The organism is Janthinobacterium sp. ROICE36, assembly GCF_002869965.1.
GTDB lineage: Bacteria > Pseudomonadota > Gammaproteobacteria > Burkholderiales > Burkholderiaceae_D > Janthinobacterium.
The window spans coordinates 56,720-101,776 of record NZ_PEBS01000012.1; the positions used below are offsets into that span (position 1 = coordinate 56,720).

Sequence of the window (45,057 nt, forward strand, 5' to 3'; positions counted from 1 at the left end):
ACCGTACAACTTGCGCCCTTTCGTGCGTTCGCCGATCAGCTTTTCGATGCGGTTCAGGCGCGCCAGGGTTTCGCGCTCGCTGACGCCATCGAGGCCCAGGTCGAATTCCGCAGACAGCACGCCCACAGGATCGTCGCGGTCCAGGTCCAGGCGGTTGAATTCATCGTTCGACAAATCGAACAGGCGGCGCAGCCAGCCCAGCCTGTCGCTGCGGTAGGCGGCGTTTTCCGGCAGCGCGAAAAATGGCGCGTCCGGGTCTGGCTGCAGCTTGTTATGCAGCACAAACGGCAGCACCTGGCGCAAGTCTTCCAGCGCCACTTCACCGTTACCGCGGAAATAGGCCATGGCCTTGGCATAGATCAGCAGCGCCATCAGGGTGCGCACGGAGATGCCATTCAAGGTCTGGCAACCGAGGTCCTTCAGGCGGTCACGCCCATTGTCGGCCGCCTGCGCGGCGCCACGGTCGGCGCCAGCCAGGCGCGCCGTATCCTTGGTCATGTATTCGAACTGGCCACCCGCCGTCTCGAACAGCTCGAACTGGCTGGCAAAGAATTCCAGGCGCCGACGCACGGCATCCGGCACGGCCACCTGGCGAATCGCCGAGACTATCTGGTCGACTTCCCCTTCCGTGAAGATGATCTCGGGCGGCACCAGCTCTTCGGGGCGCACGTTTTCTTCCACGCGCAGCAGCAGCTCATTTAAAAAACGGGGATTGAAGGCCAGCGCCTGCACCGTCACGTCGACCCGGTCGCGCAGCGCCTCGATCACCTGGTAGGTGCCGCCGCCCTGGTCGTCATTGGCCGTCAAGTACCAGGCCGCTTCCGGACATTCGTAAATATGATCCAGCACTTCCGCGTAATTGTCACCCATGACGGTGAGCAGCGCGCTTTGCGTGCGCGTGGGGATGCGGTTGTATTCATCGACGATTTTCACGCGCATGCCCAGCCAGGCGCGCCAGGCGATGCGGATATCGTCCATGCTTTGCGCGTTGACCAGGTCCGCCGGCAACGGGTTGCCCAGCAAATCGGCCACCGTCATCTGGGGGTGGCCATGCTGCATGGCGCGTTTGACTTCCTTGACGCTCGAACCGGCCAGCACGCCCATCAGCAGCGCGCTGGCCGTCTTGCCCCGCCCCGGCCCACCGACGAACAGGCATTTGCGGCGAGTAGCAAAGGTCAGCAAGGGCAGCAAAATAAAACTGGAATAGCTTTGCGCCGAAGGCAAATTCAGGGTGCGGCGGCTGTCGCCCACGGAATATGTCTGCGACGGGCCATCGTTGTACTCGATGTCGTAATGGGGGCTGATGATGGCGTGGTTGACGATCCAGAAGTAAGCCTGGCGCAGCTTTTCATCGAAGGGCCTGGCGGCAGCCTCGCCGTCGCCGTCCAGCGCGATGGGGCCCTGGTACAGGTCCGCCACATCGAACTGCCGCGCGGCGGGCGCGGCCTTCGGCCTGGTGGGGGCTTGGGACAGGCGCTGGAACAAATTGAAGGCAGACATGATGTGCAGGCAAGGTGACGGAAACGAAATTATTGCATATTGTTCCCATTACACCTTGTTCAAATCGACAACGGTTTCATCCATCTTGCGCCAGCGCCACCAGCCCAGCGCCACACACGCCAGCAGCAAGGCCAGCAAACCTGCCACTTCATGGCGGATTTCATACAGCGAGGCGCCCATTTGATTGAGCGCAACAAAGCCCTGGATGCCGGCCGTGGATGGCAACAGCCAGCGCAGCCATTGCAGCACGATGGGCATGGACGAGACGGGCCAAGTCAGGCCGGCCAGGAACAGCACCGGCATCGAGGTGGCGATCATCAGCTGCGTACCCCGTTCGCGCGTGCGGAACAGCATGCCCAGCAGCATGCCGAAGGCCGCTTCCGCCAGCGAGAACAGCACCAGCAGCAAGAGCATGCCGCCAAAATTGCCGCCACGGGGGTAATCCTGGAACCAGAAGACGAAGCCGAAAAAATAACAGCAATTGAGGAAAGCCACGCAAGCAAACGCCAGCAGCATGCCCGCATAGCCGCCTGCCGTGCGCTTGCCTGCCAGGGGGAAACTCTTGCGCTGGTACCAGGTGCCGAACAGCATGGTCATGCCGATCAGCAAGGTTTGCTGCACAATGAGAGTCGCCACGCCCGGCACGACATATGCGCCATAGCCTTCCTTGACGTTAAACAGGGGCACGGCGGCTAAGGCAATGGGCGAGCGCTGCTGGTTGGCCTGCACGCTGGACGGCGTACCCGCGCCCAAACGCTTGAGCTCAATACCGGCCGACACGGTGCCCACCACTTCGGCCAGGCCGTTCAAGGCCACCTTGTTGAGCATCAAATACAAGCCATTGCCCGCCACTTGCGCGTGGGCGGCGCGGCCTGCCAGCACATCCGTCTGCAAGCCGTCGGGAAGGATCAGCACGCCCATGACCTTGTCACGCCACAATAAATCTTGCGCGATGGGCAAGTCCGGCGTGACGGCGATGACCTGCAGCGAGGGATGGGCCATGGCAAAGCGCGTCAGCTGGCGCGACATGGCGCTGCGGTCCTGGTCGACGACCGCCACGGGCACGCGCTGGACGATTTCCGTCGAATACGGCAGCGGATAGAAAAAGGAATAGATGATGCCGCCGATGAACAGCAAGGTCAGCGCGCCCTTGTCCGTCAGCATGGCGCGCCAGGTGGCGAGAAAGGCAAACCAGCAGGTGTTCATGTGCGCCCCCATGCATCCGGGGCATTCGCGCGGCGCGCCAGCAAGAATACGCCCACGGCGCCGCAGCCGATGGCGATACCGGCCAGTATCAGCATTTCCTGCACGCCATAGCGCCACGGCGCGCCAGCCAGCCAGTATTTGGTTTGCAATTGCAGATAATGCGTGAGCGGCAAGGCTTCCGCCCAGGCACGTGCCGGCGCCGGCATGGCCATCAAGGGAAAGGCCTGGCCCGCAAACGCGAAGGCCGGCGCCGTGATGAAAGCCGCGCCCGACAAGGCCAAACGCAGGGACAGGGTGGCGGCGATCAGCAAGGTGGCCAGGCCGCAGTAGGCGAGCACCAGCAACAACATGCTCAGCAGCAAGGCCGGCAAGCTGCCCGCCACGGCCCAGTTCCGCCCCAGGCTGAAGAACAGCAAATACAGCAGCGCCAGCGCGCAGTAAGCGATGAGGGGGAACAGCAGCTTGGCACCGACGGCGCGCAGCCAGCTGCCATGGGCCGACGCCAGCCATTGCGGCACCGTGCCGTCGCGCAACTCGCGTCCGATGGAAGTGACGACGGCGACGACGATGAAAATCTGCAGCATGGCCGGCATCAGGGCCAGGGTCAGGAATGCTTCATAACTGATGTTTTCATTGTACAAACTGTTCAGGGTAGTGCGGATCGGTTCGAACTGGGCCGCCGCCTGCACGCGCGACATGCCCTTCTTGACCCGCGCAGTCATCTCGATGCCGGCAGACAAGGTCGTGCTGACCGTGCGCACGTCGCGCAGCAAGGCGCCCGCGTGCGAGGAAAACTGCGCGTTGTATAGCCATTGCACGGTGGCTTGCCGGCCGCCCAGCAGTTTTTGCTCAAAATCGTCAGGAATGAGCAGATAGCCAAACGCCGTGCGTTCGCGCAGCCGCTGCAGGGCTTCGTCGCTGGACGCCACTTTCGCCGCCACGGCAATGCCGGGCGACGCGTCGAGCCAGCGCGTGAGCTGGCGCGACAAGGCAGAGTTATCGTTGTCGATGACGACGATGGGCAAGTCGCGCGCGATGCCGGCCGAAAAAATCAGCCACAACATGCCGCACAGCACGACCGGAATCCAGCTGAGCATGCCGACATCCCAGAAGTCGCCGCGCAAGCGCCGCCATTCGCGTGCCAGCGCCGCCGGCGGTTCTTTGTCAATCTCGCTCATCGGCGATCAGAGCGGCGGAAACACGACCGACATGCCCGGACGCAAGCCCTCGACCTTGATGGCGGGACGCAAGCGGATTTCAAACGTGCGCAAATCCGTGCCGCCCGGACGCGCCGCGCGCCACGTGGCAAAGTCCGGCAACACGGCCACGGAGCTGACCTTAAAGTTCAGCTGCTGTTTCAAGGCCGGCACATTGGCCGTATGCGTGCTGCCCATGGCAAACGCCGCCATTTCATCTTCGCGCACTTGCAGCACGGCCCAGGCATCGTCCAGATTCACCAAAGTGATTACGGGGAAACCTTGCGGCGCCAGTTCACCGGGCTGTATCTGGATCTTGCTGACCTGTCCCGCCACCGGCGCGGCGATTTTCGTTTCGGCCAGGGCGATCTGCGCTTCCGTCAACACGGCGCCCACCTGACGCGCCTGGGCAGCGGCTGCCGTCTTGTCTTCCGGACGGGCGCCCTTTTGCGCCATGTCATATTGCGCGCGGGCAGCTTGCACCAGCTGGTCGGCGGCGCGCCATTGCGCTTGCGCCTCGTCACGTTTCTGCTGAGCAATCACGCCTTGCTCGAACATATTGTTGACGCGGGTATACGTGGTTTTGGCGATGGTGGCGCCCGTTTGCGCCCGCTCCCAATTGGCTTTCGCGGCACGGACTTCCTCCGGCCGCGCACCGGCTTGCGCCTTTTTCGCCACCGCATCGGCCGCTTGCGTGGCGGCCGTCGCTTGCGCGATCTTCGCGTCCACTTCCGGACTCGTCAGCTGGAACAGCAACTCACCTTTCGGCACCGTCTGGCCCAGCTTGACGTACAGCTCGCCCACCCTGCCCGGCACTTTCGACGAGACATTGACTTCCTGCGCATCCATCTGCCCCTGCAAAGGCAGGTGCTGCGGCTGGAACGCCTGGTACAAGCCCCAGCCCACGAAGGCCAGAACAAGGATGACGAGGGCTGCGGCGACTATGGCCAAGGGTTTTTTGGAAGTACTCATTATTATTTGTCCACAGGTAATTGGATATCGGCAGATGCGGCCAGGCTGCCCAGGCGCTGCGTCTGGCCCGTCGCTTCCAGCAATTGCGCCAGCCCCATCACATAGTTATAGGCAGTCTGCGCGCGCTGGGTTTCCACCTTGGCCAGGTTCAGGCGTGCATCGACCACTTCCAGCGAGGTCACTTGCCCTTGTTGGAAGGCCACTGTTTGCAAGCGGATATTCTCGCGCGCCAGCTCCACCGACGAGGCCGTGGACAAATAATGGATGCGGGCGTTTTCCAGCGCGCGCCAGTTCTTCTCGATCAGGGTGGGAATGTCGCGCTCGGCCTGGCGCGCCACCACTTCCACCCGCTCCTGGTCGAACTTGGCGGCGGCGATCATCTTGCCCGTATTGATGCGGTGCACAAGCGGCACGGACACGACCAGGCCGATGGCCCAGTTCGACCGCACGAGCTGGCCGCGATTCATATTGTAGTTACCGATGGCAAACACCGTGGGCGTATACTCCTTGCCATGCAGTTTCAAGGCTTGCTCGGCCTGCACGCGCTTGCTGTCGATCTTTTTCCAGTTCGCATTTTCGCGCATGCCCGTACTGATGAACGATTGCAAGGTGCCGACCGGCAAACTATTGACGAACAGCGGCGTGCTGGGGCGCACTTGCGTGTTGACGGCGAGCAAACGGTCGAGCGCCACTTGGGCGATTTCCTCGTCGCTGCGCGCCTGCGCCTCGTCGCTTCGGGCGCTGTCCAGGGCCACGTCGGCGCGCAGGCGTTCCGCGCGCGAAATCAGGCCACCCTTTTCCAGCTTGGCCGCGTCGCGCTGGTGCTGCGTCACGCCGGCCGTCACTTCGGCCCGCACGGCCACCACCCGCTTGGCCAGCAGCAACTGGAAATAGCGCTGCGCCACCAGGGTGGCCAGTTGCTCTTCCGCTTCCGTGCGCTCTGCTTGCGCGGCCAGGGTCAGGCTGGAAGCGAGGCCCTTGACGGCATCCAGGCGCCCACCCGTGTAGATAGGCCACATGCCCAGCAAGCCGAACGAGGTCAGATCCGTCACCACTTCACGGTTCAGGGAATTGGGAATGTGCGGCGTGGGCAAGCCTGGAATCGGTGGCAGCACCGATTCGATGCCGCCCACCACGCCGGCCAGGCCGCTGGTATCGATACTCACATCCGTCGACAAGCGGCCGCGAAACGCCGTCAAGTCCACCGACGGGCCGTCGATATTCGACAAGGCTTCGGCCTTTAATGTTTTCGCGCGCACGTCGAGCGCGGCGCCCTGCACCGTGCCCGAGGCCTTTGCTGCTTGCTGCAGCGCTTCGTTAAAACTCAGCGGTTCCGCCAGAGCGGGCATGGCCGCGCCCAGCGCGCCCGCCAGCAATAATGATAGGTGTTCTTGCAATCTGCCCATGTAACGTCCAGTCAATGAATGAGGGGAAAGCACGGGCTTGCCATGTTTATACTTTCACAATAGCCATTATATCTATGGATGTCTATTCCAGCCTGCACTATTAAAAACGGGCGCCACTTGCGGGGCGCCCGTTTTACTCAGCGTAAGCGGCTACCGGCTTACTTCTTCGCCTTCTTGCCGCCCTTTTCCTTTTCCTTTTCAAACACGGCAAAGAACTCGGACGCCATGTTGCGGATGGCGCGGCCGATGTTGGCGTAATCGTATTCGTTCAGGTTGGCCAGCGACACGCGGCCCGACGGATGCGTGGTGCCGAAACCGCGGCCCGGCAACAGAATGACGCCCGTTTCCTCGGCCAGGCGGAACAGCGCTTCGTTCGGTTTCAGCTTTTTCAGCAGCCACTGCGAAAACTCCACGCCATACATCTGCGCGGCCAGGGACTCCATGTCCAGCAGATGGTAGTAGCGCACAGAATTGGCGTCGTGCACCATCGGCAAACCCAGTTCGCGGTACAGCGCTTCCTTGCGGCGCAGCACGATGCGCTTCATCGACTGCTTGTACTTTTGCTCTTCATCCATCAGCGAGAACAGGGAGAACAAAGTCATCTGCGCCTGCACGGGCGTGGACAGGCCAGCCGTGTGGTTCAGCGCCACCGTGCGGCTGTCGGCCACCAGGCGGTCGATGAATTTCAGCTCGCGCGGCTCGGTCGTGATGGAGTGATAGCGCGTATCGAGCTGCTTCTTGATGGTTTCCGGCAACTTGGCAATCTTGTCGTCAATCACATTGTTTTCATGCGTAGCGACCACGCCCATGCGCCAGCCCGTCGCACCGAAGTATTTCGAGAACGAATACACGAGGATGGTGTTGAACGGGCAAATGGCGAACAGCGAGACGAAATTGTCGGCAAACGTGCCATACACGTCATCGGTGAGGATGATCAGGTCGGGGCGCTTCTTGATGATCTTGGCGATGTATTCCAGGGTTTCGTCATCCATCTTGACGGATGGCGGATTGCTGGGGTTGACGAGGAAGAAAGCCTTCACTTTCGGATCGAGCAGCTTGTCCAGTTCCTTCTTGGTGAATTGCCAGTTGTTCGATTGCGGCGCATCGATGTGCACGGTGTTCAGCTTGTAATCGTTGAGCTGGGGGATCTCGATGTACGGCGTGAAGATCGGCATGCCCAGGGCGATCGTGTCGCCTTCCTGGATGATGTGGTTCGATTTCAGGCTGGAGAACAGATACGTCATGGCCGCCGTGCCGCCTTCGACAGCATACATGTCAAATTTGCCGATGAAGGGATGGTCGCCGATCATTTCGCGGTGGATATACTGGCCGACGATTTTCTCGGACAGTCGCAGCATGCGGTCCGGCACGGGATAGTTGCAGCCGAGGATGGCTTCACACATTTCATAGATGAAATCGCCCGCGCTCAGGCCCAGCTGGTCGCGCACATACGACACTGCCGCCTCGATGAAGTGCACGCCCGGTGTGTCAGCGTGCTGGCGCACGAAAATTTCAAAGCGCGCCTCGATGCCCTCGCGCGTGGGGAAACCGCCCACGTCTTCCATGTACACATACGAACGCTCTGCTTCCGTCATAGCGAACTGGCCGAACTGGAAGAAGCCGTGGCGTGGCGTTGTCGCGAGGAAATTCGGGTTGCCGCGACCCGCGTTCAGCATCAGGCGGTTGCTTTGCTTGGCCGTCTGGATCAGCGCATCCTTCAATTCGAAGGGGCTCAACAGGGCGAGTTTGGCGGGGTTACTGAAATCCATTTTTACTACTCCTTAAAATGACTGACAATGTTCAGGGTTCTTGCAAAGGTTCTTGCAACGACATGCAAACTCAGACAAAGGCCACAATCAGCGGCCCCAGCAGGGTCAGAAAAACGTTGGCCAAGGCATACGTGATGGCAAACGGCACGGTGGGAATCGAGTTTTGCGCCGCGTTCAGCACTTCGCCGAAGGCGGGATTGGCGCTGCGCGAGCCGGACAAGGCGCCAGCGAAGATGGCCACGTTGTCATAACGCAAAATGTAACGGCCGATCAGCATGGTCAGGATCATCGGCAAGATGGTGACCACCACGCCTACGCCAAACAGGGTCAGGCCGTGTTCGCGCACGGTTTGCACGGCTTGCAGGCCGGACGTGAGGCCGACGACGGCGACAAAACCGGCCAGGCCCAGGTCTTTCAGGATTTGCACGGCGCCGCTGGGCATGTAGCCGAAGGTCTGGCGCTTGGCGCGGAACCAGCCGAATACCAGGCCCGACAGCAACACGCCGCCGCCGCTGCCCAGGGTCAGTGGAATCGAACCGATGCGCGCCACCAGCAAGCCCACCAGCAAACCGACGACGAGGCCGGCGCCCATGTAGACAAAGTCCGTCTTGGCGCTCGGCACGATGATGTAGCCCACTTCGGCCGCCACGCGCTTGACATCTTGCTCGGCGCCATAAATGGACACCACGTCGCCCGTCTGCACCACGGTTTCCGATTGCATGGGCAAGATCTTGCCCATGCGACTCAGCTGCACGACAAAGATGCCGTGACGCACGCCGGGCGCCGTCGCATTGCGGATTTCACCCACCGTCTTGTTGTGGTAAGCCTTGTTGGTCAGCACCATGTCGCGGCGCTGCATCACCAATTCCATGCCTTCGACGGCAAGCAATTCCTTGCCCAGCTGGGAAGAGACGCTGAGCATGGCTTCACGCCGGCCCACCAGCAGCACGACATCGTCGGCCGCCAGCACCAGGTCCGGGCTGACGTCGATGATCTGGCCATTGCGTTTCACGCGCTCGATGGTGATGGCCGTGTTCGGATGGGCACTTTCGATGTCCGCCACCGAGCGCCCGGCGCCCGGGCCCACGTCGTAGATGCGACCGATCAGGTCGGGCGCGGCCGGCGTCTGGCCGGGTCCCAGTACCTGCACGCTCGCCTGCAGCGCCATTTCCGCCTTGATCGCATCTTCGCGGATGGTACGTTTCATCAGTTTCGGCAAGATGTTGACGCAGACAATGATGGCGCCAAACGAGCCGAACACATACGTCACGGCATAGCCGACAGCCACGTTGCCCTGCAGGCGCGCCACCTCGTCGGCCGCCAGGCCCAGCTTGGTAATGGCGTCGCCGGCCGTGCCGATGATGGCTGACTGCGTCAAGCCGCCCGCCGCCACGCCGGCCGCCAGGCCCTTGTCCAGGCCAAAGACCTTGGCCATGATGACCACCGTCAGCAGCGCCGTCACGGCCAGCACCACGGCCAGGATGATTTCGCGCACCGACTGGCGGCCCAGGGAATTGAAGAACTGCGGCCCGCTTTCATAGCCGACCGCGTAAATGAACAGGGCGAACAGCACCGACTTGACGCCGGGATCGATGGCGACGCCTACCTGGCTGACGAGTACCGCCACCAGGAGTGAACCGGCGACCCCGCCCAGCTGAAACGAGCCGAACTTGATCTTGCCGATGTAGTAACCCACTGCCAGGGAGAGAAACAAGGCAATTTCAGGCGACTTCTTGAATAACTCATGCAACCATTCCATACAGACCGCCTTTCGTGTTGAAGGAATTCTTTACTACATCCGTCCTTGCGGGCGGCTTACACATGCACAGAGCCGGCCAGGGCCACGATGAGCGGTCCCAGCAGAGGCAGTACCACGTTCGAGATGGCATACGTAATCGTGTACCCCAGCAGGGGCGTCGAGTTGCCGGCCGCGTTTTGCACGGCCGACAGGGCCGGCGTGCTGCACTGCTGGCCGGCGATGGCGCCCAGCAGCACGGGCGCTTCCAGCTTGAGGAAAAAGTGGCCTACCAGCAAGGAGAGCGAGGCGGGGATGACAGCGATCAAGACGCCCATCAGCGGCAGCGACAGCCCGTATTGGCGGATCAGATCGATCGCCTGCGGTCCCGACGCCAGACCCACGCAGGCAATGAAGGTGGCCAGGCCGATATCCTTCATCATGTCGAGCGCACTGGGGTGGATGCCCGGCATGCCCGGCTTTCTCGCCTGGTACCAGCCGAACACCAGGCCCGTCAGCAAGGCGCCGCCGCCCGTGCCCAGCGAAAAGGGAATGCCGCCCAGCTTGGCACTGAAGCCGCCGATATACACGCCCAACACGATGCCGATGCTGGCGTAGACGATATTGCTGCGGTCCCCAGTGGGCACGCGCTTGCCGATGGCGGCCAGCGCCGTGTTCAGCTCGCGCCCTTCCTTCGTGCCATACAGGCGCAGCAGGTCGTCGCGCTGCAGGGCCAGGTCCGGCAAGGGCGGCATGCTGTGTTCGCCACGCACGACGGCCGCCACATGCACGCCGGAAGGCAAGGCCAGCTGGCGCAAGGGCCGGCCGACCAGCGCGGCTTGCTGCAACACCACTTCGACGGCGGAAACGGCCATGTTCAAGCCCGTCGTGTCGGCAAATTCCTCGCCCAGGATGGCTTCGGCCGCCACCAGCGCGGGACGGTGGCCGATCACCAGCACTTCGTCGTTGTTGCGCAGTCGCAATGCGGGTTCCAAAGGCAATACCTTGCCGTGCCGGCGCACGCGCGTGATGCTGGCGCGGCCCGCGAAAATATGCTGCAAGGCATCGAGACGGCGTCCCGCGCCGCGGCTGATGCGGTAGGCGCGGCCCACCATTTCCGGCGTCGCCTGCACGCCGTCGCCATCAGTCTGCGCACCGCCCATCTTTTCCCACAATTTATCGGCTTCCTCGCGCAGGTTGACGCGCAGCAACAGCGGAAAAATCTGGCTGGTAACGATGACGATGGCGATCAAGCCGAAGATGTAGGTGATCGAATACGCGGTGACCACGTTGGCTTGCAGCTCGGCGATGCGGGCCGCCGGCAGCGCCAGCTTGGAGATGGCGTCCGTGGCCGTACCGACGACGGCCGACTCCGTCGCCGCGCCCGCCATCATGCCGGCCGCCGTGCCCTGGTCCAGGCCCAGGAAACGCGTGGCCAACAGCACCAGCGCCAGCACTACCAGCACTTCGATCAAGCACAGTATTCCCAAACGCAAGCCCTTGGCATTCAGGTTGGCAAAAAACTGGGGACCGCCCGCATAGCCGAGGGCAAAGATGAACAGCATGAAAAAGACATTCTTGACGCTGGCGTCCAGGGTGATGCCCAGCTGGCCGATCAGCAGCGCGGCGATCAGGGTGCCGCACACGCCGCCCAGCTGGATGGGACCGAAGCGTATCTGCCCGACCGCGTAGCCCAGGGCCAGGGCCAGGAACAAAGCCAATTCGGGCACCTGGTGCAATACCGATGCGATCGACTCGAGCATGGAAAAACCTTCGGAAAGATAAGGGATGGCTGCAAGGGAACAGAGGATTGGACCGCTGGCAGCGGCCTACTTTTGAACGGGCGCACGGGCCCCGCACGACAGTCGCCATGGCGACTTCTGCTGATAAATTGCTGTAAAGTGCGAATATCTTCGACTAAAATTTTATAAGTGTCAATAGATGTTCTATCGAACTCGCCTTGCGGTTCATCAAACATCCCGCGATCCCGCGCACGATTGAAGCGGTGATTTGACACCGATCAACAAAACCATTAGTAATAATTTGGACGGTACCAAAGTGCCTTGCGCGCCAGCGGAGTCTCCTTCGTAACATCAGGATTGGCCAGCTCCAGCATGTACCGATGTGACAGCTTCAGGCCATCCGCGAAACGGCCGAAGTGCCGCTGAAACAGCTGCGCGAAACTGCCATCGGCGAGCATGGTTTCCAGTCCGATTTCAATGTGGCGTGCCAGTTCGGGCCTGTGCCTGCCGACAAAAAAATACAGCGCGGCCGGGTAGCGGATGACCAGGTGGGCATCGAGCGCCAGCGGCGATTGCGCATGGCTGGCCAACTCGCTTTGCACCTCGATCACGGAACGGGGAACGTAGTCGATGCGCCCTGCCGCCAGTGGCTGGAACAGGCCGTCGTAGGTGCTCGATGTATCGAGGCGCAAGCCATTCGCTGCAGGGGGCGGCGTTGCATGGCCCCTCCTTTCCAGCGCTTTTATCAGCGCTCTTATCAGAATGACAGTATCGCGCAGCAAAGCACGCTTGTCGGCTGGAATAAGGAAACTGTGTATAAAACAACAGCCGTTTCAGGCAGCGCCGGAGCGCGTGAATTAATCCAGATCAATAAAACCGCAAATAGAAAATATATCTTGCGTGCTGCTCTGGACGGCATGCGCGCCCCTCGCCTACGCTGTTTTTTTATTTGAAAAACAAGAGGAACCCATGCAAACAGCGCGCTTGAATATTATCGGTATGGATCACGAAGGCTGCGCCGACAGGCTGACGGGCGCGCTCGAAGCCGTCACAGGCGTGGCCACCGTGTGCGTCTCGCTGGCGCGCCACGGCGCCACGGTGCAATTTGACGAACGGCTGGCCACGCAGGAACGCCTGCTGGCGGCCGTCAACGACGCCGGCTTCAAGGGCGAGACCTCCGATGAGGAACAACTGCCGTCCTGCAGCGGCGCCTGCGGCCACTGCCGCCACTGAACGCCTGCTCCAGCCCTGCTCCGCTCAGCCTTCCCGCGCGCCCCGGTCGCGCAAATGCGCCAACACGCGACGCGGCCCCAGCGCCTGCAAATCGAACGGCGGCAGCTCGATGGCGTCGAGCGTATTCTTGAACAGCAGGCCCAGCTCCGTATCGCCTTCCAGGCTCAAACGACGGCTGAAGAACAGCGTATCCGGATCTTCCTGGCGCCGCGCCATCAGCATCAAATCATGCACGCTGGCAGCGATGCACAGGTCCGGCACGTCCACATAGCGCTCGGCCACGAACACCGTGCCCTGCCACTCGAAATCGAAGGCGATGCCCGCGTCGAGCAAGCGCAGGCGCAGGCTGCGCCCCTCCAGGATGCGCCGCACATCGTCGGGCAATTGCGGCGCCAGCAGGCGGTTCAAGCCTTGCACGAATAGCCAGGAGGCGGGATACGGCGGCAGCTTGGACAGCAATTCGGCCAGCGGCTCGGGCAGCCGGTACGACATGGCGGGCTTGGCCGGGATGGGCAATCTTTCCAGTTGATCTTGCATGCTGCTTCCTTTCGATGCGTTCAATGAGCGACGTGCTGTTCCATGCCGGGCTGGCCGTGCCAATAGCCGTCGCAGGCGCCGGCCGGCTGGCAGGCCGCCAGCTGGGCCTGCGCGCCCACGCCGCTGACCTGGCCGCGGCGGGCGCGGTCGAAGATGGCGATGACTTGTTCCGTATGCATGGCCTGCGGGCTGATGCGCGCCACCGCCACGCCCATGTCGCGCATGGCGTCGAGTTCGCGCACCAGGTTGTAGACCAGCGCCGACTGCGTCTGCGTGCCATTCAGTACGAGGAACGGCACTTCGTCGCGCGTGCGCAGCAGCAGGCCGTCCGGTTCTTCCAGGCAGCTGTAGCCGCAATCGTCCTTCGGCAGGTTGCGGTTGCGCGCCGTGAAGCAGCGCGCGGAAAACGCCAGCGGCATGCGGCCATAGGCGAACACTTCCGTCTCCAGCCCTTCGGGTTTCTGATGCTGCATCTCGGCCAGAGCCGCTTGTCCCATTTCCAGCGGCATCACCCAGCGCCGCGCACCCAGGCGCGCCAGCAATTGCAGGCTGGGGCCATTGAACAGGTTCAAATGGGGACCGGCGACGAAGGGCGCGCCCTTTTCCATGCAGTGCACGGCGCCCATGTCGTTGGCCTCGACCGTATAGCGGCCATTGCCCGCGATGCGGCGCAGGGTCGCCAGTTCGGCGCCCGCCTCGATCAGCGCCTGCGTCGACAGCACCACTTCCTTGCCTGCCGCGGCCAGCATGTCGGCGATATCGAGCCAGTCGGCCAAGCGCAACTCGTGCCGGCGCGAGCACACGGTTTCGCCCAGGTACACGATATCGACGGCGGTGCCGGCGATCTGCTGGTAAAACTCGAAGACGGTGGCGCGCGGCCAGTAGTACAGCAAAGGGCCCAAAGAAAGCTTCAGCATGTTCATCCTCTATTTCCAAGATCTATGGTAGGCGCCTAAAGTGTGCTGCTGGCCCTCGGCCAGCTTGTCCATCGCCGCCATCCAGCCCGGCTTGACGGCATAGCGGGGATTGCCTTCGCGGCAGGCGTCGATCGCTTCGCGCCACACGCGCGTGACCTGCGCCACGTAGGCGGGGCTGCGCTGGCGCCCTTCGATTTTCACGGCGCGCACGCCCATGGCGATCAGTTGCGGCAGCAGCGCCAGCGTATTCAAGCTGGCCGGCTCCTCGATCGCGTAATACTCTTCGTCATTGACTTCGAAACGCCCCTTGCACAGCGTGGGATAGCTGGCGTTTTCACCGGGCGCGTAGCGGTCGATCAGCACGCCGTTCAGGCGCGACTCCAGGCCGTTCGGCGTTTCCAGCCAGCGCACGGCCTTGGCCGGCGAGCACACGCCATGGGTATTCGGCGCCTCGCCCGTCGCATACGACGACAGCGCGCAACGCCCTTCGACCATCACGCACAGGCTGCCGAAGCCGAAGACCTCGATCTCGACTTCCGTCTTGGCGATCAGTTGTTCCACCTGCGCCATCGACAGCACGCGCGGCAGCACGGCGCGGGCGATGCCGAAGTGTTCATGATAAAAATTGATGGCTTCGTAGTTGGTGGCCGAGCCCTGCACGGACAGGTGCAGGCGCAGTTGCGGCTGGTGCTGGGCCGCGTAGGCCATCAGGCCCGGATCGGCAACGATCATGGCGTCGATGCCCGCCGCGGCGGCGCGGTCGATGGCGCTGCGCCACACGACCCAGTTGTGCGCTTGCGGATAGGTGTTCAGCGCCAGCAGCACCTTGCGTCCGTACTGGTGGGCATAGCGCACGCCCTCGGCGATGGCCTTCTCGTCAAAATTGAGGCCGGCGAAATTGCGTGCATTGGTGGCGTCGCGAAAGCCCAGGTAAACGGTATCGGCGCCATTGTCGACGGCCGCTTTCAAGGCAGGCAGGCTGCCGGCGGGGCAGACCAGTTCCAGCGGTCCGGCCACGCGGGTGGCGGTAGTTGATTCAAGCATCATGATGTTCACAGTCCTGTATCGGCTCAGGGTGCAGACTATAGCCCCGCCCATGCTGCCCAGTCCTTGACGCAGGTGAAGGAATGCATGCATGGCTGGCGCACCTTCCACTTGCTTGACCTGGCTGTAAAATGCCCCACTTTTCTCCCTCTTCGATTGCCCACCATGACCCGCAAACTGCTGCTGATTTTTCTTCTGACCCTGTTCCTCACCGCGCTGCAAGTGCAGTGGGCCGGGCCGGCCGATGGCTATGACGCAGGGAACATCTCCGTGCTGTCGCCGGAAGTGCTGGGCGCCTATCCTGGCGTGCTGCTGCTGTTCCTGCTGGCCGTGTTCGCGCGCCGCCAACTGCCGCTGCTGCGTCAGGCCGCCATCTGCACTGGCTTGCTGGCCATCTACTGGTTGCTGGCGAACTACGCCACCTTCGATGCGCGCGTGGCCAGCTGGAGCACCTATACGCCGCTGGAAATCTGGGCCCACCTGCTGCCCGCCTCCGTCGCCAGCATCGCCGCCTGTGGCGCCGCGTTCTTTTGCGCGAGCTGGCTGATCCTGCGCGAAACGCGCTGGAACAAAACCGGCTAAGGTGGTTTTTTCACCTGGATCAAGGATACGCGAATCGCTTGCACGCCACCTTTGACTGCACTACATTTAGTAGATAACCTTCATAAAAACACCGCATGTTGTGTTTACTGGAGGTTTCATGACGACGAATGCAGTTTCTCCCACACGCGGCCAGGTCGATGTCGCCGCGTCCATCAATGAATACCTGGAACGGCGCGACTGGCGCGTGAACGCCAACGCCAACCAGGGGTATTCCCTGGGTGGCCTGATCCTCAATGTCTCGGGCAAGGTCATCGCCAATTATTGGCTGGACCAGGTGTATCCACCGGAAGTGGGCGCGGCGCACCGCGAAGCGGCGCTGCACATCCACGACCTCGACATGCTGGCCGGCTATTGCGCCGGCTGGTCGCTGCGCACCCTGCTGCATGAAGGCTTGAATGGCGTGCCGGGCAAGATCGAATCGGGCCCGCCGAAGCACATGTCGAGTGCCATCGGCCAGATCGTCAATTTTCTCGGTACCCTGCAAAACGAATGGGCCGGCGCGCAGGCGTTCAGCTCCTTCGACACCTACATGGCACCCTACATCCGCAAGGACGGCCTGCGCTACGAAGACGTACGCCAGACCATGCAGGAGCTGATCTTCAACCTCAACGTGCCGTCGCGCTGGGGCACGCAGACGCCGTTTACCAACCTCACTTTCGACTGGGTCTGCCCGGACGACCTGCGCGAGCAGATTCCCGTCATCGCCGGCCAGGAAATGGACTTCAGCTATGGCGAGCTGCAGGCGGAGATGGACATGATCAACCGCGCGTATATCGAGATCATGATGGCGGGCGACGCCAAGGGCCGCGTCTTCACCTTCCCCATCCCCACCTATAACATCACCGAGGACTTCGACTGGCATAGCGAGAATGCGGAACGCCTGTTCGAAATGACGGCCCGCTACGGCCTGCCCTACTTCCAGAATTTCATCAATTCGGAACTCAAGCCGAACATGATCCGCTCCATGTGCTGCCGATTGCAACTGGACTTGCGCGAACTGCTGAAACGGGGCAATGGCCTGTTCGGCTCCGCCGAGCAGACGGGTTCCCTGGGCGTGGTCACCATCAACTGCGCGCGCCTGGGCCACCTGTGGCGCGGCGACGAAGCGGCGCTGCTGGCCGACCTGGACCGCCTGCTGGAGCTCGGCAAGACCAGCCTGGAAATCAAGCGCCGCACCATCGAGGAACTGATGCAGCAAGGCCTGTTCCCCTACACCAAGCGCTACCTGGGCACCCTGCGCAACCACTTTTCCACCCTGGGGGTGAACGGCATCAACGAGATGATCCGCAATTTCAGCGGCGACGCTTACGACATCACGTCCGCCGAGGGCCATGCGCTGGCGATACGCCTGCTCGACCACGTGCGCGCCCGCATGGTGGCATTCCAGGAAGAGACGGGCCACATGTACAACCTGGAAGCGACACCGGCCGAGGGCACCACCTACCGCTTCGCCCGCGAAGACCGCAAGCGCTATCCGGCCATCCTGCAAGCGGGCACGCCGGACAATCCGTATTACACCAACTCGTCGCAGCTGCCCGTGGGCCACACGGACGACCCGTTCGAGGCGCTGGAATTGCAGGATGCACTGCAGCGCAAGTACACGGGCGGCACGGTACTGCACCTGTACATGACGGAAGCCCTGTCGGACGCCAACGCCTGCCGCGAACTGGTGAAACGCGCGCTGAGCCGCTTTTCCCTGCCCTACATCACCGTCACGCCCACCTTTTCCATCTGTCCGCGCCATGGCTACCTGGCCGGCAAACATGAATTCTGCCCCACCTGCGACGCGGAACTGATCGCCCGCAAGCAGGCCCACCCTGTTCCATCACTTGAGGAAACACCATGAATGCACGTCCCGACTTCACTCCCGCCATCACCCTGCTCGATACGGAACGCCAGCGCTGCGAAATCTGGACCCGCGTGATGGGCTATCACCGCCCTGTCGCCTCGTTCAACATCGGCAAGCAAGGCGAATTCCACGAGCGCCAGTATTTTACGCAAGCGAGCGCCCGGCTTGGCCAGCCCGCCTGCCATGGCGGCTGATTTGAAAGTGGGCGGCCTCACGCCCTTTTCCGCCACCGACTATCCGGGCAAGCTGGCGGCCGTGGTCTTCGTGCAAGGCTGCCCCTGGCGTTGCGGCTATTGCCACAATCCACACTTGCAGGCGCGCACGCCGGAGGGCGCCATGCCCTGGCAGGACGTCTTGACCTGGCTGCGCCGCCGCGTGGGCCTGGTCGACGCCGTCGTCTTCAGCGGCGGAGAAGCCTGCATGGACCCGGCGCTGGGGCGCGCCATGCATGACGTCAGGGCGCTGGGTTTCGGCATCGGCCTGCACACGGCTTGCATCTATCCGCAGCGCCTGCAGGAAGTGCTGCCCCTGGTCGATTGGGTAGGTTTCGACATCAAGGCGCCGTTTGCCGACTATCGTCTTGTGACCCGCGTGGCCGGCAGCGGGGACCCGGCGCGCGCCTGCCTGGAGGCCATCCTCGCCAGCGGCGTCGCCTACGAATGCCGCACCACCGCCCACCCGGACCTGCTGCCCGATGCACAGCTGCTGGCCCTGGCCAGCACCCTGGCCGCGAAGGGCGTCGACAACTACGTGCTGCAGCAGTTCCGGGCCGAAGGCTGCCTGGACGCGGCGCTGGCCGGCCGCCCCCTGCACGGCTATCCGGCGGCGAGCACGGTGGCGCAAATCGGCGCCATGTTTCCGCGTTTTACATTCCGTCATCATGGCAGTTGAGCGTACAAGCAGATAATTTCTCAAAGCCCCGCAAAATTCCCCGTTCTGCAACGCTGAAATGCCTTGCGTGCTGTAATGTATCAACTGTGCTGCGCACCACGCGCAGCACAGCAGATTCCTCACATCGCATTACAGATAAGCGTCATCCATGAACGATTTCACCGCAGTCAGCCCAGGCATCCCTTCCATCCACGCCGACATCCTGTACGGCCCGCCGCGACCGGACCTGCTGCGCGTAGAAGTGCTGGCCGACTTGCTGGAGGCGACGGCCCGCCGCTGCCCGCAGCAGATCGCGCTGATCGACGGCGAGCGCCGCATCAGCTACGCCGAACTCGATGCGCAGGCTGGCCTGGCCGCATCGCGCCTGGTGGCCGCCGGCGTCAAGCCCGGCGACATCGTGGGCCTGTGGCTGCCGCGCGGCGCCCCTCTGCTGCTGATGCAGGCGGCCATTGCCAAGGCGGGCGCCGCCTGGCTGCCCGTCGATGAAGACACGCCCGTCGAACGCCTGCAAGTATGCCTGGATGATGCCAACGGTGCTGGCGTCATCAGCTGCGCGCAGTTCGCGCCGCGCCTGGTGCAGGCCGGCGTGGCGCGCCCCGTGTGGACGGCGGAAAGCTTGCTGGCCCCCGCCGCGCCGGGCGAACACCTGCCCGCGCGCGGCACCGTCCTGCCCGAACACCCGGCCTATGTGATCTACACCTCCGGCTCGACGGGCAAGCCCAAGGGCATATTGATCAATCAGCGCAGCATCTGCCACTTCCTGCGCAGCGAAAACGCCGTGCTGGAAGTCACGCAGGACGACACCGTCTACCAGGGCTTTTCCGTCGCCTTCGACATGTCGTTCGAGGAAATCTGGATCGCCTACCTGGTGGGCGCCACCCTGTGGCTGGGACCCAAGGATATCTCGGGCGACCCGGAAGCCTTGCCGCGCGCCTTGGCCGCCAATCACGTCACTGTGCTGCACGCCGTACCGACCCTGCTGGCCCTGTTCGCCGAAGAAGTCCCCAGCCTGCGCCTGATCAACCTGGGCGGCGAGATGTGCCCGGAATCCCTGGTCGAGCGCTGGTCGCGCCCTGGCCGCGCCATGTTCAACACCTATGGCCCCACGGAAGCGACCGTGTCGTGCAGCCTGGCGCGCCTGCGGCCCGGCGTACCCGTCACCATCGGCACACCGCTGCCCAACTATGGTTTGCTGGTGCTGCAGGTGGCCGAGCCGGGAGAAAACCGTCCCTTGACCTTGCTGGCGCGCGGCGAAACGGGTGAGCTGTGCATCATCGGCCCCGGCCTGGCCGAGGGTTACCTGGGCCGGCCCGACCTGACGCTGGAAAAATTCCTGCCCAACCCGTGGGCGACAAGCGAAGACGATGCGCGCCTGTACCGCACGGGCGACCTGGCCCGCATCGATGCCGACGGCCAGGTGCTGTGCCTGGGCCGCGCCGACGACCAAGTGAAAATACGCGGCTTCCGCGTGGAACTGGGCGAAATCGAAGCCGTGCTGGCGCAGCAGGCGGGCGTGGGCACGGTGGCCGTATTGTTGCGCAAGGATGATGGCATCGACCAGCTGGTGGCTTACATCGTCGGCAGCGACGAGGCAAGCGACGATGCGCTGGCGGCAAAAACCTTGCGCGCGGCCCTGAACCTGCATTTGCCGCCGTATATGGTGCCGGGCCGCTTCGAATTGCTGCCGCTGATGCCGCGCCTCACTTCCGGTAAAATCGACCGCAAGGCGCTGAAGGCCATGCCGCTCTCGACGCCGCCCGCAGGCGAGGCAGGCGAATCGGATGTGCCGGAAACGCCGGCCGAAGCGGCCCTGTTCGCGGCGTTGGCGACACTGTTCCCGGGCCAGCCGATACGGCGCCAGTTTGACTTCTTCAGCGACCTCGGTGGCCACTCCTTCCTGGCCGCGCGCCTGGCGTCCGCCCTGCGCGCCGATCCGGCTTACGCCCACATGACGGTGCGCGACATTTATCACAATCGCCAGATCGGCAAGATCGCCGCCGTGCTGAACGAAGCGCCTGCGTTGGCCACGCCGGAAGCGCAGTGGACGCCGCCGTCAACCATGAAGCGCTGGATCTGCGGCGCGGCGCAGGCGGCGGCCGTGCCGGGCCTCGTCACCCTGCGCATGGCGCAGTGGATGGCGCCGTTCTTCACGTATCACTTCTTCACGGGCGACACGGGCGACACCGTGCCGCGCGCCATCGCCGCCTCCATCGGCGTATTCCTGCTGGCGACCCTGGCCGAATTTGCCATCGCGATTGCCGGCAAGTGGCTGATCGCGGGGCGTTTGAAACCGGGCAGCTATCCGCTGTGGGGCGTCACCTATTACCGCTGGTGGCTGGCCGACCGCCTGGTCGAATCGGCGCCCGCGTACCTGCTCAGCGGCTCGTCGCTGAATAGCTGGTGGCTGCGCGCGCTGGGCGCGAAAGTGGGCAAGGAAGTGGTCATCGGTTCGATGACCCTGCGCGCGCCCGACCTGCTGTCCATCGGCGACAACGTCAGCGTCGGCAATGCCGTCAACTTTGAAAACGCCCGGGTCGAACGGGGCCGTTTGCTGCTGGGCCGCATCTGCATCGGCGACGATGCCTGCGTCAGTTCCTATGCCATTTTGGAGGGCAATACCAGCGTAGGCGCGTTTGGCCACCTGGAAGGCCAATCCGCGCTGGCCGACGGCGTGAGCGTACCGGCGGGCAGGGTCTGGACCGGTTCGCCCGCGCGCGACATCGGCCCCTACGACCCGGCCAGCCAGCCGCCGCGTCCCGCAGTCTCGCGCCTGCGCCTGACGGGCGAAACCCTGTTCTTTTGCTTCGGCATGGTCCTCATCGCCGTGCTGTTCTTCATGCCCGTCTTCCCCAGCTTTGTGCTGATCGACTGGTTCGACGAGCGTGAAATGATGCCGTGGCTGCAGGGCCGCGACGTGACGACCCAGCTGGCCCGCTACTTCCTGCTGGCCTTCCCCGCCAGCGCCGTGCTGATCGTGCTGACGGCCCTGCTGTCGGCCGCCATCCGCTGGGGCGCGCTGCCCCGTTTGAAGCCGGGCAGCTCGCCCGTGCACAGCAATATCTATTGCGCCAAGTGGCTGGTCAGCCATATTCAGGAATCGAGCCTGAACGTCCTGCACGGCATCTACGCCACCGTCTACGCGCCGTACTGGTACCGCCTGCTAGGCGCCAAGGTAGGCAAGGGCGCCGAGATTTCCACGGCGCTGGGCGTGGTGCCCGACATGCTGACCCTGGGCGACGACACCTTCATCGCCGACGCCGTTATGCTGGGCGACGAGCAGATCGACGGCGGCTGGATGACCATGCGCCCCACCGTCATCTCGCACCGCAGCTTTGTCGGCAACGGCAGCTATATCCCGGACGGCACCACCCTGCCCGAGCACGTGCTGATCGGCGTGCACACGCATGCGCCGCGCAATGAGCAGATGCACAGCGGCGATACCTGGCTCGGTTCTCCTCCGATGCACCTGCCCGCGCGCGAGCAGGTCAGCGGTTTTGCCGAGCACCTGACGTTCAAGCCGTCGCTGCTGCGCCGCCTGGGCCGCAGCCTGATCGAAGCCTTCCGCATCGTCGCGCCGCACGCGGTGGTGATCGCCGTCGGCTATACGCTGGTGCTGGACGTGATGCCGATCGCGGGCGCCGGGCGCTGGGGCGAAGTGGTGGGCGACCTGGCGATTGCCGGCATCGCCTACGGCATCGGTAATTTCCTGGTCGTCGTGCTGTTCAAGTGGCTGCTGCTGGGACGCTACCGCAAGCACGCGGCGCCCATGTGGACGCCGTTCGTGTGGATATCGGAAGGTGTGACCAACCTGTACGAAGGCATCGCCGTACCCAACTTCATGCGCTATCTGCGCGGCACGCCGTGGCTGCCGCTGGCCTTCCGCCTGTTCGGCTGCAAGATCGGGCGCGGCGTCTACATGGACACCACCGACATCACGGAATTCGACTGTGTGCACATCGGCGACTACAGCGAATTGAATGCCCTGACCTGCCCGCAAACGCATTTGTTCGAAGATCGCGTGATGAAGATCGACCACGTGGACATCGGCCAGCGTGTCTACATGGGCCCGCGCAGCTCCGTGCTGTACAGCGCCAAGGTGGGCGACAATGCGCGCCTGGGTCCCTTGACCCTGGTGATGAAGGGCGAACATATCCCCGCTGGCAGTAACTGGGCCGGCTGCCCGGCAGCACCTTTGCGTAGCTGATGGATTTTACGATGCTCTGGGCGGGCGACGGCGTGCTGGCGATCGGCATTGTGCCGCCGCCGTCACGCATGGAAGCGCGCGCGCGCCTGCGCCAGGCCGTGTGCGAAGCGGCGGCGCAGTGGCAAAATCTGGACATCGAGGCGATTTCAGTGGAGTCGACGCCGGGTTCTTGTCCCCGTTTGCTGCTGGCCGGCGGCGTTGTGGGCCTGTCGTTCAGCCATGACGAGGGGATCTCGCTGGCTGCCGTCCACCTGCATGGCGCGGTCGGCATCGACGTGATGCGCGTGCAGGATATTGCAGACTGGTTCAATCTGGCGCGCGACTACCTTGGGCCGCAAGTGGCGCAGGAGCTGGCCGCCTGCCCCGCCGCGCAGCGTCCATTGGCACTGGCGCAGGCGTGGACGGCGCGCGAGGCGGCGCTCAAGTGCGCAGGATTACAATTGATGGAATGGAATGAAATGTCATTGCATTGCAATGTACAACACATCGCCTTGCAGGACGGATTTATCGCGATGCTGGCAACCCCAAAGACGGAGACTGGGGTCGGACCCTGAGGCTACGACCCCGGCCTTTTTGCCGTTGGGTTGATTCGCTATCAATCCTCTTTATCGTCATCAGCCACGCCAATCTGGACGAAAATCAGTTTTACGATAATACTGACGAGCAGTCCCAGCGCCCCGATCAATTCCAGCATGGTCTTTCCTTTGCAGTGACAGCAGACCAGGCCACTGTAGCCTGAACGTCGGGACAAGGCTAATATCAAATCAGGCAGTCACCGATCTCGAAAAGGCATACGATTGATTTCCATCAGACAGTTCCGCTACTTTGTCGAAGTCGTCGATGCGGGCAGCTACTCGCGCGCAGCGGAAAAGCTGTACATCGCGCAATCGGCGCTGAGCCGGCAAATCAAGGAGCTGGAAACCGAAGTACAAGCCTTGCTGCTGACGCGCGACGCGCGCCATATCGAACTGACGCCGGCCGGACAGGTATTTTATGAGCGGGCCAGGCGCATCCTCGAAGACATCGAGGAAACCGTGCGCCAGACGCGGCACGTGGGATAAGGGGCGCAAGGCATCATCCGCCTGCTGCATTCGAGTTCCGTGACCCTCACGCCCGCCATCGGCGCCGTGCTGAACCGGCTGCTGGCGCAGTTTCCCGGCATTTCCCTGGACGTATCGAAAGGCTCGTCGGAAAACCAGGCGTTTGACATCGATGAAGGCCGCGCCGACCTGGGCCTGGTGCGCCTGCCCACCTTGCGCAAGCACGCCAATATCGTCGTGCGCGAACTGTTTGCGGAAAAGCTGGTGGTGGCCGTGTCATCGGTCTCGCCGCTGGCCGCACTGGAGCGCACGACGATTGCCGCCCTGCGCGACGAGGCGTTCGTCTCGATCCCGCACAAGGACCGCGGCGGCCTCAGCTACCTGGTAGCGGGCCTGTGCCTGGCGCAGGGTTTCTTTCCGAAGGCGGCACGCGCCCTGTCGCGCAAGACCTCGCAGCTGAACCTGATCGAGGCGAACATGGGCATCGCCATCGTCCCCGATAGCATGCGCCTGGTGGCGCCGCCCGGCGTGCGTTTTATTATGCTGCCCGACGAGGAATCGCATTCCGTCGTGGGCCTGATCTCGCCGCGCGCGGCCAGCGGCATGGTGGCGGCGTTTACGGAAGCGTTCGTGCGCGAGATGACCGCGTTGACCACGATGGATTAACCTTCCGCATACAGCGCCGCATCCACATCCCGCACGGCCGCCATCAGCAGGGCCAGCTTCATGACATCGAGCTTGCCGTCGGTGCGCACGCGCGAGCACAGGTCGATGCCGTAGGGGCGCACCTGGCGCAGCGCCTCCATCACATTGTTTGCATCCAGGCCGCCGGCCAGGAACACGGGACGCGGGCTGGCGCGCACGAAGCGCGCACTGACGGACCAGTCGTGCGTGCGGCCCGTGCCGCCCAGTTCCGGAAACAACGCGCCAGGGCGGCCGGAATCGAGCAAAAAGGCATGCACATGCGGCGCGTAGGCGGGGATCAGCGCCAAAGCCTCGGGCCCTTCCACATGGATCACCTGCACGCGCCGCACATGCGGCAGCAGGCGCGCCAATTCCTCGACTTCACGCGGGTCGATATGGCCGACGATCTGCACGGTCGATGGCTGCGTGGCGCGCACGTGTTCGGCGATGGCTTTCGCCGTCGTCTCGGACGTCAGCAGAAACGTGGCGACGGGTGGCGGCGTCCAGGCGGCGATCTGCGCGATGCACGCGTCGGGAATCGGGCCGAGACCGGACGGCATGGCGGCCACCAGGCCCAGCGCATCGGCGCCGGCGGCAATCGCCAGTTGCGCTTCGTCGATGGAAGCGATGCAGCAGATTTTGATGCGGGTTCTCATGGCCTTGCGTGTTCAAATGGGCTGAGCAACATTACAACACAGGGTGACACGCACGCCAAGACACGCGGTCAAGGCCGCGCACGATTTGTGCCAGAATGGGGGCATTGCCCACTTCCCGAGGAATCCATGGCCGACTACAAAAAACCCAGCTACGTGGCCCGCTCCATGCACCCGCGTTTTGATGAACTGACCTCGCCCGGCGAAGCCGTGCCGTATTCGGGTATCTACCGCTGCGACGGCTGCGCGCACGAGATCGTGTCGACGGAAGGCCACGTCATGCCGCCGCAAAACCACCATCAGCATAGCAGCGAGCAAGGTGCCATCCGCTGGCGCCTGATCGTCAGCCCGCGCTGATTGACACGCGCCAGGTGGCGGACGATACTTGATTCATCCGGGATCGCCATTCGAACGTCATTGGAACACCAGCATGCGCATCGTCGACTTCGAAGTCCGCAAGGAGTGTCCGCCGCAGCTGTGCGACTGCGAGCGCGAGCGCCTGCTCGACGATGCGCAGGCGGACCTTGCCATCCTGCGCCTGAACCTGAGGGAAGAAAAGCGTTTGCTGGCGCACATCGAGGGCATCGCCACCTATGCGCAGCTGCAAAAGCTGCAACTGCTGCTGAAGAAAAACCTGGGCGTGGAATTGCAGATCGCGCCGGGCAGCGGCGAAGTGCGCAGCGTGCGCGGCTTCCAGATCCGCCTGCAAGAGCAACCCGGCCTGTGCCGCAAGACGCGCGCCGCCATTCCGGCCGCCGTGCGGCGCTGCCTGGCCGCGCATCCCGAGATCGCGTTTGCGATCTTGAATGACAACGATTTGCTCGCTGGCGTTTAACCCCAAGGCAAAGGTTCTACGCTGGGTGTATCTCGATCACTTTCTTGCCTTTCGCTGCACGCGCGCGCAACTGCCCGCAGCCGCCCTCCACGTCCTGCCCGGCCGAATCGCGCAATTTGGTCAGCACGCCCCGCGCGTGCAGGGCGGCGGCAATGGCGCGCGCCTTTTCCCAGCTGGGACGCTTGAACGGCAAGTCATCGATGGTGTTATACGGGATCATGTTCAGCACCGCGTACTTGCCCTTCAGGAGTGCCACGATGCCATCCATCTCGTCGTCGCCATCGTTCACCCCTTCCATCAAGGTCCATTGATACTGCACCGGGTAGCTGGTGAGGTGCGCATACGACTCGCCGAAGTCCACCAGTTCGCGCGGGGTGAGTCTGGGCGCGCGCGGCAGCAGCTGTTCGCGCAGCTCCGCCTTGGTGGTATGCAGGGACAGCGCCAGCGCCGGCTTGACGCGCCCTTGTGGCAGGCGCTCGAACGCGCGCGGGTCGCCCACGGTGGAAAACACCAGGTTCTTGTGGCCGATATTGCCCTCGGTGCCCAGCAGTTCGATCGCTTCCATGACATTATTCAGGTTATGCGCCGGTTCGCCCATGCCCATGAAGACGACTTTCTTCACGGGGCGCAGGGTGCGCGCCAGCACCACTTGCGCGACGATTTCGCCGCTGGTCACTTGCCGGATCAAGCCGTCGCGGCCCGTCATGCAGAACTGGCAGCCGACGGCGCAACCGACCTGGCTGGACACGCACAGGCCGTCGCGCGGCAGCAGCACGCTTTCCACCGTTTGGCCATCGTGCAGTCCCACCAGCAGGCGCGCGGAACCGTCCGCACCCGGATGGGTGCTGAGCAGTTTCAGCATGCCCTGCAATTCGAGGTCGAGCGCGGGCAAGGCCTCGCGTACGGGCAACGGCAGGAAATCCTCGGCGCGGCGCCGGCCCTGGTCGTGCGGCTGCCCCTGTATCCAGTCGCGCAGCACGCGTTGTTCGTGCAGGGGTTTGGCACCCAGGGCGCGCAGGCGCTGGCGGAGATGATCGATTTGCATGGATTCTGAATAAAAAAACGGCGCGCAGGCATGAAGCCAGCGCGCCGTGTTACAGGTAAAAGCGTTACACCTTCTTGACGAACTCGGTTTTGAGGCTCATGGAGCCGAAGCCGTCGATCTTGCAATCGATATCGTGGTCGCTGTCGACCAGGCGGATATTCTTGACCTTGGTGCCCATCTTGACGACACCGCCGCCACCCTTCAATTTCAAGTCCTTGATGACGCTGACCGTGTCGCCGTCCTGCAGGATATTGCCGGCCGAGTCGCGGTACACCTTGGCGCCCTCTTCCGCCGCTTCGCCCGCCGTGGCCGACCATTCATGCGCGCATTCAGGGCAGATCAACTGGCTGCCGTCTTCGTACGTGAATTCGGATTTACATTGCGGGCATGGTGGTAATGTGCTCATTTTTTTCTCTGTCTGGTGAACAGCGCGTGCTGTAAAAGCCGACAGTATACTGCCTACACCGCGCATCAGCGGGCTTTTTTCGCCATCCTTGTCAAGGACGATAAATAATCTCGATGGTGCTGTGGACTATTTCCTCGTGGATGCCGATGCGCGCACGCAGCTCGGCGCCTGTCAGCGAGGGATCGCGGCTGACCACGGACAAGGCGCACGAATACAGCTGCTTGCCGACTCGCCACACGTGCAGGTCGACGATGCGCGGCGTGTCGCCGGCGCTTTCCACTTCCACCGCTGCGCGAATTTCATCGACCACAGCAGTATCAGAACCCGCTGCAGCCAAGGCAAGGTATCACTGCGTCAGGGTGCCGCCGCGATTTTTTGCAACTTGCTGGCCAGCGAGGCGTCGGACAATTCGCCCAGGTGGGTGTCAACCAATCGCCCCTGCGCGTCATAAAACAGGGTGGTGGGCAGGGCCGAGGAACCGGCCGCCTTGCCCAGCGCCGCCTCGCTGTCGAGCACCACATTGCGCAGGGTCACGCCGCTCCTGTCCAGGAAAGCGCTGGCCGCCGCCGCATCCTCGCGCTGGTTCGCATACACGAAGACGATATCGGCGCGCGCCTGCTGCGCGGCCGCCAGCACGGGCATCTCGCGCCGACACGGCGGGCACCAGCTGGCCCACAGGTTGACCACCAGCGGCTTGCCGCCGGCCAGCGCCGCCAGGGTCACCGGCGCGCCGGCTAGCGCATGCAAGGCCACGGCTGGCAAGGCTGTCGGCCTGTCATACGCCAGCCCCATCCCTGCGCTCAACACACCCCAGGCCAGTGCGCCGGACACCGCGCTGATGGCCAGAGGCCGGCGCATGGCCGCCATGGCGCGACGCCGGCAGCGCCATGCGGCAATGGCCAGGGCAGCGGCGATGCCGGCAGGCGCCAGGAAGCCGCCATCGCGGATATTGATGATGGACCAGGGCGCCGCCAGATATTGCTCATGCCAGCGCAGCACGAAAGCTACGCGCGCCGCCAGCAAGCCGGCGATCAGCAGGTCGGAAATGAGGGGACCGGCGTCCGGCAGTTGGCGATACCGCCGCAGCCAGCCAGCTACGCCGTAGGCGACGCACAGGGAAACGAACAACAAGACCAGGCCCGTGGGCAGGGCCAGGGGGCCGATTTGCAGGGACAGCATGGGGCTCTCTACAACGATGCATGGACCACCATTCTGCCCACTGCAAGTTAAGCTGGCATTAAATAGGTAATAGGCAATAGGCAATAGGCTGTTGATTGCCATCAGCGCATTTATATCATGTTGTGATATATTATTCCGCTTTCCCCTTTCCCTTTCATTACCCATGTCCTCCGTACCTCCCGCCACGCTAGGCAAACATGACTTTACGACCCTGTCGGAATTTCGCTATCAGATGCGACGTTTCGAGCGCTTCTCCGACGACGTGATCCAGGCGCACGGCATCACGCCGCTGCAATACCTGCTGCTACTGCATATCAAGGGTTATCCGGGCCGTGATTGGGCCACCGTGGGGGAGCTGGCCGAGCGGCTGCAGGCCAAGCCGCACGGCGTCGTGGCGCTGATCACGCGCTGCGAAGTATCGGGACTGGTAGAGCGCCGCCATAGCAGCATCGACCGGCGTCGGGTCGAAATCCATCTGCTCGCCGACGGCGAAGCCATGCTGGCCAAGCTGGCGCAATTGCATCGCACGGAACTGCTGTCCCTCGAAGGCGTGTTCACCATCCCGAAACTGGCAGGAGGCAGCCATGCATAAGTACGATACGCGACGCGACTTCGATGGCCAGGCGCGGCTGCTCCTGATCTCCTGCATCGCAGTAGTGGTCGGCGCACTGAGCTCCGTGACGGCCTACGTGCTGCTGCGCGCGATCCACTTCTTTACCAACCTGTTTTTTTTTCAGAAACTGTCAACCGCCTTCACGTCGCCGGCCGGCCATGCGCCAGGCATCTGGGTCATCGGCGTTCCCGTGCTCGGTGGCCTTATCATCGGGCTGATCGCCCGCTACGGCACGGAGCAGATACGCGGTCACGGTATTCCCGAAGCCATCGAGGCGATCCTGTTCAAGAAAAGCCTGATGTCGCCCAAGGTGGCGCTGCTCAAGCCGCTGGCGTCGGCCATCGCCATCGGCAGCGGCGGCCCATTCGGCGCCGAAGGGCCGATCATCATGACGGGCGGCGCCGTCGGCTCGCTACTGGCCCAGCATTTCCACCTGAGCGCGGCCGAACGCAAGACCTTGCTGGTGGCCGGCGCCGTGGCGGGCATGACGGCAGTGTTTGGCACGCCCGTGGCAGCGCTGCTGCTGGCGGTGGAACTACTACTGTTTGAATTGCGTCCGCGCAGCCTCGCGCCGGTGGCGATTGCCTGCGTCATCGCCGGCTTCCTGCGCCCCTTGCTCATCGACAGCGGCCCCTTGTTCCCCTTGCACAGCGCGGCGCTGCCGCCTTCAGCACTGCTATCGTGCCTGATCGCCGGCTTGCTGTGCGGCGCGCTGGCGTGGCTGCTGTCGACCTCGCTGTACCGTGTGGAAGACCTGTTTCACCGGCTACCGTTCCACTGGATGTGGTGGCCGGCGATCGGCGGCATCGCGGTGGGCATCGGCGGCTACTTCCAGCCGCGCGCGCTGGGAGTCGGCTATGATGTGATCGCCGACCTACTGCACAACCATATTGCGGCCGGCGCGCTTCTCGCGCTGCTGGCAGTCAAGGCCGTGATCTGGTTGCTAGCGCTCGGTTCGGGTACCTCGGGCGGTGTGCTGGCGCCGCTGCTGATGCTCGGCGCCGGCCTGGGCGCCCTGATAGGTCCCTACCTGCCGGGCAGCGAGCCAGCCATCTGGCCGCTCGTCTGCATGGCCGCCACCCTCGGCGGCATGATGCGCGCGCCCATCATGGCCGTGGCTTTCGCGTTTGAATTGACGCACGATGTCAATGCACTACTACCCGTGCTGGCCGCATCGGCAGTCGCCTATGCCTTCACCGTGATCACCATGCACCGCTCCATCCTGACGGAAAAGATCGCCCGCCGCGGCTACCATATCTACCGGGAATACGGTATCGACCCCATGGAACGCCATAGCGTGGCCGAGGTGATGACGCAAGCGCCCGTCAGCATCGACGCCAACGCGCGCCTTGCCGACGTGCTGGCCAGCCATTTCAGCGAGACGCAGCGCCACCGTGCGTTCCCCGTCACGCGCAACGGCGCGCTCATCGGCATGCTGGACCGCCCCACCCTGTTGCAGCGCCTCTCCGACAGCCCTGAACTGACGACGGGCGAGCTGTTTGGCGTGAACATGCCGGTAGTCGCCCTGGCCGATGAAACGTGCCGCGCCCTTGCGACTCGCCTGGCGGTGCACGAACTCGAACGCCTGCCCGTCGTGAGCGATGCCAGGACCTTGCACCTGATCGGCATCGTCAGCCGCAGCGACCTGGTCAAGCCAGCGCTGGGTCTGCAATCGGAAGAGGTGCAACGCCAAACCGTGCGGCGCCTCTGGCCGCTGCCGAACAAGGCCCCAAACCAAGGAGAAACAGGGTTCAGCTGAGCAGCGCCTCCTTGCGTACAAACTGCATGGCTTGCGGCTGGTCCACCAGCACGCACTGCTTGCCCGTGCGCTTGCAGTGGTCATGCACGCGCCAATAGGCATCGTGGCTGACGCAGCCCGTCTGGCAAATCACCAGGTCGGCCGCCACCAGGCCCGCTTCCAGCGCCGCCGCATCGTCGGCGCCAGCATCGCCGCCCGCATGGTGCAGGAAGCGCCCGCCGGCCTGCTCGATGGCTTGCTGCGCCATAAGCGCGCCGTCCGCAGCCTGGGTCAAATAGCTACCCACATACAGCACGGCTTTTTCACACACGTCGGCCCGCAAGGCTGGCACGGGCAACCATTGCAGGCGCAGCAATTCGCGCATCAGGTCCTGCACGCGCTCACCGAGCCACTCGACCTTGCGCGCCAGCCTGGCACGCGTCGGCAAGCCAGGCACACTGGCCGCCAGTTCGGCCAGTTCATCGCGCGCCAGCGCCAGCTGCGTAGCGCGAATCACGACTTGCGCCCGCGCGCGCATCAATTCCGACTCCAGCTGCGCGATGCGCGCCGCCTGCGCGGCCAGTTGCGCACTGCAACGGGCCTGCGCGCGACCATACTCGCCCATCAGCACGCGATGCTCGTGCGCGATCAAATCCTCATTGCCATACACACTGCCCATCATGCCCTCCTTCACCACCCGTGGCGCCATGGCGCCAGCCCATCGCTACCCCATAGCTGCGTATTATAAATGAGAATCATTATTATTTGTGTATGCACGCGCGCGCAGCAGGGGTATGCGCTGGCCGCCAGCGTCACGCAGTCGGCGGGCAGGACAGCAGGCGCTGCCAGACGTCATCCTGCACCTGCCGCACCTGCCGCAAGCCATCGGGACCGCGATAGATGCCCAGCGTATTCGGCCACGCCATATCAATGAACAACAGCCGTGCCGGATCGATCAGCAGGGACTGGCCCACATAATTGCCCTTGATCTCGCCCTTGTTCACGCTCAGCAGGCGCGCGCCGCCCGCAAGCGCCCGCTCTTCCAGCGCCACGCCGCTGCGCTCGGCCACATCGCGCAGCCAGCGTTCGCGCCAGCGCGCCTGTTCCTCGAATTGCCCCGTTGGCGGCCGGTCCAGCTTGACGACGGCCGCCACGGGACCGCCTATCCCCGCCTGCAGCGAAAAACCCATGCGTTCCTGCAATTCAACCGTGTAGGCCTCGCCCTTGACGTCGATCTGGTAGCGCCCCGTCCCGTCTTGCACCAGCAGGTCAGCCTGATGATAGGAAGGTTTGACGCAATTGGCGTACTGATAGACGAGCACATCGAGGAACGGGGGCGCGGCGGGGGTGGTTGCCGCCATGGCGGGCGACAGGCTGGCACACAGGGCCGCAGCGGCCGCATATTGCATCGTGCATTTCATCTTGCTCATATTTGCTCCTGTTCGAGTGGAAAGTCGATGGCGGCCGAAAAATACCTGCGGCACGCCATCCAGTCGCACATATTAGCTATTTTGTATATTTCTTTCTGGCATGTTGGCGAAGCAGCTGCATGTGCATATCCCCTCGCTTGTCCTAACCATGCCGTCAATGCCGCTGACATAGGCCGCGCTGGCCAGTATGAAATTTCTGCGCGGCATTTGCATATTATGCAATTTTTTAGGGAGCTTGGGAGGAATGAGGGGGAAGAAACTGTTTGCGGGACACAGGTCGGCGCATGCGTTCGCAAAAGGCGGCGTATGTGCTGGCTGCCATTGCCTGAGATGAGGGAACGGCGTTGGCCGCTGCGCGGCCAACGGGCCGCGCAGCGCGGTGATTGGGCGATTCGGAGGGGGTTGGGCCGGCACTGCCCAATCCTTCGAATCCCACCGTTGCGTCCAGACAAACAAAAAAGCCTCCCGCAGGGGAGGCTTTTTTGTTTGATTCTGGCGGAGACGGTGGGATTCGAACCCACGATACAGGTATAAGCCGTATGCATCCTTAGCAGGGATGTGCCTTCGGCCACTCGGCCACGTCTCCTAGCTGATTACTCAACTATGTCGCTGTAGCTAACTGCGCTGCAGCAACGAACGTCATAATATCGATTGCCCCCCCTTTGGTCAAGGGCGTGGGGCAATATTTTTAGATATTTAAGCTTTTTCCAGCTCGAACGCTTTATGCAGCGCGCGCACGGCCAGTTCCATGTACTTTTCATCGATCAGCACGGAGATCTTGATCTCGGAAGTGGAGATCATCATGATGTTGATGCCCTCTTCCGACAGGGTGCGGAACATTTGCGATGCCACGCCAACGTGGCTGCGCATGCCCACGCCGACGACGGACAGTTTCGACACTTTCGCATCGCCCGTGATGCTGGCCGCGCCCAGCGATTCGCGGTTCGATTCCAGCACGGCCAGCGCGCGCGCGTATTCGCCGCGCGAGACGGTGAAGGTGAAGTCCGTTTTACCGTCGACCGACTGATTCTGTATGATCATGTCGACTTCGATGTTCGCGTCCGCCACCGGCCCCAGGATGTGGTAGGCCACGCCTGGACGGTCGGGCACGCCGAGCACGGTGATTTTGGCTTCATCGCGGTTGAAGGCGATGCCGGAGATGACTGCTTGTTCCATGTTTGTATCTTCCTCAAACGAAATCAGGGTGCCTGAATTGGCTTCTATTTCCAGCGGCAACATCGGGTCGGTCAGCGACGACAGCACGCGCGTGGGCACGCGGTAGTTGCCGGCAAATTCCACCGAACGCGTTTGCAGCACTTTGGAACCCAGCGAAGCCAGTTCCAGCATTTCTTCAAAGGTGATGGTCTTCAGGCGGCGCGCCTCGGAGACCACGCGCGGATCGGTCGTGTAGACGCCGTCGACGTCCGTGAAGATCAGGCACTCGGCCGCTTTCATGGCGGCGGCAATCGCCACGGCCGAGGTGTCGGAACCGCCGCGGCCCAGGGTCGCGATGTTGTCGTTCTCGTCGACGCCCTGGAAACCGGTAATGATGACAATCTTGCCCGCATCGAGGTCGCGTTTGACTTTTTCGTCATCGATCGACTGGATGCGTGCCTTGGTAAAGGCGGAATCGGTCTTGATCGCGACTTGCCAGCCAGCATAGGATACGGCTTGTTTGCCGATCGCCAGCAGTGCCATCGACAATAGGCCGACGGACACTTGTTCGCCTGTCGAGGCGATCATGTCAAGTTCACGAGGATCGGGTTGATCCATGATTTCCCTGGCCAGTCCAATCAGGCGGTTGGTTTCGCCCGACATGGCCGATGGCACCACCACGATTTGATGCCCAGCGTCGTGCCACTTGGCAACGCGCTTGGCGACATTCTTGATACGGTCAGTCGAGCCCATCGACGTACCGCCATATTTGTGGACGATTAATGCCATAAGAGTGAAGTTTCCGCTCAAGAAGAATAAAAAAGGAGGGCTTTACTCTACATGCCGCAATGCAAAATAACAAGCTAAAAAGCGCATTAGCTCATACCGATTACGCATATGGAAATATGCAATCCATGCAGTTGGGAGCGCATGGGCAGCCACTTGCCGACCACCCCGAGAGTGGCCGTGGCGGCTGCCCTCACGCTCAGCAGGAGAGCCAGCGCAAGGCCACGCGGGGACGCTCCAGCAGGCTCAGGCAATGGCAATCGAGGCCTATACCCGCCGCATACAGCAATTGTTGCGCCGCACAGACAAGGGGCAGGCGTTCGCGCTCCCAGGCGGGCACGTCAAACGCCTGGTAATGGTATTTCAAGCTCTTGGTGGGACGGTTCAGGGCCAGTTTCAAGCGCTCGCCGCCCTGGCGGAAATCGATCGTCAAGGTTTGCGCTTGCAACCAGGCAATATCGATGCCCTGGCCGCCCTCTTCCACCGCATCGAAATGCAGCACGCCGCCATATGCGGGAAAGGCCATGCTCGCCTCGCCTTTCCACACAAATTGCTGGCCAGCCTTTTCCAGGCCGGGAATGCCCGCGTCGTCACGCTCGCGCATGCCCGCCAGGTCATCGAGCTTCGGCGTCAGGTACAGCCGGTCGCGGTGGCGCCGCACGTGGCATTCGGGATGCGTCACCAGCAGTTGCGCATCTGGCCGCGCTTCCAGCAATTGCGCCAGCATTTCCGCCAGCCATGCCGTCGACGGCATGCGCAAGCCGCGCGTGCCGAACCAGTGGCGCAGCAAGTTGTAGCAGCGGTCCGTACTTAACTCACGCAATTTCGCCAGTTCGATGCAGTCGCCATCGAGGCAAGCGGCCAGATCCTGCGTCGCCAGTTCCGTCAGCAGGCGCTGCGCCGACTGCGCATGCTGGGCGCTGCGGGCGAAGCGCTCCTGGAAGCCGGGAAAGGCCTGCGCCAGCACGGGCATCACCTGATGCCGCAGAGCATTGCGGGCAAAGCGGGGATCGTCATTCGACTCGTCGTGGATGTGCGCAATCGCCTGTTGCGCCACATAGGCTTCGAGCTGCCTGCGCGACACCGACAGCAGCGGGCGCGCCATCACCAGGTCCGGGTTGCCCAGCAGCTCGGGCGCGCTGTTGGCGCCATCCATGCCGGACAAACCCGCCGTGCCGGAACCGCGCAGCAACTGCAGCAGCACCGTCTCGGCCTGGTCGTCCTGGTGGTGGGCTGTCAGCAACAGGCGCACGCCGTGCGCCGCGCACAGCTCGCCCAAGGCCGCATAGCGGCGCTTGCGGGCCGCCTCTTCCGTGCCCGTCTTCGCATTCTTTTCCAGCGTGACCTTGCGTGCTTCAAAGGCGATGCCCATGCCGGCGCACAATTGCTCGCAGTGCAGCAGCCAGGCATCCGCATGCGGGCTCAGGCCGTGGTGCACGTGGAACGCGTGCAAGGCCACGCCGTGCTCTTGCGCCCAGGCATGTGCCAGGTGCAGCAGGGCCGAGGAATCGAGGCCGCCGCTCAGGGCGATGCCGACGGGACTACCGGCTGGCGGCACGCAGGCGTCCAGCGCGCGGGCGAAGATGTCGGCGACGGTGGCGGTTTGTTGCTTTTTCATAAGACTCCAGGAATGCAAAGAGGGACAGGTGACCAAACGACTCCTGTCGTCTGGCTGCCTGTCCCCGGTGTTCTTGCTGCCGGCCTGCGCCGGCGATGGCTTACTCGCTCGGCGTGGTTTCCTTGAACTTGCCGTAGCTCAGCAGTTTTTCATGGCGCGCTTGCAGCAAGTCCTTGGTTTTCATGCCGTGGAACTGGCGCAAGGTGTCGGCCAGGGCGCGCTTGAGCAAGGTCGCCATCTGTTTCGGATCGCGGTGGGCGCCGCCCAGCGGTTCGTTGATGATCTTGTCGATCATGCCCATGGCTTTCAGGCGGTGCGCCGTCAAGCCCAGCGCTTCGGCCGCGTCGGAAGCGCGCTCGGCGCTCTTCCACAGGATGGAAGCGCAGCCCTCCGGCGAGATCACGGCATAGGTCGAGTATTGCAGCATCAGCACGGCGTCGCCCACGGCAATGGCCAGCGCGCCGCCGGAACCGCCTTCACCGATGATGGTGGCGATCAACGGCACTTTCAGTTCGGCCATCACGTACAGGTTGTGGCCGATGGCTTCCGACTGGCCGCGCTCTTCCGCGTCGATGCCGGGGAAGGCGCCTGGCGTATCGACGAAGGTGAAGATGGGCAAGTTGAACTTTTCAGCCACTTTCATCAGGCGCATGGCCTTGCGATAGCCTTCCGGCTTCGGCATGCCGAAATTGCGCAGGGCGCGCTCTTTCGTGTCGCGGCCCTTCTGGTGGCCGATGACCATACAGGGCTGGCCATTGAAACGGGCCAGGCCGCCAACGACGGACAAATCGTCCGCGTAGCTGCGGTCGCCATGCAATTCGTGGAAATCGGTAAAGATTTCATTCACATAATCCATGGTGTAAGGGCGCTGCGGGTGGCGCGCGATCTGCGCCACTTGCCAGGGCGTCAGCTTGGCGTAGATATCTTTGGTCAGCTGCTGGCTCTTCTTGGCCAGGCGGTCGATCTCTTCCGAGATGTCGACGGCCGAATCGTCTTGCACGAAGCGCAACTCTTCGATCTTGGAATCGAGTTCCGCGATCGGCTGTTCAAAATTGAGGAAAGTCGTTTTAGTCATTGTACCTCCAGGTTTTACCGGCCACGGCACCAGGGCGCGCGGCATTATCTATGTTTATTTTACCGTACCGGCTGCTGCGCCGGGGGCTGCATCAGGTGCGATAGCGGCAGTTGCAGGGTCGAGACTGCGCCACAAATACCAAGTGGCCACGGTGCGCCACGGTTCCCAATTGGCGGAAACTTCGCGCGCATCGCTGCGGGAAACAGGTTCGCCGGAGAAATAATTGACGCTGATACCCTGGATCAAACCGGGGTCGTCGAGCGGCAAGACATTCGGCCGTAGCAGATTAAATATCAAAAACATCTCGGCTGTCCAGCGCCCTATGCCGCGGATTTGCACCAGTTCGGCGATGACGGCTTCGTCATCCATCTGGTCCCACTGGCTGGCGTGCACGCGCTTGGCCTTGAAATGGTCGGCCAGGTCGAGGATGTATTCGGTCTTGCGTTTGGACAAGCCGCAGGCGGACAGTTGCTCTGCGCCTGCCTTCAATACCTGCGAAGGCGTGCATTTCGGGCAAGCCAGCAGCAGCTTTTTCCAGGCAGCATCGGCCGCCTTGGGTGTAATCTGCTGGCCCACCAGCGAACGGGCCAGGGTGGTAAACGGGTCGCTGTGGCCGACCAGATGCAGGTCGCCAAATTGCGGGATGAGCTTTTTCATGATGCGGTCGCGCTTCATCAGCTCGATCTTCGCCTCTTCCCAGTAGTGCGGCACCTGGATCACCTGCTCCGCCACCGGGGCGTCCCCGTTTTCCCTGGACGTCGCCATCATGCGCGGCGCCAGTTGGTCGAGCCGTCAGGCTTGTCTTCGAGAATGATGCCGGCCGCCAACAGTTCAGCGCGGATCTTGTCGGACTGGGCAAAGTCGCGGGCCTTTTTCGCCGCGCTGCGCGCCGCGATGGCCGCTTCGATGCCGGCGGCCTCGTCCTCGCCACCGGCTGCAGTGCCGACGGTCGCTTGCAAGAATTGCTGCGGCGTGCGTTCCAGCAAGCCAAACACGCCCGCCAGACCCTTCAATTGACGCGCCAGGGAGGGAGACTTGCTCTTGTTGACTTCCGTCGCCAGATCGAACAGGGCGGCCACGGCCAGCGGCGTGTTGAAATCGTCATCCATTGCCTCGGCCACGCGGGCGGCATGCGCTTCGCTCCAGTCGATGGCGCCTTCTTCCAGCACCACGTCGGCCAGCGCCGTGTACAAGCGCGTCAGCGACAAGCGGGCGTCGTCCAGGTGCACGTCCGAGTAATTCAGGGGGCTGCGGTAGTGCGCGCGCAGGATGAAGAAGCGAATCACTTCGGCATCGAACTTTTGCAGCACTTCACGGATGGTGAAGAAATTGCCAAGCGACTTGGACATTTTTTCATTGTCCAGGCGCACGAAGCCGTTATGTATCCAATAATTCACGCTGGTATGACCGAACGCGCCTTCAGATTGGGCGATCTCGTTTTCGTGGTGCGGGAATTGCAAGTCCGCGCCGCCGCCGTGGATGTCGAACTGTTCACCGAGCAGGGCGCAGGACATGGCCGAGCACTCGATATGCCAGCCCGGGCGGCCGCGGCCCCACTTCGAGTCCCATTTGACTTCTTCCGGCTCGGACGCTTTCGATGACTTCCACAGCACGAAGTCGAGCGGATCGCGCTTGCCCGTGTTCACGTCGACTCTTTCGCCCGCGCGCAGGTCGTCGAGCGACTTGCCCGACAGCTTGCCGTAGTGGGGGAAGTTGCGCACGGCGTAATTGACGTCGCCGTCAAGACCCTGGTAGGCGAGGTCCTTCGCTTCGAGCTGCTCGATCAGGCGCAGCATCTGCGGCACGTAATCGGTGGCGCGCGGCGTGTGGTCGGGCGTCAAGATGCCCAGCGCAGCCGTGTCTTCATCCATGTAGCGGGTGAAGCGCGTCGTCAGCTGGGAAATCGTCTCGCCGTTTTCCACGGCGCGGCGGATGATCTTGTCGTCGATGTCCGTAATGTTACGCACATAAGTGACGTCGAGACCGGAGGCTTTCAGCCAGCGGTAGATGACGTCGAAGGCCATCATCATGCGCGCATGGCCGATATGGCAATAATCGTAGATGGTCATGCCGCAGACGTACATGCGTACCTTGCCAGCTTCCATCGGGACGAATACCTGCTTCTCGCGAGCCAGGGTGTTGTAAATCTTTAGATTGCTCATCGTACTTTGCAAGTGGAGCGGCCGCCAGCCTGGCAAAACGACAGACAGGCGCGGACACCGGGTGTGCCGCGCCACTGAACTGCCGTGTGCGCCAAGACTGGTCGAGCCGCTATAGTGTTGTTCTTGTTTGTTAGAATTAGGGCGTTAGCGGTCAAGTATAACATTGATAAAAACCATACTGGCCCGATATGGATCAGGTTTTTACGCTGCTCAAGCAAATTTTCATTTCTTTACAATTAAAGCAAGCTTAGAGAAAAATAACGATCAAGGACACCTTCATGCAAGAAATCAAATCGAAACGCCTGTCTTTCCTGGCCCGCTTTTGCACCCTGTTTGCCGGCCTGACCCTGGGCGGCGCCGTCGTTGCGGCCGCGCCAACGACCATCGACCCGACCCCGCACGTGACCCTGAAAACCAGCCTGGGCGAGATCGTGCTGGAACTGGACCAGGAAAAAGCGCCGCTAAGCGTGGCCAATTTCTTGCAATATGTCAAAAGCGGCTATTACAAGGGCACCGTGTTTCACCGCGTCATCGATGGCTTCATGATACAGGGCGGCGGCTTCGACAAGAACATGAAGCAGAAAGCGACAAAAGCGCCGATCAAGAACGAGGCGCAAAACGGCTTGCAGAACGTCAGCTACAGCATCGCCATGGCACGCACGGGCGACCCGCATTCGGCCACGTCGCAGTTCTTCATCAACGTGGGCAATAACGGCGCGCTCGACTATCCTGGCCGCGACGGCTTCGGCTACACGGTATTCGGCAAAGTTGTCAAAGGCATGGACGTGGTCGACAAGATCAAGGCCGTGCCCGTTGCCGACAAGGGGCCGCACCAGAACGTGCCAATCACCCCCGTGGTGATCGAATCGGCGACTTTACTCAAATCAGCGCCCGCAAAACTGTAAAATAGCGTTTTTGCGGCCCTGAACCACGGGGGCCGTCGAATCATTCTTCATCTAATTTATTAAGGATCATCATGACCTCCGTCATCATCACCACCAATCTGGGCAAGATCACCGCTGAACTGGACGCCGAGAAAGCGCCGAAAACGGTTGCCAACTTCCTGGCCTACATGCAAGCCGGCCACTACGACAACACGATTTTCCACCGCGTCATCGACGGCTTCATGATCCAGGGCGGCGGTTTCGAGCCAGGCATGAAACAAAAGCCTGCCGACACCACCGTGGAAAACGAAGCCAAAAACGGCCTGAAAAACGACACCTACACCTTGGCCATGGCCCGCACGTCGGACCCGCACTCGGCATCGGCCCAGTTCTTCATCAACATCAAAAACAACAGCTTCCTCGACTATCCAGGCCAGGACGGCTGGGGCTACGCGGTGTTCGGTAAAGTCACCGACGGCAAGGAAGTCGTCGACGCCATCCGCGCCGTAAAAACCTCGCGCACCGGCATGTTTGCCGATGTGCCGGTAACCGACGTGATCATCGAGAAAGTCGAAGCCGCTTAATACGGCTCTGGCATCATGAATAACAGGCATTGCAGCGTTTGCGCCTCTCCATGCACTTCACTTTTTGGGAGCGTTGAACGATGACAATGCCTGCCGCACTCTTTATTTCCGACCTGCATCTGCAGAGCTCGCACCCGCGCACCAGCGCGGCGTTTCTTTCTTTCCTGGAACACCATGCGCAATATGCGCAAGCGCTGTATCTATTAGGCGACCTGTTCGAATATTGGGCCGGCGACGATGACCTGGAAGACCCGTTCAATGCGCGCATGACGGCTGCTATCCGCTCCGTCAGCGATGCTGGCGTGCACGTGTACTGGATCGCCGGCAACCGCGACTTTCTTGTCGGCTCCGGCTTTGCCGCCGCCGCCGGCGCCACCCTGCTCAGCGAACCGCATGCGGCTACCATTGCCGGCCAGCGCATCGTCTTGCTGCATGGCGACGCCGAATGCACGAAAGACGTGCAATACATGGAGTTTCGCGCCATGGTGCGCCAGCCCGCGTGGCAAAAACAGTTCCTGTCCATGCCGCTGGCACAGCGCAAGGCCATCATCGCCGGTTTGCGTCAGAGCAGCCGCGCGCACAATGGCGAAAAATCCATGGACATCATGGATGTCACGCCCGATGCCGTGGCCCAAGTATTTGCCGAACATGCCAGCACCATCATGATCCACGGCCATACGCACCGCCCTGCCCTGCATAAAGTCGACAATACCTTGCGCTATGTCCTGCCCGACTGGGAATGCGACGTGACGGCGCCAGAACAGCCACGCGGCGGCTGGATCGCCATCGATGCGCGCGGCAACATCACGCGCCACGACCTGAACGGCGACATCATCGACTAGGCCTGCGCCGACCGTAACACGGGCGTTTGTCCGATAGCCGCGCCCGCCTGGCCTTGCTGTAATGGCGCCATGCATACCATTTACATCGGCACGGCCGGCTGGCGCCTTTCCAGCGCCGCCGCCAGCCACTTCCCCCTCGATGGCAGCCATCTGCAGCGCTATGCCAGCGTCTTGCCCTGCGTGGAAATCAACAGCTCCTTCTACCGCCCGCACCAGAGCGCCACCTACGCGCGCTGGGCCGCCAGCGTGCCCGCACATTTCCGTTTCAGCGTGAAATTACCACGCAGCATCACGCACGAACGGCGTTTGCGCGATGGCACGGCCGAACTGGATCGCTTTGCGGGGGAAGTATCGGAACTGGGAATAAAACTGGGCTGCGTGCTGGTACAGCTGCCGCCCAGCCTGCGTTTCGAGGCGGACGTGGCCGCCGCATTTTTCAGTGCGCTACGCCAGCGCTTCGACGGCATGCTCGCTTGCGAAGCGCGCCACGCCAGCTGGTTCGCGGCGGACTCCACCGCCATGTTGCAGGAACATGCGATCACGCGCGTGCGCGCCGATCCGCCGGCCGGCCAGCCGGGCCCGCATGTGCCGACCACGGATATCGCCTACCTGCGTCTGCATGGCAGCCCGAGAATCTATTACTCTGACTACCCGCCCGACTATCTGGCAAGTCTGGCCACCACCCTGCGCGCACAGGTGCAGGCCGGCAGCTGGTGCATCTTCGACAATACGGCAGCCGGCGCCGCCCTGTTCAATGCACTGGACCTGCAGGCGCGACTGGCCTGAAATAGTTGTTGAATTTTTGAGTCTTAGTGTTATAGTTAACTACAACACCATTTAACCATATCAGGGAGCCCCGATGCCTACAGCATTTTTCACGCGCCGCCCCGCCCCGCCCTTCTCGGAGCGCATCCCATGAGCGCGGCATGGAACGACAATAGCCCCATCTACCGCCAGCTCAAGGCCAGGGTGGTGGGCATGATGCTCGATGGCGTGCTGCAGTCCGGCGACGCCCTGCCGTCGGTGCGCCAGGTGGCGGCCGATTATCAATTGAATCCCATCACGGTTTCGCGCGCCTATCAGGAACTGGTCGACGATGCCCTGGTGGAAAAACGCAGAGGACTCGGTATGTATGTCTTGGATGGCGCCCGCGAGAAATTGCTGGCCAGCGAACGCGAGCGCTTCCTGCGCGAAGAATGGCCGGCGATGCTGGAACGCATCACGCAACTGGGCCTGGACCTCGATCAACTACTGCAAGCTAGCCGCGACAGTGGCGCACACGGAGAGTACGCATGAATGTATTGAACAAGGACAGCGTCATCAGCGCGCGCGGCTTGCGCAAGCAATATGGCAAGCAGGTGGCCATCGATGGCATCAGCTTTGATATCGCGCCAGGGCGCATCGTCGGCTTGATCGGGCCTAACGGCTCCGGCAAGACCACCACCCTGAAAGCCATCCTGGGCTTGACGGGTTTCGAAGGCGACCTGTCGGTGTTGGGGCGCGATCCCCGCGTGCAGCGCGACGCGCTGATGGAGGACGTGTGCTTCATCGCCGACGTGGCCATCCTGCCGGGCTGGCTGCGCGTGGCCGACGCCATCGATTTCGTTGCCGGCGTGCATCCACGTTTCGACCGCAGCAAGGCCGAACGCTACCTGGCCCACACCAAACTGTCGCCGAAGATGAAGGTCAAGGCCATGTCGAAGGGCATGGTGGTGCAGCTGCACCTGGCGCTGGTGATGGCCATCGACGCCAAGCTGCTGGTGCTCGACGAGCCGACCCTGGGCCTGGACATCCTGTACCGCAAGCAGTTCTACCAGAACTTGCTGGAAGACTATTTCGATGAAAACAAGACCATCGTCATCACCACGCACCAGATCGAGGAAGTGGAACACATCCTCAGCGACCTGATGTTCATTCGCGACGGCAAGATCGTGCTGGCCTCGACCATGGAAGAGGTGGGCGAGCGCTATAGCGAGGTGATGGTGGGCCCGCAGCACGTCAATCCGGCGCGCGCCCTGCAGCCGATCAGCGAACGCAGCGTGTTTGGCAAGTCGGTGATGCTGTTCGACGGCGTCGCCCGCACCCAGCTGGCCGCCCTGGGCGAAGTACGCACGCCCAGCCTGGCTGACCTGTTTGTCGCGACCATGAAAGGATCGTACCAATGAGTATTTCCCCTGCAAACAAGCTGCAATGGCTGCTCCGGCGTGAATTGTGGGAGCACAAGGGCATACTGGTGTGGACGCCAGCCCTGATCGGCGTCGTCATGACGGTGCTGGGCTCCCTGATGGCGGCCGCGACCATCGCCAGGACCAAAATGCACACGGCGCTCATCGTCAATGGCGAGGAAATTTCCTGGAGCACCGTCTTCAATACCCGCACCTTCGGTCCGCGTCGCACGGAAATCATCGACGCCGTCGCCAACAACTATACGTACGCGGCTGCGCCGCTGTTCCTGGCGCTGGGCTTCCTGGTGTTTTTCTATTGCCTGAGCGCCCTGCATGACGACCGCCGCGACCGCAGCGTGCTGTTCTGGAAATCGCTGCCCATCTCGGATGCGCAGACGGTGCTGTCAAAAGCGGCCATCGCCCTGCTGGTCGCGCCGCTGATCGTGGCCGCCGCCGCCAGCCTGACTTCGCTGGCCCTGATCCTGATACTGAGCGGCGTGCTGGCGGCCAACGGCATCCACGTGCTTGCCGAACTGCTTGGCTCTGCCGGCCTGTACCTGGGACCGCTGCGCGTGTTCGGCTTGCTGCCCGTGTATTGCCTGTGGGCCTTGCCGACGGTTGGCTGGTTGCTGATGGTCTCAAGCTGGGCCAAGTCGAAAGTCTTCCTGTGGGCCGTCGGCCTGCCGCTGCTGTTGCTCATCTTGACAGTCTGGGCCGGCAAGCTGACGCAGACGGAAAGCGACATCAGCTGGATACAGATGCATGTCATCGGACGCGCCCTGCTGGGCACCCTCCCCGGCAGCTGGTATCTGTTTGAACCGGAACTGCTGCCGCAAATGCACGCCCTGGCAGCAGGGGGATCGCACACGACACGCATCGATGTGTTCAGCAATTCCTGGTCCAGCCTGGCCTTGCCAGCCGTCTGGCTGGGTGCGGCGGCAGGCGCGGCGCTGATTTACGCGGCCATCCGCCTGCGCCGGTGGCGCGAGGAAGGCTGACAAGCGCACGATCACTGCCCCATCAAAAACGCCCCGCCCATCGGGGCGTTTTCTATTTTCGCCCCATTGCGCCACTTGAAATAATAACTATTCTTCTGATAGTTATTATCAACGCAGCTCCGCATCCGATAAAGACTATTCAATCGATAGCATTAATTCGATACGATAATTACAAATAATTATTCGCATCGCATTTTATTTGAAATCACATTTAATAATCGTCGAACAAAAAACGTAACTGTTCAGCCGGGGGCTGGCTGAATCGGGTTTCCAGCGAAGGCGCGTTGCAAGACGGCGAGCATGCCATGGCCTTGTTTCCGTAGCGTGTCGAGGCAGGAGCGAATAACGCAGAAGTTTTGCG

General features: G+C 62.5%; 45 protein-coding genes and 1 tRNA gene (1 of these 46 running past the window's edge). 21 read left to right on the top strand and 25 right to left on the bottom strand.

Annotated features, from left to right (window positions below):
* The 9 genes from CSZ94_RS07330 to CSZ94_RS07370 form a co-directional block, all read right to left on the bottom strand.
* Positions 1-1,500 carry the 5' portion of an AAA family ATPase gene (locus CSZ94_RS07330; protein WP_102120911.1) on the bottom strand. The gene continues 81 nt to the left of window position 1, outside the view, so the window shows 1,500 of its 1,581 coding nt (coding positions 1-1,500); the start codon lies at positions 1,498-1,500; its stop codon lies off the left edge, out of view.
* A gap of 48 nt (positions 1,501-1,548) precedes the next feature.
* Positions 1,549-2,706 carry an ABC transporter permease gene (locus tag CSZ94_RS07335; RefSeq protein ID WP_102120950.1) on the bottom strand — a complete coding sequence of 386 codons (1,158 nt, stop codon included), beginning with the start codon at positions 2,704-2,706 and terminating at the stop codon, positions 1,549-1,551.
* Positions 2,703-3,884 (bottom strand): ABC transporter permease, encoded by a 1,182-nt coding sequence (locus CSZ94_RS07340; RefSeq protein WP_102120912.1) that lies wholly within the window; start codon positions 3,882-3,884, stop codon positions 2,703-2,705. The genes CSZ94_RS07335 and CSZ94_RS07340 overlap by 4 nt, the downstream gene beginning before the upstream one ends.
* A 6-nt stretch (positions 3,885-3,890) precedes the next feature.
* The gene (locus CSZ94_RS07345; RefSeq protein WP_102120913.1) at positions 3,891-4,874 is read right to left on the bottom strand and encodes an HlyD family secretion protein; all 984 of its coding nucleotides are present in this window, start codon (positions 4,872-4,874) and stop codon (positions 3,891-3,893) included.
* A 2-nt stretch (positions 4,875-4,876) separates the two neighbouring features.
* Positions 4,877-6,280, bottom strand: a complete 1,404-nt coding sequence (locus CSZ94_RS07350; protein ID WP_258000819.1) for a TolC family protein — start codon at positions 6,278-6,280, stop codon at positions 4,877-4,879.
* 158 nt (positions 6,281-6,438) lie between these two features.
* Positions 6,439-8,049 (bottom strand): bifunctional aspartate transaminase/aspartate 4-decarboxylase, encoded by a 1,611-nt coding sequence (locus CSZ94_RS07355; RefSeq protein ID WP_102120915.1) that lies wholly within the window; start codon positions 8,047-8,049, stop codon positions 6,439-6,441.
* Positions 8,050-8,119: 70 nt separating this feature from the next.
* Positions 8,120-9,808 (bottom strand): aspartate-alanine antiporter, encoded by a 1,689-nt coding sequence (aspT, locus tag CSZ94_RS07360; RefSeq protein ID WP_102120916.1) that lies wholly within the window; start codon positions 9,806-9,808, stop codon positions 8,120-8,122.
* 56 nt (positions 9,809-9,864) lie between these two features.
* A complete protein-coding gene (gene aspT, locus CSZ94_RS07365; protein WP_102120917.1) occupies positions 9,865-11,547 on the bottom strand; it encodes an aspartate-alanine antiporter in 1,683 nt (560 codons plus the stop codon).
* 269 nt (positions 11,548-11,816) lie between these two features.
* Positions 11,817-12,218 (bottom strand): transporter substrate-binding domain-containing protein, encoded by a 402-nt coding sequence (locus CSZ94_RS07370; RefSeq protein ID WP_102120918.1) that lies wholly within the window; start codon positions 12,216-12,218, stop codon positions 11,817-11,819.
* 27 nt (positions 12,219-12,245) lie between these two features.
* Between CSZ94_RS07370 and CSZ94_RS27560 the strand changes: the two genes are divergently transcribed.
* Together CSZ94_RS27560 and CSZ94_RS07375 are read left to right on the top strand one after the other, a co-directional pair.
* Positions 12,246-12,479 (top strand): hypothetical protein, encoded by a 234-nt coding sequence (locus CSZ94_RS27560; RefSeq protein WP_146009760.1) that lies wholly within the window; start codon positions 12,246-12,248, stop codon positions 12,477-12,479.
* Positions 12,480-12,495: 16 nt separating this feature from the next.
* Positions 12,496-12,759 carry a heavy-metal-associated domain-containing protein gene (locus tag CSZ94_RS07375; RefSeq protein WP_102120919.1) on the top strand — a complete coding sequence of 88 codons (264 nt, stop codon included), beginning with the start codon at positions 12,496-12,498 and terminating at the stop codon, positions 12,757-12,759.
* Positions 12,760-12,783: 24 nt separating this feature from the next.
* Here CSZ94_RS07375 and ubiT read toward each other — a convergent pair whose 3' ends face one another.
* From ubiT to ubiU, 3 genes are read right to left on the bottom strand one after another with little or no spacing between them, the layout of a single operon-like run.
* Positions 12,784-13,296, bottom strand: a complete 513-nt coding sequence (gene ubiT / locus CSZ94_RS07380; protein ID WP_102120920.1) for a ubiquinone anaerobic biosynthesis accessory factor UbiT — start codon at positions 13,294-13,296, stop codon at positions 12,784-12,786.
* 20 nt (positions 13,297-13,316) lie between these two features.
* Entirely contained in the window at positions 13,317-14,213 is an 897-nt protein-coding gene (ubiV, locus tag CSZ94_RS07385) for a ubiquinone anaerobic biosynthesis protein UbiV (protein WP_102120951.1), read from the bottom strand.
* A gap of 9 nt (positions 14,214-14,222) precedes the next feature.
* A complete protein-coding gene (ubiU, locus tag CSZ94_RS07390; RefSeq protein WP_441326563.1) occupies positions 14,223-15,260 on the bottom strand; it encodes a ubiquinone anaerobic biosynthesis protein UbiU in 1,038 nt (345 codons plus the stop codon).
* Between the two features lie 162 nt (positions 15,261-15,422).
* Here ubiU and CSZ94_RS07395 point away from each other — a divergent pair, with 162 nt between their 5' ends.
* The 8 genes from CSZ94_RS07395 to CSZ94_RS07425 all read left to right on the top strand — a co-directional run bounded on the left by CSZ94_RS07395 (position 15,423) and on the right by CSZ94_RS07425 (position 24,510).
* A complete protein-coding gene (locus tag CSZ94_RS07395) occupies positions 15,423-15,839 on the top strand; it encodes a hypothetical protein (RefSeq protein ID WP_102120921.1) in 417 nt (138 codons plus the stop codon).
* A 118-nt stretch (positions 15,840-15,957) separates the two neighbouring features.
* Positions 15,958-17,706 (top strand): ribonucleoside triphosphate reductase, encoded by a 1,749-nt coding sequence (locus CSZ94_RS07400; RefSeq protein ID WP_102120922.1) that lies wholly within the window; start codon positions 15,958-15,960, stop codon positions 17,704-17,706.
* Positions 17,703-17,903, top strand: coding sequence for an anaerobic ribonucleoside-triphosphate reductase (nrdD, locus tag CSZ94_RS07405; RefSeq protein ID WP_102120923.1), 201 nt, complete (start codon positions 17,703-17,705; stop codon positions 17,901-17,903). The genes CSZ94_RS07400 and nrdD overlap by 4 nt, the downstream gene beginning before the upstream one ends.
* A complete protein-coding gene (locus CSZ94_RS07410) occupies positions 17,893-18,600 on the top strand; it encodes an anaerobic ribonucleoside-triphosphate reductase activating protein (RefSeq protein ID WP_102120924.1) in 708 nt (235 codons plus the stop codon). Before nrdD ends, CSZ94_RS07410 begins: the two co-directional genes overlap by 11 nt.
* 148 nt (positions 18,601-18,748) lie before the next feature.
* Entirely contained in the window at positions 18,749-22,804 is a 4,056-nt protein-coding gene (locus CSZ94_RS07415) for a Pls/PosA family non-ribosomal peptide synthetase (protein WP_102120925.1), read from the top strand.
* Complete coding sequence (locus tag CSZ94_RS07420) at positions 22,804-23,358, top strand: 4'-phosphopantetheinyl transferase family protein (protein WP_102120926.1); 555 nt, start codon at positions 22,804-22,806, stop codon at positions 23,356-23,358. The genes CSZ94_RS07415 and CSZ94_RS07420 overlap by 1 nt, the downstream gene beginning before the upstream one ends.
* A gap of 243 nt (positions 23,359-23,601) precedes the next feature.
* Entirely contained in the window at positions 23,602-23,865 is a 264-nt protein-coding gene (locus CSZ94_RS28530; RefSeq protein ID WP_258000820.1) for a LysR family transcriptional regulator, read from the top strand.
* Positions 23,866-23,886: 21 nt separating this feature from the next.
* A complete protein-coding gene (locus CSZ94_RS07425) occupies positions 23,887-24,510 on the top strand; it encodes a LysR family substrate-binding domain-containing protein (protein ID WP_374703566.1) in 624 nt (207 codons plus the stop codon).
* Here the strand turns inward: CSZ94_RS07425 and CSZ94_RS07430 are convergent.
* A complete protein-coding gene (locus CSZ94_RS07430; protein WP_102120927.1) occupies positions 24,507-25,184 on the bottom strand; it encodes a phosphoribosylanthranilate isomerase in 678 nt (225 codons plus the stop codon). The two genes, CSZ94_RS07425 and CSZ94_RS07430, sit on opposite strands and share 4 nt — an antisense overlap.
* Positions 25,185-25,310: 126 nt before the next feature.
* Between CSZ94_RS07430 and CSZ94_RS07435 the strand changes: the two genes are divergently transcribed.
* Both CSZ94_RS07435 and CSZ94_RS07440 read left to right on the top strand, forming a co-directional pair.
* Positions 25,311-25,538: a hypothetical protein gene (locus CSZ94_RS07435; protein WP_102120928.1), complete on the top strand. Its 228-nt coding sequence runs from the start codon at positions 25,311-25,313 to the stop codon at positions 25,536-25,538.
* A 73-nt stretch (positions 25,539-25,611) separates the two neighbouring features.
* Positions 25,612-26,016 carry a hypothetical protein gene (locus CSZ94_RS07440; RefSeq protein WP_102120929.1) on the top strand — a complete coding sequence of 135 codons (405 nt, stop codon included), beginning with the start codon at positions 25,612-25,614 and terminating at the stop codon, positions 26,014-26,016.
* A 16-nt stretch (positions 26,017-26,032) separates the two neighbouring features.
* On the opposite strand, the gene CSZ94_RS07445 is transcribed toward CSZ94_RS07440, so the two are convergent.
* From CSZ94_RS07445 to CSZ94_RS07460, 4 genes are all read right to left on the bottom strand, one after another.
* Positions 26,033-27,061 carry an RNA methyltransferase gene (locus CSZ94_RS07445; protein ID WP_102120930.1) on the bottom strand — a complete coding sequence of 343 codons (1,029 nt, stop codon included), beginning with the start codon at positions 27,059-27,061 and terminating at the stop codon, positions 26,033-26,035.
* A 64-nt stretch (positions 27,062-27,125) separates the two neighbouring features.
* A complete protein-coding gene (locus CSZ94_RS07450) occupies positions 27,126-27,467 on the bottom strand; it encodes a zinc ribbon domain-containing protein YjdM (protein ID WP_096234803.1) in 342 nt (113 codons plus the stop codon).
* Positions 27,468-27,558: 91 nt separating this feature from the next.
* Positions 27,559-27,777, bottom strand: a complete 219-nt coding sequence (locus CSZ94_RS07455) for a hypothetical protein (RefSeq protein WP_258000822.1) — start codon at positions 27,775-27,777, stop codon at positions 27,559-27,561.
* Between the two features lie 44 nt (positions 27,778-27,821).
* A complete protein-coding gene (locus tag CSZ94_RS07460) occupies positions 27,822-28,646 on the bottom strand; it encodes a TlpA disulfide reductase family protein (protein WP_102120931.1) in 825 nt (274 codons plus the stop codon).
* 163 nt (positions 28,647-28,809) lie between these two features.
* Here CSZ94_RS07460 and CSZ94_RS07465 point away from each other — a divergent pair, with 163 nt between their 5' ends.
* Positions 28,810-29,238 carry a MarR family winged helix-turn-helix transcriptional regulator gene (locus CSZ94_RS07465; protein ID WP_102120932.1) on the top strand — a complete coding sequence of 143 codons (429 nt, stop codon included), beginning with the start codon at positions 28,810-28,812 and terminating at the stop codon, positions 29,236-29,238.
* Entirely contained in the window at positions 29,231-31,018 is a 1,788-nt protein-coding gene (locus CSZ94_RS07470; protein WP_102120933.1) for a chloride channel protein, read from the top strand. Before CSZ94_RS07465 ends, CSZ94_RS07470 begins: the two co-directional genes overlap by 8 nt.
* Here CSZ94_RS07470 and CSZ94_RS07475 read toward each other — a convergent pair.
* From CSZ94_RS07475 to cysS, 8 genes are all read right to left on the bottom strand, one after another.
* The gene (locus tag CSZ94_RS07475) at positions 31,011-31,535 is read right to left on the bottom strand and encodes a DUF2325 domain-containing protein (RefSeq protein ID WP_258000824.1); all 525 of its coding nucleotides are present in this window, start codon (positions 31,533-31,535) and stop codon (positions 31,011-31,013) included. The two genes, CSZ94_RS07470 and CSZ94_RS07475, sit on opposite strands and share 8 nt — an antisense overlap.
* 274 nt (positions 31,536-31,809) lie before the next feature.
* Positions 31,810-32,427, bottom strand: a complete 618-nt coding sequence (locus CSZ94_RS07480) for a hypothetical protein (protein ID WP_102120935.1) — start codon at positions 32,425-32,427, stop codon at positions 31,810-31,812.
* A 493-nt stretch (positions 32,428-32,920) separates the two neighbouring features.
* A tRNA-Ser gene (locus CSZ94_RS07485) sits at positions 32,921-33,013 on the bottom strand.
* Positions 33,014-33,123: 110 nt separating this feature from the next.
* The gene (locus tag CSZ94_RS07490; protein ID WP_102120936.1) at positions 33,124-34,371 is read right to left on the bottom strand and encodes an aspartate kinase; all 1,248 of its coding nucleotides are present in this window, start codon (positions 34,369-34,371) and stop codon (positions 33,124-33,126) included.
* A 196-nt stretch (positions 34,372-34,567) separates the two neighbouring features.
* Complete coding sequence (gene tilS, locus CSZ94_RS07495) at positions 34,568-35,986, bottom strand: tRNA lysidine(34) synthetase TilS (protein WP_102120937.1); 1,419 nt, start codon at positions 35,984-35,986, stop codon at positions 34,568-34,570.
* A gap of 100 nt (positions 35,987-36,086) precedes the next feature.
* Positions 36,087-37,061, bottom strand: coding sequence for an acetyl-CoA carboxylase carboxyltransferase subunit alpha (locus tag CSZ94_RS07500; protein WP_102120938.1), 975 nt, complete (start codon positions 37,059-37,061; stop codon positions 36,087-36,089).
* Positions 37,062-37,115: 54 nt separating this feature from the next.
* Positions 37,116-37,829 (bottom strand): DNA-3-methyladenine glycosylase family protein, encoded by a 714-nt coding sequence (locus CSZ94_RS07505; protein ID WP_374703565.1) that lies wholly within the window; start codon positions 37,827-37,829, stop codon positions 37,116-37,118.
* A complete protein-coding gene (gene cysS / locus CSZ94_RS07510; RefSeq protein WP_102120939.1) occupies positions 37,826-39,223 on the bottom strand; it encodes a cysteine--tRNA ligase in 1,398 nt (465 codons plus the stop codon). The genes CSZ94_RS07505 and cysS overlap by 4 nt, the downstream gene beginning before the upstream one ends.
* A gap of 278 nt (positions 39,224-39,501) precedes the next feature.
* Here cysS and CSZ94_RS07515 point away from each other — a divergent pair, with 278 nt between their 5' ends.
* The 7 genes from CSZ94_RS07515 to CSZ94_RS07545 all read left to right on the top strand — a co-directional run bounded on the left by CSZ94_RS07515 (position 39,502) and on the right by CSZ94_RS07545 (position 44,696).
* Positions 39,502-40,128 (top strand): peptidylprolyl isomerase, encoded by a 627-nt coding sequence (locus tag CSZ94_RS07515; RefSeq protein ID WP_180977389.1) that lies wholly within the window; start codon positions 39,502-39,504, stop codon positions 40,126-40,128.
* A 71-nt stretch (positions 40,129-40,199) separates the two neighbouring features.
* Positions 40,200-40,691: a peptidylprolyl isomerase gene (locus CSZ94_RS07520; protein ID WP_070346992.1), complete on the top strand. Its 492-nt coding sequence runs from the start codon at positions 40,200-40,202 to the stop codon at positions 40,689-40,691.
* Positions 40,692-40,777: 86 nt separating this feature from the next.
* Positions 40,778-41,533, top strand: coding sequence for a UDP-2,3-diacylglucosamine diphosphatase (locus tag CSZ94_RS07525; protein ID WP_102120940.1), 756 nt, complete (start codon positions 40,778-40,780; stop codon positions 41,531-41,533).
* 69 nt (positions 41,534-41,602) lie between these two features.
* A complete protein-coding gene (locus CSZ94_RS07530; protein WP_102120941.1) occupies positions 41,603-42,319 on the top strand; it encodes a DUF72 domain-containing protein in 717 nt (238 codons plus the stop codon).
* 129 nt (positions 42,320-42,448) lie between these two features.
* Positions 42,449-42,829: a GntR family transcriptional regulator gene (locus CSZ94_RS07535; protein WP_102120942.1), complete on the top strand. Its 381-nt coding sequence runs from the start codon at positions 42,449-42,451 to the stop codon at positions 42,827-42,829.
* Positions 42,826-43,698, top strand: a complete 873-nt coding sequence (locus CSZ94_RS07540) for an ABC transporter ATP-binding protein (protein WP_102120943.1) — start codon at positions 42,826-42,828, stop codon at positions 43,696-43,698. The genes CSZ94_RS07535 and CSZ94_RS07540 overlap by 4 nt, the downstream gene beginning before the upstream one ends.
* On the top strand, positions 43,695-44,696 hold the full coding sequence (locus tag CSZ94_RS07545) for a hypothetical protein (RefSeq protein ID WP_102120944.1): 1,002 nt from the start codon (positions 43,695-43,697) through the stop codon (positions 44,694-44,696). Before CSZ94_RS07540 ends, CSZ94_RS07545 begins: the two co-directional genes overlap by 4 nt.
* Positions 44,697-45,057 lie beyond the last annotated feature (361 nt).

What these genes read in the sequence shown, in the direction of transcription:
- CSZ94_RS07335 (WP_102120950.1), bottom strand. Translation starts at nt 2,706, where the DNA reads ATGAACACCTGCTGGTTTGCCTTTCTCGCCACCTGGCGCGCCATGCTG.
- CSZ94_RS07340 (WP_102120912.1), bottom strand. Translation starts at nt 3,884, where the DNA reads ATGAGCGAGATTGACAAAGAACCGCCGGCGGCGCTGGCACGCGAATGG.
- CSZ94_RS07345 (WP_102120913.1), bottom strand. Translation starts at nt 4,874, where the DNA reads ATGAGTACTTCCAAAAAACCCTTGGCCATAGTCGCCGCAGCCCTCGTC.
- CSZ94_RS07350 (WP_258000819.1), bottom strand. Translation starts at nt 6,280, where the DNA reads ATGGGCAGATTGCAAGAACACCTATCATTATTGCTGGCGGGCGCGCTG.
- CSZ94_RS07355 (WP_102120915.1), bottom strand. Translation starts at nt 8,049, where the DNA reads ATGGATTTCAGTAACCCCGCCAAACTCGCCCTGTTGAGCCCCTTCGAA.
- aspT (WP_102120916.1), bottom strand. Translation starts at nt 9,808, where the DNA reads ATGGAATGGTTGCATGAGTTATTCAAGAAGTCGCCTGAAATTGCCTTG.
- aspT (WP_102120917.1), bottom strand. Translation starts at nt 11,547, where the DNA reads ATGCTCGAGTCGATCGCATCGGTATTGCACCAGGTGCCCGAATTGGCT.
- CSZ94_RS27560 (WP_146009760.1), top strand. Translation starts at nt 12,246, where the DNA reads ATGGCCCCTCCTTTCCAGCGCTTTTATCAGCGCTCTTATCAGAATGAC.
- CSZ94_RS07375 (WP_102120919.1), top strand. Translation starts at nt 12,496, where the DNA reads ATGCAAACAGCGCGCTTGAATATTATCGGTATGGATCACGAAGGCTGC.
- ubiT (WP_102120920.1), bottom strand. Translation starts at nt 13,296, where the DNA reads ATGCAAGATCAACTGGAAAGATTGCCCATCCCGGCCAAGCCCGCCATG.
- ubiV (WP_102120951.1), bottom strand. Translation starts at nt 14,213, where the DNA reads ATGCTGAAGCTTTCTTTGGGCCCTTTGCTGTACTACTGGCCGCGCGCC.
- ubiU (WP_441326563.1), bottom strand. Translation starts at nt 15,260, where the DNA reads ATGATGCTTGAATCAACTACCGCCACCCGCGTGGCCGGACCGCTGGAA.
- CSZ94_RS07395 (WP_102120921.1), top strand. Translation starts at nt 15,423, where the DNA reads ATGACCCGCAAACTGCTGCTGATTTTTCTTCTGACCCTGTTCCTCACC.
- CSZ94_RS07400 (WP_102120922.1), top strand. Translation starts at nt 15,958, where the DNA reads ATGACGACGAATGCAGTTTCTCCCACACGCGGCCAGGTCGATGTCGCC.
- nrdD (WP_102120923.1), top strand. Translation starts at nt 17,703, where the DNA reads ATGAATGCACGTCCCGACTTCACTCCCGCCATCACCCTGCTCGATACG.
- CSZ94_RS07410 (WP_102120924.1), top strand. Translation starts at nt 17,893, where the DNA reads ATGGCGGCTGATTTGAAAGTGGGCGGCCTCACGCCCTTTTCCGCCACC.
- CSZ94_RS07415 (WP_102120925.1), top strand. Translation starts at nt 18,749, where the DNA reads ATGAACGATTTCACCGCAGTCAGCCCAGGCATCCCTTCCATCCACGCC.
- CSZ94_RS07420 (WP_102120926.1), top strand. Translation starts at nt 22,804, where the DNA reads ATGGATTTTACGATGCTCTGGGCGGGCGACGGCGTGCTGGCGATCGGC.
- CSZ94_RS07430 (WP_102120927.1), bottom strand. Translation starts at nt 25,184, where the DNA reads ATGAGAACCCGCATCAAAATCTGCTGCATCGCTTCCATCGACGAAGCG.
- CSZ94_RS07435 (WP_102120928.1), top strand. Translation starts at nt 25,311, where the DNA reads ATGGCCGACTACAAAAAACCCAGCTACGTGGCCCGCTCCATGCACCCG.
- CSZ94_RS07440 (WP_102120929.1), top strand. Translation starts at nt 25,612, where the DNA reads ATGCGCATCGTCGACTTCGAAGTCCGCAAGGAGTGTCCGCCGCAGCTG.
- CSZ94_RS07445 (WP_102120930.1), bottom strand. Translation starts at nt 27,061, where the DNA reads ATGCAAATCGATCATCTCCGCCAGCGCCTGCGCGCCCTGGGTGCCAAA.
- CSZ94_RS07450 (WP_096234803.1), bottom strand. Translation starts at nt 27,467, where the DNA reads ATGAGCACATTACCACCATGCCCGCAATGTAAATCCGAATTCACGTAC.
- CSZ94_RS07460 (WP_102120931.1), bottom strand. Translation starts at nt 28,646, where the DNA reads ATGCTGTCCCTGCAAATCGGCCCCCTGGCCCTGCCCACGGGCCTGGTC.
- CSZ94_RS07465 (WP_102120932.1), top strand. Translation starts at nt 28,810, where the DNA reads ATGTCCTCCGTACCTCCCGCCACGCTAGGCAAACATGACTTTACGACC.
- CSZ94_RS07470 (WP_102120933.1), top strand. Translation starts at nt 29,231, where the DNA reads ATGCATAAGTACGATACGCGACGCGACTTCGATGGCCAGGCGCGGCTG.
- CSZ94_RS07475 (WP_258000824.1), bottom strand. Translation starts at nt 31,535, where the DNA reads ATGCGCGCGCGGGCGCAAGTCGTGATTCGCGCTACGCAGCTGGCGCTG.
- CSZ94_RS07480 (WP_102120935.1), bottom strand. Translation starts at nt 32,427, where the DNA reads ATGAGCAAGATGAAATGCACGATGCAATATGCGGCCGCTGCGGCCCTG.
- CSZ94_RS07490 (WP_102120936.1), bottom strand. Translation starts at nt 34,371, where the DNA reads ATGGCATTAATCGTCCACAAATATGGCGGTACGTCGATGGGCTCGACT.
- tilS (WP_102120937.1), bottom strand. Translation starts at nt 35,986, where the DNA reads ATGAAAAAGCAACAAACCGCCACCGTCGCCGACATCTTCGCCCGCGCG.
- CSZ94_RS07500 (WP_102120938.1), bottom strand. Translation starts at nt 37,061, where the DNA reads ATGACTAAAACGACTTTCCTCAATTTTGAACAGCCGATCGCGGAACTC.
- CSZ94_RS07505 (WP_374703565.1), bottom strand. Translation starts at nt 37,829, where the DNA reads ATGATGGCGACGTCCAGGGAAAACGGGGACGCCCCGGTGGCGGAGCAG.
- cysS (WP_102120939.1), bottom strand. Translation starts at nt 39,223, where the DNA reads ATGAGCAATCTAAAGATTTACAACACCCTGGCTCGCGAGAAGCAGGTA.
- CSZ94_RS07515 (WP_180977389.1), top strand. Translation starts at nt 39,502, where the DNA reads ATGCAAGAAATCAAATCGAAACGCCTGTCTTTCCTGGCCCGCTTTTGC.
- CSZ94_RS07520 (WP_070346992.1), top strand. Translation starts at nt 40,200, where the DNA reads ATGACCTCCGTCATCATCACCACCAATCTGGGCAAGATCACCGCTGAA.
- CSZ94_RS07525 (WP_102120940.1), top strand. Translation starts at nt 40,778, where the DNA reads ATGCCTGCCGCACTCTTTATTTCCGACCTGCATCTGCAGAGCTCGCAC.
- CSZ94_RS07530 (WP_102120941.1), top strand. Translation starts at nt 41,603, where the DNA reads ATGCATACCATTTACATCGGCACGGCCGGCTGGCGCCTTTCCAGCGCC.
- CSZ94_RS07535 (WP_102120942.1), top strand. Translation starts at nt 42,449, where the DNA reads ATGAGCGCGGCATGGAACGACAATAGCCCCATCTACCGCCAGCTCAAG.
- CSZ94_RS07540 (WP_102120943.1), top strand. Translation starts at nt 42,826, where the DNA reads ATGAATGTATTGAACAAGGACAGCGTCATCAGCGCGCGCGGCTTGCGC.
- CSZ94_RS07545 (WP_102120944.1), top strand. Translation starts at nt 43,695, where the DNA reads ATGAGTATTTCCCCTGCAAACAAGCTGCAATGGCTGCTCCGGCGTGAA.